The 57671-nt window shown below is 46.0% G+C and carries 53 protein-coding genes, 1 rRNA gene, 1 pseudogene and 1 riboswitch (1 of these 56 running past the window's edge); of the genes and pseudogenes, 14 read left to right on the forward strand and 41 right to left on the reverse strand.

What is annotated here, in order from left to right:
* Together BLW49_RS23960 and BLW49_RS23965 are read right to left on the reverse strand one after the other, a co-directional pair.
* Nucleotides 1–193 (reverse strand): 16S ribosomal RNA (locus BLW49_RS23960); the annotation flags it as partial.
* Nucleotides 194–732: 539 nt separating this feature from the next.
* Nucleotides 733–1611 carry a nucleotidyltransferase-like protein gene (locus tag BLW49_RS23965; RefSeq protein WP_076315408.1) on the reverse strand — a complete coding sequence of 293 codons (879 nt, stop codon included), beginning with the start codon at nucleotides 1609–1611 and terminating at the stop codon, nucleotides 733–735.
* 121 nt (nucleotides 1612–1732) lie between these two features.
* Here BLW49_RS23965 and BLW49_RS23970 point away from each other — a divergent pair, with 121 nt between their 5' ends.
* On the forward strand, nucleotides 1733–2110 hold the full coding sequence (locus BLW49_RS23970) for a DUF2614 family zinc ribbon-containing protein (RefSeq protein ID WP_076315407.1): 378 nt from the start codon (nucleotides 1733–1735) through the stop codon (nucleotides 2108–2110).
* Between the two features lie 82 nt (nucleotides 2111–2192).
* Here the strand turns inward: BLW49_RS23970 and BLW49_RS23975 are convergent, their stop codons facing one another.
* From BLW49_RS23975 to BLW49_RS24025, 11 genes are all read right to left on the reverse strand, one after another.
* Nucleotides 2193–3911 carry a glycosyl hydrolase family 18 protein gene (locus BLW49_RS23975; RefSeq protein WP_090727378.1) on the reverse strand — a complete coding sequence of 573 codons (1719 nt, stop codon included), beginning with the start codon at nucleotides 3909–3911 and terminating at the stop codon, nucleotides 2193–2195.
* A 127-nt stretch (nucleotides 3912–4038) separates the two neighbouring features.
* The gene (locus BLW49_RS23980) at nucleotides 4039–4464 is read right to left on the reverse strand and encodes a Fur family transcriptional regulator (protein ID WP_047913764.1); all 426 of its coding nucleotides are present in this window, start codon (nucleotides 4462–4464) and stop codon (nucleotides 4039–4041) included.
* Nucleotides 4465–4646: 182 nt separating this feature from the next.
* Entirely contained in the window at nucleotides 4647–6581 is a 1935-nt protein-coding gene (locus BLW49_RS23985; protein ID WP_090727379.1) for a DUF4097 family beta strand repeat-containing protein, read from the reverse strand.
* A gap of 190 nt (nucleotides 6582–6771) precedes the next feature.
* Entirely contained in the window at nucleotides 6772–7485 is a 714-nt protein-coding gene (locus BLW49_RS23990) for an MgtC/SapB family protein (protein ID WP_076315406.1), read from the reverse strand.
* 32 nt (nucleotides 7486–7517) lie between these two features.
* Nucleotides 7518–7991: a GNAT family N-acetyltransferase gene (locus tag BLW49_RS23995; protein ID WP_090727381.1), complete on the reverse strand. Its 474-nt coding sequence runs from the start codon at nucleotides 7989–7991 to the stop codon at nucleotides 7518–7520.
* A 91-nt stretch (nucleotides 7992–8082) separates the two neighbouring features.
* On the reverse strand, nucleotides 8083–9522 hold the full coding sequence (gene gatB / locus BLW49_RS24000; RefSeq protein ID WP_090727382.1) for an Asp-tRNA(Asn)/Glu-tRNA(Gln) amidotransferase subunit GatB: 1440 nt from the start codon (nucleotides 9520–9522) through the stop codon (nucleotides 8083–8085).
* Nucleotides 9523–9552: 30 nt separating this feature from the next.
* On the reverse strand, nucleotides 9553–11010 hold the full coding sequence (gene gatA, locus BLW49_RS24005) for an Asp-tRNA(Asn)/Glu-tRNA(Gln) amidotransferase subunit GatA (protein WP_076315403.1): 1458 nt from the start codon (nucleotides 11008–11010) through the stop codon (nucleotides 9553–9555).
* Between the two features lie 26 nt (nucleotides 11011–11036).
* Nucleotides 11037–11324 carry an Asp-tRNA(Asn)/Glu-tRNA(Gln) amidotransferase subunit GatC gene (gene gatC, locus BLW49_RS24010; RefSeq protein WP_076315402.1) on the reverse strand — a complete coding sequence of 96 codons (288 nt, stop codon included), beginning with the start codon at nucleotides 11322–11324 and terminating at the stop codon, nucleotides 11037–11039.
* Nucleotides 11325–11490: 166 nt separating this feature from the next.
* On the reverse strand, nucleotides 11491–11877 hold the full coding sequence (locus BLW49_RS24015; protein WP_076315401.1) for an ATPase: 387 nt from the start codon (nucleotides 11875–11877) through the stop codon (nucleotides 11491–11493).
* 240 nt (nucleotides 11878–12117) lie between these two features.
* Entirely contained in the window at nucleotides 12118–12753 is a 636-nt protein-coding gene (locus tag BLW49_RS24020; RefSeq protein WP_090727384.1) for an MBL fold metallo-hydrolase, read from the reverse strand.
* 1 nt (nucleotide 12754) lies between these two features.
* Nucleotides 12755–13321: a thioredoxin family protein gene (locus BLW49_RS24025; protein ID WP_076315399.1), complete on the reverse strand. Its 567-nt coding sequence runs from the start codon at nucleotides 13319–13321 to the stop codon at nucleotides 12755–12757.
* Nucleotides 13322–13626: 305 nt separating this feature from the next.
* Between BLW49_RS24025 and BLW49_RS24030 the strand changes: the two genes are divergently transcribed.
* On the forward strand, nucleotides 13627–13968 hold the full coding sequence (locus BLW49_RS24030; RefSeq protein ID WP_047913756.1) for a hypothetical protein: 342 nt from the start codon (nucleotides 13627–13629) through the stop codon (nucleotides 13966–13968).
* A gap of 170 nt (nucleotides 13969–14138) precedes the next feature.
* Here BLW49_RS24030 and BLW49_RS24035 read toward each other — a convergent pair whose 3' ends face one another.
* The 5 genes from BLW49_RS24035 to yyaC form a co-directional block, all read right to left on the reverse strand.
* Entirely contained in the window at nucleotides 14139–15569 is a 1431-nt protein-coding gene (locus BLW49_RS24035) for an O-antigen ligase family protein (protein ID WP_090727386.1), read from the reverse strand.
* A 148-nt stretch (nucleotides 15570–15717) separates the two neighbouring features.
* Nucleotides 15718–16902 (reverse strand): class I SAM-dependent methyltransferase, encoded by a 1185-nt coding sequence (locus BLW49_RS24040; protein WP_090727387.1) that lies wholly within the window; start codon nucleotides 16900–16902, stop codon nucleotides 15718–15720.
* A 106-nt stretch (nucleotides 16903–17008) separates the two neighbouring features.
* Entirely contained in the window at nucleotides 17009–17650 is a 642-nt protein-coding gene (locus BLW49_RS24045; protein ID WP_090727389.1) for a DUF6483 family protein, read from the reverse strand.
* A 250-nt stretch (nucleotides 17651–17900) separates the two neighbouring features.
* Nucleotides 17901–18692, reverse strand: coding sequence for an alpha/beta fold hydrolase (locus tag BLW49_RS24050; RefSeq protein ID WP_090727391.1), 792 nt, complete (start codon nucleotides 18690–18692; stop codon nucleotides 17901–17903).
* A gap of 19 nt (nucleotides 18693–18711) precedes the next feature.
* Nucleotides 18712–19311, reverse strand: coding sequence for a spore protease YyaC (gene yyaC, locus BLW49_RS24055; RefSeq protein ID WP_256209932.1), 600 nt, complete (start codon nucleotides 19309–19311; stop codon nucleotides 18712–18714).
* A gap of 94 nt (nucleotides 19312–19405) precedes the next feature.
* Between yyaC and BLW49_RS24060 the strand changes: the two genes are divergently transcribed.
* A complete protein-coding gene (locus BLW49_RS24060; RefSeq protein ID WP_076315394.1) occupies nucleotides 19406–19627 on the forward strand; it encodes a DUF1128 domain-containing protein in 222 nt (73 codons plus the stop codon).
* 70 nt (nucleotides 19628–19697) lie between these two features.
* On the opposite strand, the gene BLW49_RS24065 is transcribed toward BLW49_RS24060, so the two are convergent.
* The gene (locus tag BLW49_RS24065) at nucleotides 19698–20702 is read right to left on the reverse strand and encodes an asparaginase (protein WP_076315393.1); all 1005 of its coding nucleotides are present in this window, start codon (nucleotides 20700–20702) and stop codon (nucleotides 19698–19700) included.
* 203 nt (nucleotides 20703–20905) lie between these two features.
* On the opposite strand from BLW49_RS24065, the gene BLW49_RS24070 reads away from it, so the two are divergent.
* From BLW49_RS24070 to BLW49_RS24085, 4 genes and pseudogenes are all read left to right on the forward strand, one after another.
* Nucleotides 20906–21562, forward strand: a complete 657-nt coding sequence (locus BLW49_RS24070) for a phosphatase PAP2 family protein (RefSeq protein WP_177178835.1) — start codon at nucleotides 20906–20908, stop codon at nucleotides 21560–21562.
* A gap of 105 nt (nucleotides 21563–21667) precedes the next feature.
* Entirely contained in the window at nucleotides 21668–21925 is a 258-nt protein-coding gene (locus BLW49_RS24075; RefSeq protein ID WP_047913748.1) for a GlsB/YeaQ/YmgE family stress response membrane protein, read from the forward strand.
* An 85-nt stretch (nucleotides 21926–22010) separates the two neighbouring features.
* Nucleotides 22011–22409 (forward strand): annotated as a pseudogene (locus BLW49_RS24080) (YtxH domain-containing protein); the annotation flags it as partial.
* A 183-nt stretch (nucleotides 22410–22592) separates the two neighbouring features.
* Complete coding sequence (locus tag BLW49_RS24085) at nucleotides 22593–22961, forward strand: DUF5665 domain-containing protein (RefSeq protein WP_256209933.1); 369 nt, start codon at nucleotides 22593–22595, stop codon at nucleotides 22959–22961.
* A 93-nt stretch (nucleotides 22962–23054) separates the two neighbouring features.
* Here BLW49_RS24085 and BLW49_RS24090 read toward each other — a convergent pair whose 3' ends face one another.
* The 11 genes from BLW49_RS24090 to BLW49_RS24140 form a co-directional block, all read right to left on the reverse strand.
* The gene (locus tag BLW49_RS24090) at nucleotides 23055–24041 is read right to left on the reverse strand and encodes a magnesium transporter CorA family protein (protein ID WP_076315389.1); all 987 of its coding nucleotides are present in this window, start codon (nucleotides 24039–24041) and stop codon (nucleotides 23055–23057) included.
* Between the two features lie 106 nt (nucleotides 24042–24147).
* Nucleotides 24148–24921, reverse strand: coding sequence for a sigma-70 family RNA polymerase sigma factor (locus BLW49_RS24095; protein WP_090727394.1), 774 nt, complete (start codon nucleotides 24919–24921; stop codon nucleotides 24148–24150).
* The gene (gene rsbW / locus BLW49_RS24100; RefSeq protein ID WP_047913744.1) at nucleotides 24918–25370 is read right to left on the reverse strand and encodes an anti-sigma B factor RsbW; all 453 of its coding nucleotides are present in this window, start codon (nucleotides 25368–25370) and stop codon (nucleotides 24918–24920) included. Before rsbW ends, BLW49_RS24095 begins: the two co-directional genes overlap by 4 nt.
* Before the next feature lie 18 nt (nucleotides 25371–25388).
* Nucleotides 25389–25727: an STAS domain-containing protein gene (locus BLW49_RS24105; protein WP_090727395.1), complete on the reverse strand. Its 339-nt coding sequence runs from the start codon at nucleotides 25725–25727 to the stop codon at nucleotides 25389–25391.
* Between the two features lie 115 nt (nucleotides 25728–25842).
* On the reverse strand, nucleotides 25843–27480 hold the full coding sequence (locus BLW49_RS24110) for a response regulator (protein WP_090727501.1): 1638 nt from the start codon (nucleotides 27478–27480) through the stop codon (nucleotides 25843–25845).
* Nucleotides 27481–27506: 26 nt separating this feature from the next.
* Entirely contained in the window at nucleotides 27507–28379 is an 873-nt protein-coding gene (locus BLW49_RS24115; protein ID WP_090727397.1) for a CheR family methyltransferase, read from the reverse strand.
* 71 nt (nucleotides 28380–28450) lie between these two features.
* A complete protein-coding gene (locus BLW49_RS24120) occupies nucleotides 28451–32161 on the reverse strand; it encodes a response regulator (protein WP_090727398.1) in 3711 nt (1236 codons plus the stop codon).
* 4 nt (nucleotides 32162–32165) lie between these two features.
* Complete coding sequence (locus tag BLW49_RS24125) at nucleotides 32166–33335, reverse strand: PP2C family protein-serine/threonine phosphatase (protein WP_090727400.1); 1170 nt, start codon at nucleotides 33333–33335, stop codon at nucleotides 32166–32168.
* A gap of 293 nt (nucleotides 33336–33628) precedes the next feature.
* Nucleotides 33629–33973, reverse strand: a complete 345-nt coding sequence (locus BLW49_RS24130) for a YflT domain-containing protein (RefSeq protein ID WP_047913739.1) — start codon at nucleotides 33971–33973, stop codon at nucleotides 33629–33631.
* Nucleotides 33974–34102: 129 nt separating this feature from the next.
* The gene (locus BLW49_RS24135; RefSeq protein ID WP_090727401.1) at nucleotides 34103–34618 is read right to left on the reverse strand and encodes a hypothetical protein; all 516 of its coding nucleotides are present in this window, start codon (nucleotides 34616–34618) and stop codon (nucleotides 34103–34105) included.
* Nucleotides 34619–34660: 42 nt separating this feature from the next.
* Complete coding sequence (locus tag BLW49_RS24140; RefSeq protein ID WP_047913738.1) at nucleotides 34661–35161, reverse strand: DUF948 domain-containing protein; 501 nt, start codon at nucleotides 35159–35161, stop codon at nucleotides 34661–34663.
* A 259-nt stretch (nucleotides 35162–35420) separates the two neighbouring features.
* On the opposite strand from BLW49_RS24140, the gene BLW49_RS24145 reads away from it, so the two are divergent.
* Nucleotides 35421–35585, forward strand: a complete 165-nt coding sequence (locus tag BLW49_RS24145; protein ID WP_047913737.1) for a DUF1328 domain-containing protein — start codon at nucleotides 35421–35423, stop codon at nucleotides 35583–35585.
* Nucleotides 35586–35903: 318 nt separating this feature from the next.
* A complete protein-coding gene (locus BLW49_RS24150; RefSeq protein ID WP_047913736.1) occupies nucleotides 35904–36302 on the forward strand; it encodes a hypothetical protein in 399 nt (132 codons plus the stop codon).
* A 98-nt stretch (nucleotides 36303–36400) separates the two neighbouring features.
* On the opposite strand, the gene BLW49_RS24155 is transcribed toward BLW49_RS24150, so the two are convergent.
* The gene (locus tag BLW49_RS24155; protein ID WP_047913735.1) at nucleotides 36401–37276 is read right to left on the reverse strand and encodes a cation diffusion facilitator family transporter; all 876 of its coding nucleotides are present in this window, start codon (nucleotides 37274–37276) and stop codon (nucleotides 36401–36403) included.
* Between the two features lie 434 nt (nucleotides 37277–37710).
* Here BLW49_RS24155 and BLW49_RS24160 point away from each other — a divergent pair, with 434 nt between their 5' ends.
* Nucleotides 37711–37896 (forward strand): hypothetical protein, encoded by a 186-nt coding sequence (locus BLW49_RS24160; RefSeq protein ID WP_047913734.1) that lies wholly within the window; start codon nucleotides 37711–37713, stop codon nucleotides 37894–37896.
* A 110-nt stretch (nucleotides 37897–38006) separates the two neighbouring features.
* Here the strand turns inward: BLW49_RS24160 and BLW49_RS24165 are convergent, their stop codons facing one another.
* Nucleotides 38007–39632 carry an ABC-F family ATP-binding cassette domain-containing protein gene (locus tag BLW49_RS24165; RefSeq protein WP_090727402.1) on the reverse strand — a complete coding sequence of 542 codons (1626 nt, stop codon included), beginning with the start codon at nucleotides 39630–39632 and terminating at the stop codon, nucleotides 38007–38009.
* 315 nt (nucleotides 39633–39947) lie between these two features.
* Between BLW49_RS24165 and BLW49_RS24170 the strand changes: the two genes are divergently transcribed.
* Nucleotides 39948–41084 (forward strand): virulence factor, encoded by a 1137-nt coding sequence (locus BLW49_RS24170; RefSeq protein ID WP_090727404.1) that lies wholly within the window; start codon nucleotides 39948–39950, stop codon nucleotides 41082–41084.
* A 118-nt stretch (nucleotides 41085–41202) separates the two neighbouring features.
* A riboswitch (Lysine riboswitch) is annotated at nucleotides 41203–41397 on the forward strand.
* Nucleotides 41398–41555: 158 nt separating this feature from the next.
* A complete protein-coding gene (locus BLW49_RS24175; protein WP_047913731.1) occupies nucleotides 41556–43010 on the forward strand; it encodes an amino acid permease in 1455 nt (484 codons plus the stop codon).
* Nucleotides 43011–43145: 135 nt separating this feature from the next.
* Here the strand turns inward: BLW49_RS24175 and BLW49_RS24180 are convergent, their stop codons facing one another.
* The 6 genes from BLW49_RS24180 to xylA all read right to left on the reverse strand — a co-directional run bounded on the left by BLW49_RS24180 (nucleotide 43146) and on the right by xylA (nucleotide 53038).
* A complete protein-coding gene (locus BLW49_RS24180) occupies nucleotides 43146–44264 on the reverse strand; it encodes a transglutaminase domain-containing protein (RefSeq protein WP_090727405.1) in 1119 nt (372 codons plus the stop codon).
* A 184-nt stretch (nucleotides 44265–44448) separates the two neighbouring features.
* Nucleotides 44449–46767 (reverse strand): YcdB/YcdC domain-containing protein, encoded by a 2319-nt coding sequence (locus BLW49_RS24185; RefSeq protein WP_090727407.1) that lies wholly within the window; start codon nucleotides 46765–46767, stop codon nucleotides 44449–44451.
* Between the two features lie 249 nt (nucleotides 46768–47016).
* On the reverse strand, nucleotides 47017–49107 hold the full coding sequence (locus BLW49_RS29550; protein WP_371264622.1) for a glycosyltransferase: 2091 nt from the start codon (nucleotides 49105–49107) through the stop codon (nucleotides 47017–47019).
* An 18-nt stretch (nucleotides 49108–49125) separates the two neighbouring features.
* Nucleotides 49126–49836, reverse strand: coding sequence for a glycosyltransferase (locus BLW49_RS24195; protein ID WP_090727409.1), 711 nt, complete (start codon nucleotides 49834–49836; stop codon nucleotides 49126–49128).
* Nucleotides 49837–50078: 242 nt separating this feature from the next.
* A complete protein-coding gene (gene xylB / locus BLW49_RS24200) occupies nucleotides 50079–51575 on the reverse strand; it encodes a xylulokinase (protein WP_090727410.1) in 1497 nt (498 codons plus the stop codon).
* Between the two features lie 146 nt (nucleotides 51576–51721).
* Nucleotides 51722–53038 (reverse strand): xylose isomerase, encoded by a 1317-nt coding sequence (gene xylA / locus BLW49_RS24205; RefSeq protein ID WP_090727411.1) that lies wholly within the window; start codon nucleotides 53036–53038, stop codon nucleotides 51722–51724.
* Between the two features lie 167 nt (nucleotides 53039–53205).
* Here xylA and BLW49_RS24210 point away from each other — a divergent pair, with 167 nt between their 5' ends.
* Both BLW49_RS24210 and BLW49_RS24215 read left to right on the forward strand, forming a co-directional pair.
* Nucleotides 53206–54366 carry an ROK family transcriptional regulator gene (locus BLW49_RS24210; RefSeq protein ID WP_090727413.1) on the forward strand — a complete coding sequence of 387 codons (1161 nt, stop codon included), beginning with the start codon at nucleotides 53206–53208 and terminating at the stop codon, nucleotides 54364–54366.
* A gap of 195 nt (nucleotides 54367–54561) precedes the next feature.
* Nucleotides 54562–54759 carry a hypothetical protein gene (locus tag BLW49_RS24215; RefSeq protein ID WP_076315368.1) on the forward strand — a complete coding sequence of 66 codons (198 nt, stop codon included), beginning with the start codon at nucleotides 54562–54564 and terminating at the stop codon, nucleotides 54757–54759.
* Between the two features lie 114 nt (nucleotides 54760–54873).
* Here BLW49_RS24215 and nagZ read toward each other — a convergent pair whose 3' ends face one another.
* The 3 genes from nagZ to trxB all read right to left on the reverse strand — a co-directional run.
* Nucleotides 54874–56274 (reverse strand): beta-N-acetylhexosaminidase, encoded by a 1401-nt coding sequence (gene nagZ / locus BLW49_RS24220; RefSeq protein WP_090727415.1) that lies wholly within the window; start codon nucleotides 56272–56274, stop codon nucleotides 54874–54876.
* Between the two features lie 224 nt (nucleotides 56275–56498).
* A complete protein-coding gene (locus BLW49_RS24225) occupies nucleotides 56499–56735 on the reverse strand; it encodes a glutaredoxin family protein (RefSeq protein ID WP_047913722.1) in 237 nt (78 codons plus the stop codon).
* A 52-nt stretch (nucleotides 56736–56787) separates the two neighbouring features.
* A protein-coding gene (trxB, locus tag BLW49_RS24230; RefSeq protein ID WP_047913721.1) for a thioredoxin-disulfide reductase crosses the window boundary here: on the reverse strand, nucleotides 56788–57671 show its 3' portion. The gene runs 58 nt beyond the window's last position; only the last 884 of its 942 coding nucleotides appear in the window; its start codon lies beyond the right edge, outside the window — the gene reads right to left on this strand; it ends in the stop codon at nucleotides 56788–56790.

Genomic DNA, 57671 nt, shown 5'->3' on the forward strand with positions numbered 1-57671 from the left:
AGAGAAGAACCTATCCGGTATTAGCTACCGTTTCCGGTAGTTATCCCAGTCTTATGGGCAGGTTACCTACGTGTTACTCACCCGTCCGCCGCTAACCTTGAGCGATCCGAAGATCGCTCTTAGTCCGCTCGACTTGCATGTATTAGGCACGCCGCCAGCGTTCGTCCTGAGCCAGGATCAAACTCTCCAATAAGGATTTATCGAGCTGAACACCCTTTCGAATCGCTTCGAGAAAATATCCAACCTTCAAAATATTGAAAGAGCGATTAAGCTCATTTAGAAAAACTGACGAGAACGTAATGTTCTCTTTATTTTGCTCGGTTATCATACCGTCTGACGACTTGTACCATAACCTCGCGTTTAGAATTTTGCAGTTGCAAAATTCTGCTCACTCGTTGTTCAGTTTTCAAAGATCAACTTCGTTGTCATCGCTTCATTTAATTTCAGCGGCGACTTTTATAATGTATCATACTCTGCATTCTTTAGTCAAGCACTTTTTTTAAAAAGTTTTCAACCTCTTATCTGCAATGGATAACCACGCATTTAAGTTATTCGAGAATGCTTAGCGCCTTTTTAACGGGCGAGTTATAATTTATCACGATTTGAATATAGGAGTCAAGCTATTTAGCTAACTTTTTTCAATTAAATTCGATCTTTTCTGCGTCTATTCTACTTCAGTACAGATAACAATGGAAAACAACAGATCGGAGCGATAATATAAGTCGGTATTATTCACTTCGCACAATATTTAATCTCTTTGCCTCCTTCGGTTACAAATGGAACAAGGCTCTCTATTTCTCTAATAATAGAACGGTGAACCAATTTTCGAAGCAGTAACGGAATCTCATCTTGCATAAAGCAAAGGTCAGGATGCTTCATCAGATCATGCAGGCTCCACGGCTTATTTCCACTGCGAAGAATGTCCAGTAGAAGACTACAGCTGCTCTCCATCTTGGACAACACAGAGAATTCACAAGCTAATAGTATAAGCTCTACGCGCTGTTCAAGGGTCTCTTTGCTCATTGTAAGCTCCTCATACAACTTATATACAGAGCGATCCATATCTCGTATCTGAGTCCAGACTGCTCTTTCGGGTGAGATTCCTTTCTCCATCACTACAATTCTTGCCCAATGATTTAATGATTCCAGAACGCCTTGATAAGCATCGATCACTTCTCCGTCTTTGATCCATCTCTTGGCATCCAAATAAGTGCGCAAAAACTGAGAGAACTCATAAAATATTTTTTGCTTGCGGAGCTTTGGACCGAATTGTTGAATATAATTTCTGTGAACCTTAATCTTGTCACCCTTGTCCCATAATATATCGCCATGTAAAAAAGCTTCAACCACACCTCGATCTTCTCCCGTAATCAAACAACGGGTCAGACGCATCCAGTCCATATATAGAATCTGATATCGCAATTCACCAATGGCTGAATGCCTGTATCTATTCTCAGTTGGGCCTTCTTCATGCAGTATCAGTACAAGAACCTCGAAATCCTGCATAAGTGATCCATAAAATTGTTCCCCTGAATGGGGATAGACAATTGCTCCAACTGCTCCGTGTTTAGATGATTCCTCCGATAAAAAAGAATAATTCTTAAGTTCCACGGTCTCCCTCCAGACAAAAAATGGTGATTTTATTCCAGTTAAGTTATAATATAGTTCTACATAAGAACATAGGTTTCCTGCTTCACTGAGAAGACGACACTCATGCATAAGGAGCATAGCTATGATTTTTAAAACTGCAAAAATTGAAGCCTTTCGTACGTGGGGACTGTTGCTTACAATGCTGGGCATGGGGCTCATGGTTCTCGGCACAGCCGGAATTGTATTCTGGGGCAGCGCAGGCAAGGTATTTGCCGGCATTGGACTTGTCATTGGCTTGATCGCGATGATGGGCAGTCTTGCCATCTATTTCTGGGCTGGAATGATGTCTGTGAGCGCAGTTCAAATTGAATGTCCTGAATGCAGCAAGCTCACCAAAATGCTGGGCAAGACGGACCGCTGTATGTTCTGCAAGACGATATTAACGCACGACCCAGCACAGGCAAATACCACTATTGAAGAATTAAACATGAAGAAATCGGAACCCGTATCCAGATCATAAGCAGGTGCAAGAATAGCAATACAGGGACAGCTCTCATTTTTGAACTGTCCCTGTTTTTTTATAATTATAATGTATTAGTTCTTCAACGTTGATGAATTCGATTAAGCACTGCCCATGCACCTTCATTGGCAAAGCTTCTGTTCCAGGTGGCGATTCCAGCGAGCTTCAGCTCACTCGCAAGATCAACTCTTGCCCGAAGTGAGGTTTTATCCTCAAGCCAGATCTGATTCCGCACTTCCCCCTCTGTGAATTCTACATAGTTCTGTCCTGTATCCTCTGAGAATGTCGGAGTCAGCTTGTGCTGCTTAATCAGATCCTGCGCTGAGTCCATACCAATCGCTTTGGAAGTAATCCCGCTGTCCTCTCCGGATTCCTTGATAGACCATACTCTAGTATAGGATGGAATTCCAAGCAGCAGCTTGTCCGCAGGCACTTCATCTTCTACCATGATCTTGTTCATCCCCGCAGTCACCCATGGCAAGGATGCAACGGATCCTGCCGTTGGACTTGATGCCCAGTGTTCATCATAAGTCATGACCATCATGTAATCTGCAATTTCACCTAGTGCCCTGCGATCTAAAAATAAGGACCACATCTCACTGTTTGACTTCGGAGTAACTGCAATCGACAACACGAGGTCATTCTGCTTGGCGTAAGGACGAAGCTCTCTCATGAACTGAGTAACCATCGGCCCGTCCTCTGTGTACACATTCTCGAAATCTATATTGATACCGTCCAGCTCGTAAGCATCAGCATATTCGATCATCTTCTGGATAATAGCCGTTCGTCGATCATAAGTAGAGAGTGCTTCTGCAGTCATATCCGGATCAAAGCTATTGCTGAGCAGTCCCCAGACCTCCATACCCAGCGACTTGGCCCTGTGTACGTATTCCAGATCACCCTTGCTCTCTACCGAACCATTGCCATCTGTAATATCAAACCATGTCGGACTCACCACGTTGACGCCCTCCATTGTCTGCAGGTTGGCTGGATCAGCTGCTCTATTGTATACGGCTTCCCATGCCAGATTAATCGTCTTCCCCTTCCAGCGCTGTTCGGCTGCTGTGGGTAATGATTCTGGTACTGGAACCGTCACCTTTTCTGTGGGCTTTATTTTGCCAGCAGATGTATACCCCGCATAACCATCATCCATTTGAACATAATTCCAGTCTCCATTCGTGGACCAAATCCTCACCCGATCCCCTGGATTCATCTGCGCGATGATTGCAGAGCCTTTATCCGGCTCTTTATAGAGTGGAATTTCCTGTTCAGGATCTTTACCGGCTGCTGAGCCGTATTGAATGACTTCGCCTGCGTTCATTAGAAGCACAGCACCAGTATCCATGTCTTCATGAACGGTAACACCGTACACTTCTTTTACTGCCTGCAATGGTACATAAGGTACTCCCTGTTCTTCAAAAGGAGCCGTATGAAGCTCATACTCCTTCGTATTCAGCTCTGCTTCCTCTTTACCGACATGCAGTCTCATTACTTTATCCGATGAGGTTAATATAATCGCACGATCTCCGTCTTCAAATCGCATCGCCGGATCGACGGCCTCCTGTAAAACAGGAAGCGGGAGCTGCAAGCTCTCACCCGAGCCTACAGCTTCGTAATCCATCAGCTCTCCTTGTACAAAGATCGGTTTCGTAAAACCTCTCCAGTCTGCGTCTTCATATATATTTTGCAGATTAAATGTCGTGATCAGCAAATAGATACCTACTCCAATAAACCCAATCGCTGCAATCTTCTTAGTAAAACTGGACTTTCTCCTTCTCTTTTTGCGATAACCTTTTGCCAATTGATGCTCCCCCATCCTATAGCAATAGCTTCTTCCTCATCCATAGACGCTCGCTGCGAATACCCAAAATCTAAAAAGCGTGAGATACTCCTATGAAAGGAATTTCTCACGCTATTGTATACACCTTTTACGATGGCCTGCAACTCTCACATACACCGTACAATTCCAACCGTAATCCGTTCACCTGAAAGCCTGTATCCAGCCCGGCTCGTTCTTCCACATCAGCAAGTGAAGGATAATTAAAATCCCGAATGGTTCCGCACGCTTCACAAATAATATGATAATGATCTGTGACGTTGGCATCAAACCTGCTTGCATTATCGCCATACGCCAGCTCCCGCACCATACCGGCATTTGTAAACATCTTCAGATTATTATATACGGTCGCCACGCTCATGCTTGGAAACTGAGGCTCGAGAGCTCGATAAATCTCATCTGCTGTTGGATGTCCCATGGATTCCATAAGATAATTGAGTATCGCATGGCGCTGAGGCGTTATACGAACACCGGTCGTTTTCAATTGTTCTAATGCATGTTGGACACGTGTTGACATATGGCCCACCGCCTTACCTTTATTCATGCGCCTAAAAAGAAATAGATAGTCTCATAAAAAAATAACAATTACAGTAACCTTTATCACACAAATATATTGTAAAGTTTAATTCTAATTGTTGTCAACGCATGTGAGGCATGCAAATCAGGGAACTTTTAAGGTATTGTCAAAAAAACAAGTGATCACTGCAGCATTTGATTCGTCCGATTCGTCTGCGTATTTCCCCCGCTGGTCTCATCCTCCATTAAAGAGCGCTGAATGGTTATATCACTATTACCCTCTACTTGAACCTTATACTCTCCTGTTCCGGAGACACCTGTAATCATCCTATTCTCAATCGTGTAGGGAGGTTCGACGTTAAGATTACCGTAAGTGCTTGAGCCCGATACCTCATAATCTCCTGTCTCAGGAATGGCTAATAAAATATCGCCGACAGCACTGTATATGTCCCAGTCTCCGCCGATCTGTTTCGTTTGGACCTGGACAGCACCGTTCAATGTCTCTAATTTTAATTTGGCAACCGGTTCATTTACGGAAATATTCCCGTTTCGTGTACTGCCTGTAATATCCCCCACGATGTCTGAAGCCTGTATGCGTCCAACAAGCGTCGTAAGATCTACGCTGCCTGTCACTTCCTCTGCTCGAAGATCACCGCGATTGGTGCTCAGCACAGCACTTCCGATTACATCAGCTACCGATATATTCCCGTTAAGGGTCTTGGCATGGACATCTCCAATGGCATTATGGATATAGATCTTTCCATTCCCGCTTTCGACATGAATGCTGCTGATTGCCTCTGGCCGATCAAGATATACAGAGCCATTAGAGGTTCTCACTTGCAGATCAAAGCGCCGGTCATCCGGGATCGTGATGGTCAGATTCATTCTAGGCTGGCGTTTAGATTCACTCCCGTATCCTTGAGGCTTGGTAGCAATTTGGATCGTTTTCCCTTCCTGGACATTAACCTCGGATGCATCTGCAACGGCCTGAGCTTCAACAGGTTCTACTTGATCCACCCAAGCAACCGTCTTGACGACGACCGACTCTACGTCCCCTCGGTTAATCCGAATGTCACCATTCACATTTTCGACGACAACGGCACCTGTTTCCATTTCAACCGGAATAGAAATCGTTTCTTTTTCGATTTGGTTGTCGGCTGCCTCACTGTAATCCAGCGAAGCGGCACTTAAATTCAGGCTCACTCGGTTCCACAGATGCGCGTAATGATCCTGCTGTGTCACAATAAAAATACAGCAGATCAAAATAGTGGCAGATAATATGCCTTTAAAATCGGGTCTGAATCTGTAGCGTGATTTCCTTTTTGCCGCAGGTATTACTTGATTGAGCAGAAAGGCGATAATAAATTCAATCCCCCAAATGACCAGGATAAACGGCCAATAGTTAACTAGACTGAAAACATACTCGGTCTGATCGACCTTGTCTATAATGAGCAGAATGCCAACGATAATGAGAAGGGTCGATGCTGTATATCTCCCAATTCTAATTTTTAAGTAAGAGCCTGTACTCTTATTCAAACGACGTTTCTTAAAAGTGAAGGACAATATCAGTTCTCGATTTAATAATAATAACCCTGCGATAACAAGGGCAGCGCCTACAGCATATAACCCATACTGAGCCAAATACCATTCGAGCCAGCGGGGTTTCTGTACAAACAGCACCATCAGTCCACCGCCAAAGATCAGCAGCATGCCGAAGGATAACCCTCGCTCCCAACCCATAAAACCGATGCCTGGGCGCAATATAGACGAGTCCTTACTTGGCTCTCCCTCTGTTTGTATACGTCGTTTTTTCATAAGCACCCAATCCGCTAATTGCAGAACATCATAAATATTGATGAAGTAAATGACGGGGATGACAAGCGACAATAAAATAATTAACGGAACATTGATCTGAATCCCAATCGACGAGAAGTATAATAAGGCCGTTAAATCAAGCAATAACAAGAAAATAAAAGTGAGGCCTTTAATGTACAAACCCAAATAAATATGACCCAAGCCAGGGAACAACGCAGACAATAAACCTGCAATAAACTTGTGCCAGTTACGCTGGAGCCGTCTTTTTGGACGCTTCGGGTTCGGATCGGTATTCATCTGCATTTAAGGTGCTCACCTCCAATAAGAACAATTGCATAATCTGCTTTTCTTTTGATACTACCCTATTCTTCTTCTATAGTAACTGGAAAGCTTATGTTGTTTGCAGCACAAACTTCCAAATCCCGAATATATTTTGTCTACAAAAAAACACCTTACTTCTCAAATAACGAAAAGTAAAGTGTCTAAAATTTGTTTATTCCACTGATATAGACCTGAACTGATGACAGCTCTGTAGCTTGGTAACCAAATCCACGGTGCTGAAATTGTTAGGAACCAGTACGTGCAGGGATACTTCCACATGAAGATTCAATTCAGATCGATAGCCGGGAGGACCCACTTCCAGATCACTCACCGTCATTTTCCGTATAATAATCTTCTCAGCCTCCATAAAGGCGGAAATCTTCTCAATCAGATTGGGAGATGAGTCTCCGCTTAGTGTTATCAAGTGCTGTTTGTTGGCTTTAAGGTAACGGCGTTCAACTTTATTAAATACCCACAAGTTCAGAAGTACCAGCAGCGTTGATATTACAGCGGCAAAATAGAAGCCTGCCCCTACAGCAAGACCTATGGCTGCGACTACCCATATTGAAGCTGCCGTCGTAAGCCCAGTGATGGATTTACCCGTGAACAGGATCGTTCCCGCTCCCAGAAAGCCCACGCCGGTAATAACGGCTGCCGCCAAACGTGCAGGGTCCATACGAACATTAACCTCATTTACAAAATCACCAAAGCCATAGACCGATAAGATCATAATTAATGATGAACCCAAACATACCAAAATATGAGTTCTGAAGCCTGCCGCATGGTTGGAGCGCTCGCGTTCAAGTCCGATAAGCCCTCCCATAAGCATGGCAAGGAGCAATCTAAGAAGTATACTCCATTCACTGATATACCAAGGATCGTTCATTTGCATATCTCCTTCCGTCATTCGTGTCTGAATTAAGAACGATCGTACATCCTATTCAAATGGAACGTCGTTAATTCCACATTTGGTGCAATCTCACAGGTCTGTACAGGCTCGAAGCCGTACTTTTGATACAGCATTACAGCAGGTGTATTCTTCATGCCTGTCGACACAATAAACTTTCGCACTTCGAAATATTGATCCAGTACATGCTGAATAAGCTGACCGGCAACACCTCTTCGAAAATGATTCGGATGAACCATCATTCTTGAGATCGTCAGGCTGTCTTCCCATTCCTGCTCCACCGAAATCGCCCCGATAAGCTCCATATCTTCATTTATATACCCATAAAACGTCTCTCCGCATTCCTGAAGACTGTCAATGGTATCAAGCAGCGGTGGAATGTCGTGAAAGCCGATCAGCTCGGCCTCCAAGCGATATGCCATCTGCTGCAGTCTCCATACTTCCAGCATCAGGTCCCTGTCTTGCAAAGAAATATTTAGTATCATTTCCCTAACCAGCCCCCTAATTCAAAAAGAAGCCCGCCGCAATGGACGAGCTTCCGTGTTCAACGATTTTATGACTGTACTTACCAGCATACTACCGGTTCAAGACATCAGCAAGCAGCTTGTTTACCATGCCCGGATTCGCCTTGCCTTTACTTTCCTTCATTACCTGACCCACAAGGAAGCCGATTGCTTTTTGCTTACCTGCTTTGTAGTCCTCAACCGATTGCGGGTTCGCAGCAACGACTTGCTCAACTATGCCAAGAATGGCTCCCTCATCACTGATCTGGACGAGACCTTTCTCCTCAACAATCTGCTGCGGCTTCTTGCCGCTCACAAGCATTTCCTTGAATACGGTCTTCGCAATCTTCGAGCTGATCGTACCTTTCTCAATCAATCCAATCATTTCGCCAAGACCTTCACCCGTGATCGGAACCGCTGACAGCTCCAGATTCTCACTGTTCAGATAGCCAAGGAGATCTCCCATAATCCAGTTGGATACGGCTTTGGCGTCCGAAGTGTGCTTAAGACTCTCTTCAAACAGATCAGCTACCGCTTTGGAAGCTGTAATGACATCGGCATCATAGGAAGGCAGGCCGTACTCTGCCGTGTAACGCGCTTTACGCTCATCAGGAAGCTCTGGAATAGTAGCCTTTACCCGATCCTTCCATTCCTGATCAATATGAAGTGTGACAAGGTCAGGGTCTGGGAAGTAGCGATAATCATGAGCCTCTTCCTTGCTGCGCATGGACAGTGTCTTGCCCTGCGACTCATCCCAGCGGCGAGTTTCCTGAACGACCTCGTCTCCGTCATTCAGCAGCTCAGCCTGGCGGTATTCCTCATATTCAAGACCGCGCTGTACGCCACGGAAGGAGTTCATATTCTTCAGTTCGGCTTTGGTACCGAACTCTTTCTGTCCGTATGGGCGCAAGCTGATATTGGCATCGCAGCGCAGGGACCCTTCCTCCATCTTCACATCGGATACATCACAGTATTGCATGATGGAACGGATCTTCTCCAAATAAGCACGCGCTTCTTCCGGCGAAGAAATATCCGGTTCTGATACAATCTCAACCAGTGGAGTACCTACTCTATTATAGTCCGCAAGTGTACCATAACCGCCATCCATATGAGTCAGCTTACCCGCATCCTCCTCCAGATGGAGACGTGTGATTCCGATACGCTTGGTTTCTCCGTTCACTTCAATATCAATCCAGCCATTCTCTCCAACAGGCTGATCATATTGAGAGATCTGATAGGCCTTAGGCGAATCGGGATAAAAATAGTTCTTACGGTCAAATTTGCTAATATCTGCGATCGTACAGTTCAGAGCCATGGCTGCTTTCATCGCGTATTCGACCGCCTGACGGTTCAGCACCGGAAGAACTCCGGGATGCCCCAGGCAGATCGGACATGTATGTGTATTCGGCGGTGCACCAAACTCCGTGGAGCAGCCGCAGAAAATTTTAGATTTCGTATGCAGCTCAACATGGACTTCAAGCCCGATGACTGTCTCGTACTTGGATGTTGACATGATTCATTTTCCCTCTCTTTCCCTTAGGCCTTATAGCTGTGGCTGCTGTTTGTGATATTCCGTATGCTGCTCAAATGCATGGGCAACACGAAGAACGGTCGCTTCATCAAAAGCCTTGCCGATAATTTGCATTCCGACAGGCATTCCATCAGCAAAACCGCAAGGAATGCTGATCGCAGGCACACCTGCAAGGCTGACAGGAATCGTAAGGATATCATTCAGATACATCGTCAGCGGATTGTCTACTTGAGAACCGAGCTTGAATGCTGTCGTAGGCGCTGTTGGTCCAATAATAACATCATAGTTCTTAAATACTTCGTCAAAATCATTCTTGATCAGCGTGCGGACTTTTTGAGCCTTTAAGTAATAGGCATCATAGTAGCCTGAGCTGAGTGCGTATGTTCCGAGCATAATCCGGCGTTTCACTTCACTGCCGAAGCCCTCACTGCGGGATTTATGATACAGATCAAGCAGATTATCAGGGTTGTCCGCACGAACGCCATAACGAACGCCATCAAATCTGGCAAGATTAGAAGATGCTTCGGAGGAAGCTAGCAAATAATAGCTGGCTACCGCATACTCTGTATGCGGAAGAGATACCTCTTCCCAGGCTGCTCCGAGTCCTTCGAGGACTTTAAGCGCAGACATTACCGTCTCCTTCACGGATGGATCAACGCCTTCGCCGATATATTCCTTAGGAACTCCGATCCGCAGACCTTTTACTTCTCCGGTCAGGCTGCTCAGAAAATCAGGAACTTCAACATTGGCTGACGTCGAATCCATAGAATCATATCCGGAAATCGCTTGAAGTACATAAGCAGAATCCTCGACATTTTTCGTGACCGGGCCGATCTGATCAAGAGAAGAAGCAAATGCAACTAGTCCGAAACGGGAAACACGACCATAGGTCGGTTTCAAACCGACTACGCCGCAATAAGAGGCAGGCTGGCGAATCGAACCGCCCGTGTCGGAGCCGAGTGTGAAGTAAGCTTCTCCTGCGGCCACTGCCGCAGCTGACCCCCCGCTGGAGCCTCCGGGCACCCGATCCAGATCCCATGGATTACGCACCGGATAGAAGCTCGAATTCTCGTTCGAGCCCCCCATCGCAAACTCGTCCATGTTCAGCTTGCCAAGTGTTACGACATCCGCTGCCTTCAGCTTCTTAACGACAGTCGCATCATAAACTGGAGTAAAGTTCGATAGGAACTGACTTGCACAGGTTGTGCGGAGCCCCTCTGTTGAGATGTTATCCTTAATTCCTGCAGGCAGGCCAAATAGGAGTCCGCGGGCTTCGCCTGATACAAGCTTGTCATCCAGCCTTCTTGCGGCCTCCATTGCCCCTTCCTCATCAAGGGTGAGATACGCACGTACCTGCTCCTCAACTTGTCCTATTCTTGCATAAGATGCTGCGGTCAGCTCGGAAACCGAGATCTCTTTGGCATGCAGCTTATTATGTATCTCAGGTAGTGTATGTTTAAGCAAACTCAAGATTATTAACCTCCCTAAAAAATAGCTTATTCAAGTACAGCCGGCACTCTGATCTGGCCATCTTCCTCATCAGGCGCGTTCAGCATTACTTTTTCAATCGGCAGGCTCTCCCGAACCTCATCTTCACGCATTACATTCGATACATGAAGCACGTGCGTAGTTGGTTCCACACCTTCTGTATCAAGCTCGTTCAGCTTCTCTGCATATTGTAAAATGGCATTCAGCTGCTCCGTCATCTGCGCTTCTTCTGTCTCGCTGAGATTAAGACGGGCCAGCTTGGCCACATGCTGCACATCTTGCTTCGTAATACTCATGCCTTCAAATCCTCCTTCTAAAAATACCTATACTATTCATATTGTGTCCATTTTAACACGTCCATGCGGTGAATCAAATGAAAATCCAAGTGTTACCCGATTATACCCAATACGCGTATCAAATCCAAGAATACAAAAAAGAGCCGGCAAATGCCGACCCTATCATTTAAATCCACGCACGAAGATTGACTTGTTTAATAAAATCTGCTGTTGACATCGGTTCGCTTGCGGCCTCTTCCTCTTCTTCCACGAGTTCCACTTTGTCGCCATTCATAAGCTGACGAAACAGGCTTTCGTTATGTGTCGCCAGAGCGTAGTCAATCAGAGCTTCCCGCTCGACTCGCTCCGCCTCCTGCCTCAAGATCAAAACCTCCGGCTCGACATCGCCGGTAGGTACGAAATAATTGCGGTTAACCTGAGGTACACGAATCACATAGTCAAAAGCGTTATCCGGGTTCCGGTCATATGCAATCACATAACCATATTCCCCTACAGGAAGATTCTGCTCAAAGGCGTCCGCGACGATGATAATTTTCTCCCCTAATTGTAGCATCGTCTACCTCCTGATTGTTATTGTCTGTCTAGTCTACTAAAAATAAAGAATGCTGTCTATGGAAAGAATGGGCTCCTATAGCACTTGTTATTACACACAAAATAAAAAGAACGCAAACCGGGACTCGTCCGCAGTCTGCGTGCTTTGCAAAGTTAGTGGGTGTTTCAATAAAAATAATTGTAACCAATTATAAAAAATTTGTCTATATATTTCGAAGCATTTATCGACATAATATTTAAATTAACGCCCAGGTCGAACATAAGGATTATTTTGTTTCTCAAAACCAATCGTCGTCCTTGGACCGTGGCCTGGATATACCTTAACATCATCTTCCAATGTATAAAGTGTATTCTGGATGGAGTGGATCAGCTCTCGCTCACTTCCACCTGGCAGATCGGTTCTTCCTACGCCCGCTCTGAACAGAACATCACCAGCAAACAGATCCTTACCGCATAAGAGACTGACGCTTCCTGGTGAATGCCCAGGTGTATGATACACGTGAAAGGTCTGTCCTACAAGGTCCAGCTTCATACCCGCTGCAAGATCATATTCCGCCGGACTCGCCGTAATCTCTCCACCAAGCTCCGGCCAGCGCAGTGAACCGTTCCACTTTGCCGACGTAAGCCATTCGGCCTCAGCGGTATGCACATATACAGGGCAGCCTTTCAGCTTCCGAATCTCTTCGACACCGCCAATATGGTCAAAATGAGCATGGGTCAATAGAATAGCCTCAATCTCCAAATCTTCAATTGCGCGGATCAGAGAAGCCGGGTTCATCCCCGGGTCAATGATAAAAGCCTTGCCGCTGTCTTCTCCCTGCACCAAATAGGCATTGGTTTGCAGGGGACCTAGACTGAAAGTACGTATGTTCAGCATTTTAAAAACCGGATATCAACTCATGCAGCTCCTTGATGATGACTGCCTGATATTCCGTTCCCTCCCCATAACGTCGTTTAATCTCCTGACGCGTCTCTGCCAGATTATTCTGGTAATCCGCAGCCTCGCGGTCTGGATTATTCTCCTTGAAGGCAACCATTGCCTCCTGGACATGCTCAGGACGTGGTCCCCAGGTTCCCAGAACAGCACCGCCCGAGTCTGTAAAAATAACGACTGGAATCGAACGTCCGCCCATAGTCAGGAATTGATCCATGATCTCCAGATGGTGCTCCATGATCAGCATGTCCACTGGCATATCCGTCGCTTCCAAAGCCCGGAGGACGACAGGAATATTTCGAACGACATCACCGCACCAATCTGCAGCGATAATGACTGCCCGCAGGTCATCACGGTATTTTAAGCTGTCAAAGAAGGATTTATCTTCTTCATTCGTCCACTCAAAGCGGTTATACCAATCTAGAAAAGCTTCTTTATTCTGTGTCATACCCTCTATAAATTCTTGAGGAGACAATCCTTTACCAAACTTGTGTGATAAATTAGGAGCCATGAGAAGCACTTCCTTTCCCGTATTAGCATGATTTGAATTATTGATTACATATAAACTAATTCGGCTCGTAACAAACAGAAACTGCCAAACAAGTGAACGTGGGAATGATAGGAAAACAGATCAAGCTGTTATCCTGCATCACAACGTTGTCTCTTATTCCAGCCTCCATATTCAATAATAGCCGATTTTTCGGCTTGGAGAAAGTCTTACGGAATCCGTAGCTTACGCTCTGTGCTGAGAATAGTCTGAAGTGTATCCGCCCTTCCCCATTTCGCATATGGTACCTAAAGAGGAGGTCGATCAGCATGAAAGAGCATTCCCGCTACGGCAAGCAGACAGCCCCGTTCTCCAAGGGACCGGCACCCAAGCTTCCGTCCGCAAGAAAGATAAGACGTGCCTGCAGCAAGGAGCTGTACCGGACTGTAAAACGGATGAAGCTGTATATTGCCCCGGATTTGGTATCGCAGGGTGAAGACCTGTATTACCGCAAGGTCATCGCAAACCTGCTCTGGGTTACGGAGCATCAGGATAATCGCAAAGCCCAGTGCGACTGGTGGGACACCGAGGTGCTTCCTGAGCTGTCCGAGCTGTGGAACGTGCCTGCCGCGAAGCTGTCCAGCGCATTCCGAGACGCTTACGGGGGGTAGAACATAATATAGGGCTGAGCAGAGCTACGCCAATTCCCAGTCAATCCGCTAGTGATCAGCAGATTGACTGGAAATTCAGGCTAAACGGAAGTTGCTGAGTATGAATGAGGTTCAATAAACAAGATACCCGCCCGGCAGCAAAATAACGATTCAAGAAGTTCTACTGGTGGCTACAAGCGCTGTACCGGCAGCTTCCAGGCTGCAATCAACACAAGCAGCATCCAAAATAAAGGATAGCTGAAGTCGAAATCGACTGCGCCATGAAGCATGACAATCAAGCACACGGGAATGGTCTCCCGACTATGTCGTAACAGCAGGCGCAGGATGTAAGCGAATAGGAGCAGCATGAGCATAAGCCCCATCACACCGGTATCGAGGAATAGCTCCAGATATCCGCTGTGCACTTCTGTGCCGATATACGGTGTGGATTGGACCGTATATACCGCATGCTTCCATGCGTCCCCGCCATGCCCAAGCCAAGGGGAGCGCAGACCATATAGCACTGCATCACGCCACATCGCCTCCCTCGCAAACCAAGTTGCGCCGGAGGTGATTCTGCTGATGGCAGTATGGTACACCAGCCCTGCTGCACCTGTCAGTGCAGCAAGGGCCATGCACGCGGCAGCCACGCGGTGCCCGCGTGCCAGCAGTGCATGGAGCAGCAGCGCGAGTGCGAGCGCTGCAATCTCACCCCCGGCCAGCAGCATGAGGCCGGGGAGTGGAGCCGGCGCGAGTGCTGCGCCGGCAAGGGCTTGATGTGCGAGCGCGGCGCATAAGAGCGGCGGCGCACTCGCACAGAGCAGCGGCAGGCGCCTGCCTTGCCGCTGAAGCAGGAGCAGCGCGAGTGCGCTCAGCAGCAGCGCGAGCCATGCTCCGCGCGACTCGCTGATGAGGAGCGCGGTCGCAGCTGGGAACAGGCCGAGGGCCGTTCCTGCCACCTTCCTCAGCTCGCCTGCCGGGGAGCTGGAGCATGCCGAAGCGGCTGAAGCCAGCCGCTCCAAGAAGAACATCCCGACCAGCACGCCGTACGCGTTAGGGTATTCGACCAAGCCCGCAAGTCTGGCACCATAGGCACTCAGCAGAGGATCATCCGTCCTCATGACTGCATTAGGAAGGACAAGCAGACCGCATACGGCCAGTAATCCGCTTAGCGTCATCAGCCAGCCCGTCAGCTGAAAGCCTGCTGAAAGCCACTTTTTTCCTCCTATAGATTGTCCAAGAATACAGCAGCCCGCGGCGAACACACTAATAATAAAAAATGGCATGAGGCTGTCTCTTGTTCCGTTGACGCTTACCGGATTCCCAAACTGCAGGTGCCACACATAGATCAAAGCGATGAACAACGGAATGAAAACAATCGGTGTATGGTTGTACATTAATTCTGCTGAATTTGAAGCCCTATTGGTGGTGATCAGCCACAACACGAGCAGCACGGCCGGGAACCAGATACTGATCCATTGCCAGGTGGAAGGGAAGAACAACCCCTGATGCAGACAAGCATATACGAGCGCTGCCGTAACCAGTAGTCCGATTGACTCTAAGGCATAAAAGGCTAACCCATTATCCGATTTGCTCTTTCGTATTTGATCAGCATGCTGCATTTAAGGAGGCTCCCTTTTCCACTAGAATTCGTTGAAATGTTCTCCTATTACTATTGCCTAACCCAAAAAAGCCCAACCCTTCCGGGCTGGACTTCTGAAACATATGGCAGGTAGTTTGTGAGATAAAATTGGAGAAAACAAGATCCCCTTACTTTACTGCTCCTACCGGTAACAGATCTGTGCATGCTCTTTCCAAGTAAGGATTGACATGTAAGAAATCACGATAAGCCGTATACTCATTCCACAGCTGATCTGTATCTCCAGCATTTCCCTTTACAGCGCGAATCAGAATATTCTTGGGTGTATGCTCCATATCGATGAATTCCAGCAGCTGTGTGCGGTAGCCCATAATATCAAGCAGCTTGGCACGAATGGCATCCGTTGCAAGGGCAGCAAATCGTTCCTTGAGAATCCCGTGCGATAATAAAGGATTCATGACATTTGCCTCCATTTGAGCAAACAGCTCATGCTGACAGCATGGAACAGACAATATTACGGATGCACCCCAGCGTACCGCCTTCTCAAGAGCAGCATCTGTTGCTGTATCACAGGCATGAAGTGTAACGACCATATCCACCTGTTCAAGCTCATTGTATTCTGCAATGTCCCCTACAAGAAATTTCAGCCCAGTATAGCCCAGATTCTTGCCGATTTGGCTGCAATGTTCAATGACGTCTGCCTTTAAATCCAGACCTACGACCTGAAGCTTCCTGCGCTGCTGCACAGCCAAGTAATGGTATAATGCAAAGGTAAGATACGATTTGCCACAGCCAAAATCAACAATCGTAATCGGCCGTCCCTGCGGCAAATTAGGCAGCACATCCTCCACCATTTCAAGGAAGCGATTGATCTGCTTGAACTTGTCATATTTACGGGCATGCACCTTCCCTTCATCACTCATAATGCCGAGCTCAATCAGGAAGGGAATTGGCTTGCCGTCCTCTAGCACATAACGTTTCTTCCGATTATGAGACAGGTCCGCTTCCTGCTTGGAGGGCGTTTTGGTCAAGATCGACACTTTGTACTTCTTGCTGATCAAGATCTGATAGTCTGCTTCAGGAGTACAGATCATGCCTTGCCGAAAAGTCTCCTCAAATAGTTGCTTCATCCGCTCAGAAGCTTCATCCGGGAACAAATTATCATGAGTTACTTTGTTGTTCTGGTGGTATGCAAATTGGTAATGGAGTTTGTTTTTAAGCAGAACCGGCTTAACCTGCACTTTAGTGAAGGTCTGTCCTTCTTTCTTACGAAGCTGACTCAGTGTGGCCGTAATCAGTCCCTGCTCTTCAAAAATACCTTCAATTAATTTTCGTAATGAATCCAAAGGGTACATCTCACTTTCTATGGTTAACGTTGTTCTTTGAGTAACAATAACATATCAGAACACATTGTCCAGCGCATCTTGTCTTATAAAGCCAGCGGCCGGCCGTTCTATCCCACTATCTGCCCTGCAATTCCCGAAGCCCTTCCTCCACTTCCGTGCGAGGCAGACCGCCCTGTTCAAGCTGTGCATCCTCATGCAGCAGCAGACGCTTGTAGAACTCAGCCGCTTCCTGTGCATATTGATCCTGCCTGCTCAAGCGATACCAGCTGTTCTCCGCCTCATCATATCGTCCGGCTTTCTCGTGATATAACGCCATTAGTCTTTCCGTCTTCTCTGGCAGCTCATACCCTTTAATTTCCTCCTGCAATGCCGCAACGCGTTCAGGTGCACTTAAGATCTCTCTGTTTGCCCCATGAAGCAGGCTATATAAATATAAATGCAGAGCTTTCATCCAGCGGACAAGTGCTTGATCAGTCAAGCCTTGATCCATGTACACTCGGCCTTCCTCTTCCATGATTCGTGCCACTTGCTGGACTTTGTCTACTTCCACACCGTCACCAAGACGGAACAAATCGATGATATCTTCAACCGGAAGAGAGTTCAGCAGCTGAGAATTAAGCCTGAACTGGCGTTTAAGCCACTCATCCAGCTCCCATAAGGCATCAATGTGCATTTTCTTCTGCTTCAACTCAAACACTTTACCGATCATTTCCGTCATTTCCTCCACCATGCGGAGGAGATAGTCTCTTCTAAACATCAGCGTCTCTTCTCCTTTGGCCGTCTGTCCGAAGCACGGAGCGGCTTATCCGTGAATCCTGAGCGTTCCAGCACTCCACTTAAATTGTACCCGGAATATAAGGAAAAAGCCAAACACAACAGACTTTGTTGTAACCAGCTGATAGTAATATATACAGCTCTTTGAATCCACTAAACTGTGCAAACCTATAAAAAAACAGGCCTGGACATTACCCAAGCCTGCTGTCTAACCATTTATATAGATACAACACTTACTTTACCTTATTATTCATAAAGCGGGTAAGCGCACGAAGGAATTCATCCGGCTGCTCAATCATACTCATATGGCCGGCATCTGTGATAAGCGACTGTGTTACCCTCGGGCTGTCTGAAGTAAAGGTTCGATCCGGCGGCACAACGGTATCCTGTACTCCCGCTATTAACAGCACGGGAACGCTCGCCTCATCCAGCACATGCCGCAGGTCAGGACGTTCCTTCATGGCGATTGCTGTATTGGATGCTCCTTGAGGAGAAGTCCGATAACCAATCTCCCGGACTCGATCTATCTTGGATACCATCGTCGTCTGGTGCTCTGCTGCAAACAGATTAGGAACCAAAGAATCCACAAAGGGTTGGATACCTTCCGTTTGAATGGTAGACACCGCTCTGAGACGCTTTTCTTTGGCCTCGTCACTGTCTGGATAAGCCGTTGAATGGATTAAGCCAAAGGCTTCAAGCCGATCAGGATATCTGTCTGCAATAGATAGTGTGAGGTATCCTCCTAAGGAATGGCCGAAGATGCTCGCCTGCTGAATACCCAAATGATTGAGCAGCTCCACGATATCATCTGCCATATCACTAATGCTGCAGCTGTTGTTAGGCGTTCCCGATTCCCCATGACCTCTGAGATCCGGTACGATACAGCGATATTGCTTCACTAATTGAGGCAATACCTCTTCAAAGTAGTCAGAGCTTCCGCAATAACCGTGCAGCAGTACGACAGGTTGTCCTTCTCCATGATCTCTATAAGCGATAACATGATTTCCTAATTGTACTTTTTCCATTACATTCGCCCTCTTTCTGTTAGCATGGATCATGAAATCCAGTATTACATACATTAAGCATTTCAGACTCTGCTGAACCAGTTAGTAATTGAAATCCCTCATGTGCAGCCTCCGCAAGCTCACGTGCCATATTCATCACCCGATGTAGAGAGGTCATCTGAAGCAGTGAATATGGCTTAGGGCCATTGACGTTAACAATTCCGGCAATGCTGTAATGGCCGACAGCAGGCAGGTCTCCTTTTACGGATTCAGCAGGTACCAGCGGACGCTCCAGGCATAGGTACTGGCCAATATCTGTTGAAGAACCCAGACAAGCATCAATCGCAATAACTGCATGGTCAGCCGGAATGGCACGAATCATCTGCTTCAATGTCGAAGCATCACAGGGTTCTGGCAGCGTACCAATCACGTGCTGAAATCCGTACTCTACTAAGTAGCTTCCGGTAAGCGGACCCAATGCATCACCTGTCGAACGATCTGTTCCGATACATATAAAGGTTATTTTATCTATAGAATGCTGCGCTCCAATCTGTTTGAAGAATGAAACAAGTGCTTCTTTTCCACTTCTTTTGTGACCAGAGGCTGTTGTCCGGGATGTCATCGGTGTAAATTTGGACAAGGGTTAGCGAAACCTCCTCTTTATCTTTCTATCTAGATGCTTACATGATACAATACGAACAAACTTTAATGAAGTCGAAAGGAATGGACGGAACATGGATTTATCCCAAAAAAATCAGCAAAACATCGAGTTTATGATTGATGCCATCAAGTCTAAACTAAGAATGGCGAGTGCCTCTGCGCTCCAGTCATCTGCGTTCACAGTAGCTCAGTACGACGATATCCTGGATATTTACGAAATCGTTAATTCCAAAAGCAATCTCAGTATTTCCGAAGTAGAAGCGCTCGTATCCGAATTGGGCCGGCTTCGCGCATAACAAACAGCCCCTACCTGCCCAATGGCAGAATAGGGGCTATTTGTTATTGGCCTACAGATGATGATTCTAATCAGTGTTGAAGAACAAATACAGGCTGTGCGGTACCCACAACGGTCCCGGCATCATTACGAATGTCCTGTGAGAATTGTTTCCTTAACGCGTTCAATGTTACCTGATTACGATAACCGATTTGCTCAAGGATCGATGCGGTAATCAGTCCCCACTCCTCTTCGGAGCCATCGAGAACCTTAAAGCTGATTCCCAGCCGCTCCTCCCGGAGCGCAAAACAAAATACGCCTTGAAATCCGCCCTTGGCAACAATATTGGAATCTTGAAGCAGAACCGTATCTACTCTGCCTGTTCCTCCCACCATTTCTGGTGCTGTATTCATAGCTGCAGTGATGAGCTGCGCAGCCTGCCGGGTAGATTCATCAGCAATCAAATCCGGACAAGCCAGCTTAAGAAAGGCTCTCGCCATTCCTGAAATAGGCAGCGCATAGACCGGAAATCCACAGCCATCGGTTCCAGGAGACAGCTCCTCCTGTGAAACATCTGTAAGTTGTGAAATCACTTCTTTGATTTCCTGCTGCACAGGATGATCCGGATCCGCATAAGTACTGGGGTCAGCCCCCTTCAGCTTCGTATAGGCAAGTACACCCATATGTTTACCTGAGCAGTTATGAAGAATTTTTCGTTTGTGTCCCTCTTTCTTAATATATTCTGTTCTGCTCTCTTCATGGAGCGGATAACTCGGAGCACATACTAAACCGGTCTCATCTACTCCGATCTTATTTTTCATTTGCATCAATACACGCTGGTGAAAATCCTCTGACCGATGGGAGGAGACCATCAAGGCAATTTCCTCAGAGGTGAGTCCATATTTCTCTTGTATGCCCGCCCTAATGCCCGGTATGGCCTGGAGTGGTTTGGCCGCAGAACGGGTAAAGGTCTTAAAATGGGGGTCGCCTGCGAAATATACAACTTCTCCTTTTTCATTAACAATCGATATATGACCGCGGTGTGCGCTTTCCATTACACCACCCCGAAGTTCGGTTAATAATAATGCATCTAACATGTTTTTCTCTCCTTCTCAAGGACTGCTAGCCGCTTGGTTTGTACCAAGACGAACACCATAGTACAGTATAGTACAAAGAAACCATTTTGACAGAGATAATGGATAGACTAGAAGAAAATCAGCTGAATTCATACGATCGGGTATCCATTATCAATCTGCCTATTTTACAACCAATCCAATCAAAAGTCAGGAGCTACACATTTATGACGAATAACAGCAAAAAAAAATTTTACTGGACTACTATTGGACTAGCCGGCAGTTTGGGGTTTGTTCTCATCATCGTACTCTTATTTATGCTGATTGGAGTCGATAAGGTTCAAACGGTTGATGAAAATATCCAGTTTTATCTTTTTCCTCACGCAGACAGCTGGTACTATTCCTTGCTGCCGGTTATTAAAGGAATTACCGAGTTTGGTTCTTTTAATATCACTGCCATTGTTGCACTTGCATTTGTGAGCTATTATGGGATCTTTCGTAAACTTTATGTAAACACATATATCGTAGCGGTCAGCTTCATTAGCATGTGGAGCATTAATTATGTGCTCAAAATTCTTCTCAGACGAGAACGGCCTGAGCTTGAACAGCTGATGGCCGCCCATGGATACAGCTTTCCAAGCGGTCATTCTATGATTGCTGCCGGGTTCTACGGCGTTATCTTCGTCCTGCTCGTGCAGACAATAAAAAATAGAGGTGGATCTGGATCTCTTGTAGCCGTCCTTGGCGCTTTATTCGTTCTATTGATCGGGTACAGCCGCATTTATCTCGGCGTTCATTATCCGACAGATGTTGTGACAGGCCTCTTATGCGGAGGTATATGGGCCTTCTGCATGCATCGCCTGCTGAAGGAAGCTTCTCAATAGAAGACAGTACAATCGTCTGCTCCTGCATCCTTTGTTTCAACCTTACTGTCGATAGTTTATATACGAAGTAAGCAAGGCACTAAAGCAGCATAGGAGGCGATTGTTATGTGGGGGATCATCATTAGTATCGTGATGGCGATAATCATTGGACTCATTGGTGATGCTCTCGTTGGCCATAACATGCCCGGCGGAATTCTAGGTTCAATGATTGCGGGATTTGTCGGCGCATGGATTGGTTCGCTGCTGTTTGGTGACTTCGGCCCGATCATCGCTGATTTTGCCGTGGTCCCCGCCATAATCGGTACAGCCATATTCGTCTTTATATTAGGACTTATTGGTAAACTGTTTAGAAGAGCAGCTTAACGGGTTATTAGTAAAAAAGAGTTAATTATTACAATTGAAGGAGTGATCAATCATGACTCACAACGCGACAGATTATACTAAAAACATGACGGACTACAGAAATGAAGATACGGGCAATGGTAATAACTTCGCTAAAGGCCTATTCATCGGTGGACTTCTTGGCGCAGCAGCAGCCTTGTTGTTTGCCCCTAAGCCGGGCCGTGATTTAAGAGGTGATCTATCCGATAAAATGCTTGTTGTCTCTGACAAGACCAAAGAAGTAGCAGGCGTCGTGGGAAGCAAAGCATCTGAAATTGCCAAAACGGTATCTGGTAAAACAAGTGAGCTGGCGAAGACCGTAGGCGATAACACCACTTCTGTCGTAGCAAGCATTAAGCAGGCGAAGGATGAAGTAGCAAATGAAGCTATGAAAGCTTCCGAGGAAGTTGCGGCAACGACAGCTAAGGCTGCGAACGAAGCAGAACATGAACTGAATTCGACTACATCGTCAAATAACGGTAGCAGTACATCCCAAGGTAGTTACTCAACACCTTCAACTTCATCAACAACGACAACCAAACTGCCTTAAGCATTGAAGTTGCTTTCGTTATAGCCAGCTGCTTGCAGCTGGCTATTTTTATAGACATTCGAGCATTAAAAATTTCTTACAGAAGTGGAGGCGTTTCTGATGAGTTCTGTTGAGTTGAAAACCAATCGGAATATCAACTCTGAGCGCAATGCAAACAATGAAGAGGTTAACGAGCATCCTTTTGAACTCCGGCATGAGGTGAAGAATTTGAACCAACGGCTGGAAGGAATTATTCAAGCAATGGAGAGCGCGGAGTTCAAAGATATTCTTGAGAATTATACCAGCCCCAAAAAGCGGATTTTGGCCAATCTGACTGCAGGTATTGCCAGAGGTCTGGGAATGTCCGTTGGTACGGTTCTTGTCCTAGCGATCCTCGGTTGGGTTCTCAGTCTGATTGTCGATATGAATCTTCCTGTCATCGGTCAATATATTGCTGAGCTGCAAGGATATATCGATGCTTCAAAATAAGTTCCCCGTTAAATGGAGAGAGTAGAAAAGCCTGACTTTAGCTTACGGAGCTAAAATTCAGGCTTTTTTGTCATGATATTTTGCATAAGCCCGTCAGTCCGGGTTCTTTGTGTTTGAAGGCTTCTCACCACGAGGCTTGATCTTTAGAATATCTCCTGTCCAGCCCTTCATAAACATCCAAATGTACATACCTGCCATGCTTATCAATATTGCTGCAGTGACAACCGTAAATCCCCACTCTGTCTTAATCCAAGGCAAATTCTCAAAATTCATACCCCATATTGCCCCAACGGCCGTCGCCGGAGTAAAGACCGCTGTAACAATCGTCAGCGTCTTCATTATATCGTTGCCGCGAATGGAAGAAGCCGCGTTATCAATTGAAATTAAAGTATCTATCTCATCCTCATAATGACGGAACAAGCTGTCCATACGTTTCATCCGGTAAGTCAGCTGTTTATAGGTTGTTCGTTCCTCGATCTTCAGGAAATGAAAAGCTTCATTGGAGGCATGCAGCAGCTCCTGGAACGCGATAAATTGATTGCTCCAAAATAAAAGTTCAAAGCGGGCAGATAGTATTTTATCCATCAGCGTCCGGGCATTTCTCTTCTCCATACTTTCCTCCAGGCTGCGCAAATTGATTTCGAATTTGTCCAGACCTATATGAAAATAATGCAGGAGCGCCCTGGCAACGATAAACATACCCGATACCGCATCCTCTGCTTCCTCAAACATTCGCTTTCGCTCGTCTGCAAGCAAGGCGTCTCGGGTATGCTTATCGATATTCAGCGTAATTAGATGAGTCGCATCCACATAAAAATAAAACTGATGGCTATGCTGCTCGTCGTCCAGGTTCTTCTTAATAGAATAGAGCAGTGAGCCGAACAATACATTCTTGCCGCCAAAGGTACGGACAGATATGTAATTCGTCTGGATTTCAGGCAGCTTGTTGAGCCATTCTGCTGTAGAAGGTACTTCTTCTTTCAGCCTATCCAACTCTTCGCAATCAAATTCAGATACCTCATAATCCTGCCAGACCCACTTCTCATACAGCCTTACCTCCTGTAAGTTCAGCTGATCCATCCATATCCCCCCGTATTCCATCTCTTAACAATATACATGGTTGTATCGACAAAGAGGCATGCCAGCATTCCGTAGGAAATGCTGGCATGCCTCTTAAAAATTTATCCTATGATGATGAGGATTGCGTCATAATTTGTTTGAGTTTTTCCGTTGCCCGCTTCTGAATACGGGAGACACTCATTTGAGAGACGCCCAGTTTCTGAGCTATGGCTCGCTGGGATTGACCATCTTGGAATGCAAGCAGCAGTACCTTTTGCTCCTGCTCCTTCAATTGACCCAGTGCCTGCTGAAGATCCATTCGTTTCTCAACGGCATCATAATCATTAGCCTCTGAACTGATAAGTTCACCAAGCGTTGCCGTGCTCTCATCTTGAGACAGCGGTGAATCCAGCGATACGTAATGGTAGGACTCACGTCCTGCCAATACCTCAACGGTCTCTTCCACCGTTAGATCCAGATATTCCGCAATTTCTTTAACATCCGGTGATCTTTCGAGTTTAATCGTCAGATCATCAATGGCATGCTGCACAAGCGCGCCTTTTTCCTTGATCCTGCGAGGCACCTGTATGTACCAAGACTTATCCCTTAAATAATTCTTCATGTGGCCAATCATGCTCTTCATCGCATACGGCTCGAAAGGAATGCCCAGATTAATATCATACTGACTGAGCAGCCTAACGAGAGCCATTTGGCCTGTCTGATACAGGTCTTCATATAAGTCAGGTCTATTTCGAGAAATCTTGCCTGCAGCCATCTTGACCATAGGCTCGTATTTCTTAATCAGAACGGTAGCAATTTCATTATCTTTGGTCTGTTGATACTCCCAAATCAAACCCACTGCTTCGTCCATCGACTCTTGGGGAGTCAAGCGATCGGTCATACCCTTTCCTCACTCTTAGTGAGGCGTTTGATCAAGACGACTTCTGTTCCTTTGCCCTCTTCTGTGACGACATTGACATCATCCATCAGAGCCTGCATCAGATAGAATCCCAGTCCACCGATTTGAACCTCATCTAGATCTTTGTCATGCAGTGCAGCGATGCCGTCTCTTTGTTCTACACGCTCAAAGCTCTCCCCTTCATCTTTGACCGTAATAGACAATTCCTCGTCATCAAATTCAAAAAACACATCCACAACGCCATTCTCTTCTCCATAGGCATAGAGCACTGAATTATTGCATGCTTCCGAAACAGCAACCTTCATATCCTCTATGTCCTCATAGGAGAAACCCATCTTTGACGCAATTCCATACAGATTCAATCTGACAATATCAACAAAGTCTGCCGTAGCTGGCAGCTTAAGTGTTACTCTCTGTGCTTCTGCTTTCATTCTTTCTTCGATCCTTTCCTATTGGGAATTCTCCTGAGGGACAAAGAATTTGGTGATGCCTGTCATGTCAAATAGCTTTTGTATATTTCCAGGAACCTCTTCCACCATGAATGAGGCATCTTTCGCATGTCTTGCTTTTAGAATAGACAACAAAATTCCAATCCCCGTACTATCAATGTATTTCAGATCTTTCAGATTCACTATCAGGTTTTGATCCATGTTTGCCACTAGGGGCTCCATCGTATTTCTAAAGTCCGGAGCAACGGAGAGGTCCAGCTCTCCGCTCAAATAAACTGTACAAGTGTTATTATTGACTTCTGTCTCTGCTTTAAACTTGTCGTTTTTATTTGTATTCATTAGACATCTCTCTCCCAAAAATTATTTCTATATTGATTAACCACCTATTTATATAGTGAAACAAATCTGCACTTGGAAAATATTTCTGTAGAAATTGATTCAGGTAAAAAGAAGCTTATACTCCATTTCCGACCCTTTGGATTTGAGCAAGTTTCTGTTTTACACTACCCATTTTGACAGGCTTACTAATATAATCATCCATCCCTGCTGCCAGACAGCGCTGCTGAACTCCATCCATCACATTAGCCGTCATGGCAACAATCGTCGGATAATGGACACCATTTAACTCTTTACGAATACGGCGAGTACTTTCCAATCCATCCATTACAGGCATCTGTAGATCCATAAATATCAGATCATACTTATACTTCAGCATCATATCTAATGCCTGCTGACCGTCTTCAGCAATATCTGAGGACAAGCCCAGCTTGCCCAGCATACTTACCATCAACTTTTGATTAATCGGATGATCATCAACGACCAGCACGTTTGCAGAAGATTCCTTCTCTGTATGACTACGTGCTTGCAGCTCCTTGCATTCTTCCTCTTTGCCGTGATGATCATAAGGAGCCATTTCCACGGTGAATACGAAGGATGCTCCCCGTTCCTCGGTTGTATCAATGTAAATATGACCATTCATCATCTCAACCAGGTTTTTGCATATAGCTAGACCTAATCCGGTTCCTCCGTATTTTCGAGTCATAGAGGAATCCAACTGAGAGAATGGCTGGAACAAATGGTGAACCTTCTCCTCCGGAATTCCAATACCCGTGTCCTTCACCGTGAACTCCAGCGTATAGACCCCATTCTCAACCTGTTTAAGCGAAGAGATGATATACACTCCACCCTGTTCTGTGAACTTCACTGCATTACTGATCAAATTAATCAGCACTTGGCGAAGTCTGGTCATATCTCCGTAGAGGACAGAAGGTATCTTCTCATCGACAAAGTAAACGAGCTCCAAATTTTTCTTAGCAGCATCAACCTGGAACAAGTTCAACACTTCCTGAATACAGCTGGACAAATCAAATGGCTGCCGTTCCAGCTCCATTTTGCCAGACTCCATTTTGGTAAAGTCCAAAATATCGTTGATGATGCTTACCAAGGCATCCGCACTGCTTCTAATTATTTGGGTATACTCCTGCTGTTCTTCTGCAAGATCGGTCTCCATCAGGAGATCAATCATACCGATAACCCCATTCATCGGCGTTCGAATCTCATGACTCATAATAGCCAAAAACTCTGTCTTCGCATGTGCAGCAATCTCAGCAGCCTCTTTCGCTTCAACCAATTCCTTATTGATCCGCTCCAGCTCCATCGTCTTTTGCTGCAGCAGCATGGATTGGGTCTTGAGCTGCTTGTTCGACAAATACATCTCTACAAATCCTTCAATCTTGGACTTTAGAATCTGTGGAATGAACGGTTTGACCATATAATCGATCGCACCCGCTGAATATCCGGCGAATAGATGCTCTGCCTCTTTGCTGTTAGCAGATATAAAAATAATTGGAATATCTTTGGTTTTATCTCTGGCTTTAATCAATTTTGCGGTCTCTATTCCGTCAAGCCCAGGCATCTGGACGTCGAGAACAATAACGGCAAATTCATGCTTAAGAAGACTCCTCAATGCTTCTTCCCCCGAAGTCGCCTTTACGAGAACATAATGCTCACTCTCAAGCACTGCTTCAAGCGCAAGCAAATTCTCAGGGCGGTCATCTACAAGCAGAATATGAATCGGTTCTTGAGCCCCCATGACCATAACAACCTAACCCCCCGCGTTTATTTCACCTTGCGATATATTTTTTCAGCCCGGTCCATCGACTCGTAATCATCACTATAGCCTGAGAAATGAATGGATTCCTTCGCCCCTAATACCAAAATTCCAAAGTGGCTCAGGCTCTCATGAAACAGGCCATGAACATGATTGCGCAGCTCATCGTTAAAGTAGATCATGACATTTCTACAGAATATAACGTTGAATTCGTTAAAAGAACGATCCGTAGCCAAGTTATGCTCTGCAAAAATGATATTTCGTCTCAGAAAAGGATGGAACATGACCGAGTTGTAGCGTGCCGTGTAATATTCTGAAAAGACACCCGTACCGCCGGCCTCCAAATAATTTTTGGTGTACAGCTTCATTTTCTCAATGCCGTACACCCCTTCCTTCGCCTGCTGGAGAGAACGTTCATTCATATCTGTTGCATAAATACGGGATTTCTCATATAACCCCTCTTCATGCAGCAAAATAGCCATCGAATAGACTTCCTCTCCCGTCGAACAGCCGGCGTGCCATATCCGGATATAAGGATATGTCCTTAATACGGGAATTATTTTCTCGCGGAACGTCTTGAACAAACTGGGATCACGAAACATTTCAGTTACGGGGATAGACAAGCTTTGCACTAGACGTTTGAATGCTTCCCGGTTATGAAGTACCTGATTCTGCAGCTCCGATATCGATTTCAAACGCTCCGCATTCACATGATGAAGAATTCTCCGTGTCAGTGAAGGGAGTGCATAATTACGGAAGTCATACCCATAAAAACGGTGTATTCCTTCCATTAACAATTCAATTTCAATTTGCTCGCGTTCCTTAATCATCGGCTTGTCGTCCGCCGAATCCTCTGTGTGTGTTTGATCCCAGGATGTCATTACCTTCCCACTTCCTTACTAAAATTCGATCAAATTGGGTGTATTCTAACATACTTACCCACGAATACAGATTATGAATACAGCCAAACTCTCATTAGAGATAATAATTGATCGGTTTGAATCGGTTTTTTCACATAATCTGAAGCTCCTGCTTCTATACATTTGCTGCGATCATCCTTCATCGCTTTGGCGGTAAGGGCAATAATCGGCAGCTTATCAAATTCAGGCATTTCTCTGATTCTTCTCATTGCCTCGTAACCATCCATCTCCGGCATCATCATGTCCATCAACACCAGATCATATCCGTGATCACGTTCGAGAATTTCTATTGCTTCTCTGCCATTCTCGGCAAATGTGACTTCCATACGATACCCTTCAAGAACGCTAGATAGAGCAAATACATTCCGGATATCATCATCGACGAGCAATATTCGTTTACCTTCAAATAAAGTTTCCTTGTTGTACAGATTTTGTAGAATCTGTCTCTTATCTTCAGGAAGATTAGCTTCTACCCGGTGCAAGAACAAGGTTGTCTCATCCAGTAAACGTTCCGGTGATTTGACGTCCTTGATAATGATGGACTCCGCATACTTGCGCAGCTCCATTTCCTCCTTACTGTCGAGCTCCTTGCCTGTATATATGATAATTGGAAGATCATTCAGACTCGCATTATCCCTTACTTGATCAAGCAGCTCAAATCCCGTCATATCGGTGAGCATCAAGTCAAGAACCATACAGTCATACTTCACATTTCTTAATTCATCCAGCGCTTCCCTGCCTGTAGACACCGCAGTTATTGCAACATCATCATGATCTATAAGCTCTATAATGGCATTTCTCTGAACAGCATCATCTTCTACAATGAGAAGCCGCTTCAATGATTTATCAATATAGGATTCAATATGTGAAAAAGCATTATCCAGCGATTCTCGAGTAGACGGCTTCTTCAGATAAGCGATAGCCCCCATCATCAAGCCTTGCTTAATGTCATCAATAACCGAAATCACATGTACCGGGATATGACGAGTCGACAAGTTCGCCTTGAGTTCGTTAAGCACAGCCCATCCATCCATCACCGGAAGCTGAATATCAAGAATAATCGCATCAGGGACATATTGCTTCGCTGTATCCAGTCCTACATCTCCCTGCAGAGCAACTAACGCTTTAAATCCGCGGGCACGCGTCATGTCCATCAGTATATTCGCAAATTTGGGATCATCCTCAATGATCAGCATCACCCGATCGCCTTCTTTAATCGTATCCCGATCATCCTTGATGTTATTGATCACTGTCGCGGAGGATGCGATCTGCGCTTTGGCCTCACTCTGTACAGCACTCAGTACCGATCTTCCTTGCGGCAGGTAACGGCCTCTGGACTCTTGTGCAGCTGCGGCTTCGCCCTGTTCAACCGAAAGCTCCCGCTGCTCTCCCAGCTTAGCATCTGTAAGCAGAGGGAGATACAGAGTAAATGTGCTGCCCTTGCCCTCCGTAGACTCCAGCATAATCTCCCCGCCAAGCAGACGAGCCAGCTCACGGCTGATGGAGAGTCCAAGCCCGGTTCCTCCGTATTTGCGGCTGGTCGTTCCATCCACCTGCTGGAAGGCTTCAAAGATCAGATCTTTTTTGTCAGGAGCAATGCCAATGCCTGTATCATTCACTGAAATAGCCAGGAAAGGTACATCCATATCAATATAATGAGGCAGCTCTGAATCGTCCGCTTGTCTCATGCTGACCGTAATTGAGCCCTCTGAAGTAAATTTGAATGCATTGGATAAGAGGTTCCGCAGCACCTGCTTCACCCGATGCCCATCCGATATGAAGCTCTCTGGCAGCTCATCCTTGACTTCAAATGCCAGCTTCAAATCCTTGCTAAGTGCAACCGGCGCAAAATTCTGCTGAACGAAGTTGCGCAGATCCTGCAGGCTGACTTTTTCATGATTAATATCCATCTTTCCAGACTCGACTTTGGACAGGTCCAGAATTTCATCGATCATTTTCAAGAGGTCAGCACCGGACATATAGATGGTTTGTGCATACTCCTTCTGTTTATCCGATAGATTACCTTCTTTATTCTCCGTAAGCAGCTGTGACAAGATAAGCAAGCTGTTCAGCGGAGTGCGAAGCTCGTGGGACATATTCGCCAAGAACTCGGATTTATATTTGGAAGTGATCGAGAGCTGCATGGCTTGCTGCTCCAGCTGCCGCTTCGTCTCTTCAATCTGTTCGTTCTTCTCTTCCACCTGCTGTACCTGCTCTTCGAGAGCTCTCGTCTTCGCAAGCAATTCGGTGTTGAAATGCTCCAGCTCTTCCTGCTGGCGTTGAAGCAGTTCTTCAGAACGCTTAAGCTCCTCTGCCTGCTCACCGAGGTTCTCATTCGAACGACGAAGCTCCTCCTGCTGAGTCTGCAGCTCTTCAGATTGCACTTGAAGCTCCTCTGTAAGTGTCTGAGACTCACGAAGCAGCTCTTCCACACGCATACGTCTATTAATATTGTTAATAATGATACCGATATTGTTAACGAGCTGATCAAACAAAGCTTTTTGCAGACTCGAGAACGATTCGAAGGATGCAATCTCGACTACACCCATTACTTCATCTTCAAAGAGTACAGGCTGGATCAGGATGTGGGCCGGTTTCGCAGAGCCAAGACTCGACCCAATGGACAAATACCCATCTGGTGCTTCAGTCAGCTCGATCACTTTTTTATCCAGCGCGCTCTGACCAATTAAGCCTTCCCCAATCTTAAAGGAGCGGCTGCATTCTGTATTGCTGTCGTCAAAAGCATACGCTCCGTAGCGTCTGAGTTCTTCAGGATGCTTGTTCTCGTCATGGAGATACACAGCCCCATATTGGGCCGTCAAAATAGGTGCAAATTCACTAATGAACAGCTGTGCTACCTCATGAGTTGAATTAATACCCCGCAGCATCTCCGTAATTCGGGCCATATTGGCATTCAACCAGCTCTGATCCTCTTGTGCTCTTAGGTAATCCTGTTCAATCTGCTGCTTCTCTTCTAAATCTTTGGCTATGTCTTTAAACACATGCGCAATCTGTCCAATTTCGTCCTTGGACTTGACCTGAATACGTTTGATCGTCCGGAATCTTCCCTTGCCGAAGCTTTGGATCATCATCGAAACTGTATTCAGACCCTTCGTTATGCTTGGAATCACCCATAAGATAACCCCCAGGGCGACAAGCAATCCGGTTACCAGCAGCACAGTGAGCCACTGGATAGAGCGGTTCATCTCGTTATTCGCTTCCTGGATCTGATCATCAATTAGTAGATCCTGATAATTATTGAGTTCTGTCAGTACATCTAATACCCCTTGCTGGGCAACCGTTCCCGTGTTTGTCCGAAGGTTGGTAGCCGCTGCATATTCGCCTGATTCCAGCAGGGCCAGAAGACGATCCGTGTAGCTCGTATATTCTCTTAAATTGACGACAACCTGGTCAACCAAGCGGCGTTCTTCAGCTTCAGTCGCTCGCTCGGTAACCTCTTCAAGCTGTGTCGCAGCATTTGACTTAAGATCCTCGATCCGTTGACTGAGCGTTTCTGCTGAATTTGTATTCGGATTCGTTATAGCTGTCGCAATCTGGGTGGCTATATTATTTACATCTGCACGCACTCCAGAAGTATATCGGGTCTTCATATAACGGTCATTGTACAGTTCATCAATTTCCGTTCGCATCGAGCTGGTTGTGTTATAACTGACAATGGTTAGAACAAGCAATATTGCCATTAATGCACTGAAGCCTATAAGCAGTCGAGTGCGTATCTTCATACTGTCATTCTCCTTTTAGTGTAATCCATACTAAGCAAATATCATCTTCATGTTCCTTCGGAATGCTGTCATCCAGAAAGATCCGGCGCATTTCCGTCTCATCCCAAGTATGATCTCTAGATAAATTCTGCGTTAGATAAGCGAATTGCTCCTCTGTCTCACCTTCGAATACTTCCAGCAGCCCGTCTGTAAACATCGCAATATGGCTGTCACCCTTGTAATATATCGTTTCTGTCTTCGCATCCATTTGCTCGAATAGTCCTACCGGATGTGTAACCACATCAAGTGTGTGTACGGTTCCGTCATCCTCGAACAGCAGGGCAGGCGGATGGCCTGCATTTACGTAATCAATACGCTTTTCATTCGTGTCCACCACAAGATAAATGGCTGTAAAATAATATTGCACCAGTTGTTCCTCGAGGTACAGCTGATTAAATCTACGATTCAGCTCTTGGACAACCCGGTCAGGCTGAACGTAGGTAGTAACCGCATCCTTTAATACCGATGCGATAAACATGCAAAATAAAGAAGAAGAAATGCCATGCCCCATCATATCAAGCAGAATCACACCGTATCTTCCTTTGCCAAGCGGATACCAGGCGTATAAATCCCCAGCCAGTTCTGCAGAAGGCTGATACAAGGCATGAACATGAAAATGATCATCCTCTATAGCCGGACTTAACACCGCATTTTGTACCAGACCCGCGAGTTTGAGCTCGTCTTGAATGCGCTTATCTCTTTCTTTTCTCCAATCCTTCTCCTGCTTCAATCGAAGGGCGAGACGAATACGAGCCATCAGCTCAACCTTATTAATAGGTTTGGTCACATAGTCCATTGCACCGACATCAAGCGCTTCTGCCAGCTTCTTGGAATCTCCAACAGCGGTGACCATAATAATAGGAATATCTTTGAGGTGCGGGTACTTCTGCACAACACCGCAAGCCTCAATCCCGTCCATCTCCGGCATCATCATATCCAGCAGAATAAGGTCTATATCAGACGCCTCAGGCTCATTCACATTCCCATCTACATCTGCACCCAGCTTAATGCCAAGCACATCAAACATATCAAAAGCGGAGCTTGCCGTAATAATATCTCGATAATTTTCTTTCTTTAAGATTTCACGAATAATAATGACATTGGTAGGATTATCATCAACAATTAATATTCTCATAGCTCTCTCCTTCTGTCAGAAGCCAAATGCGCTATTCGTACTGCAAATTCCACTAACAATGATTATACACTGATTCGTAACCTAGAGCAGTCCCAATAAAAGTCAAATGCCTTACAACCTTGGTTTGCATCCCTTTTATTATAAAATAACGCACACATCTAAGGTTGTCATTTAAAGCTTCTTCACCCATTTTTCATAGATTTCTCTATTGAACGCACAGAAGGAATGGGACTTTTAGTCCCATTCCTTGGCTCTATAAATATGTTATTTCCATATGTTTAAACTTAAAAATATCATTCACCCCGTCTAGCAATAACGAGTACTTTTCCTTTATCCAGTTCTTTCTCATAATAATCAGCTTCCGCTTCGGTATAGCCCATCGTTACAATCTTCGCACGAAGCTCGTCCCCTCGTGAGCGGAACAGGTTGGCTAGAGAATCAAACATCCCTTCCTCCTTAATTCCGATCTCTTTGGCATTAGCTTTATCTGCAATACGATCCGTTCGATCTTGGTCATGCGCCAAGACGAATATTTGATCTGTAGTATATCCAGCTTCACGAAGCTCTTTTACCGCCTCAACCGCTTGAATTCCATTCTCAACCACTTTAGCATAGCTCTTTGCATTGGTAGTACTCATGGTATCCACGCTCCTTTGAGATTTTCACATATTGAACATTAACCCTTATACTCTGAAATGAAACAAGTATTTAAATAAACTTTCAATTTCATAAAATGATTTATGAAATTGATTCCCTTATTAATTCATTCAAAATGAATATTCGTCAAAAAATTCCACATGCTGCAATTTGCCGTTATCCGGATTCATATACACTTTCACAGCATGATGATCTCTAACATATACCTCTCCATCTTGCGCTACAAAATCAGGCTCTCCTAGAGTGGCTCTGATACTGCTTGGAGTCATCTCCATATATTCATTATTCACCTTTAAATAACTGGCTTTGTTATCTACTTGAACATAGTTTACAACGCCATTATTTATACCAACCAGCACATCCTCGTAAATATATTCCTTACTGCCAAGCAGTCGATTATGCTCAATATTTACGGGCTGCCCGTATTGATCAACGAGATCTTCAGCTGTGTCATATAAAGAGATGTCATTCACTGTATCAAAAGTAACCTTCTGGTCTGATTTCAAGGTAGTCCGATCTGCTGCAGGCTGTACTGCAGCAGATGCTACGGACTCCCCTTGCATTGCCACGGGTTGAACGGAAAGAGGAGCTGTTAAAGCAAGCATCAATACGAGCATACGTAACATTAGCCTCACCCTTTCTTCTTCTCCATGTTTCTAGTTGGCTTCTTATTTGCGGAATCTGCTCCATGTGTCTGCTGCAATATCTACATAATTCATCCACTTGCGTGAAGAATGGTTGTCATGATGTGCTAAAGTCGGTGTTGTCATGCCAGGCGCAGGCAGTGATTTCGTGTAGCTGGAATCAGCTGCTCTGCTTACTGATGTATCCACCGATCCTTCTTTTTTCTTCTGGAATTTGTTCATGAGCGTTGAGGATACTTGCTTCGCAGCAGCAGTAACCTCTGTTAAAATCTCTCCCAGGTTTTTGACCGATGTCACAACTGGATCAATCTGCTTCATCTTATGCTCAACGTCAGCTGTAATATCGTTGGCATGTCTAACGGTCTGCTTCACTTCATATCCCAGTTCGTCGATTGTACCTCGAACCTCCTGAAGCGTCTTGGATACATTATCAAGGGAGACCTGAACTGTCTTTAATGTTTTGATGAGGAAAACGACAAGCACGGCAAATGCTATCGCTATAATGAGAACACTTACTTCTATCATATTGGATGACCTCGCTTTCGCAATTTGTTTTGTTGTTTTGTTATTTCATAGTTACCCTGCCTCCCCTTTGTCGAAACAAACAGAAGAGAGGTAAAATTCTATTTATCCGCGTATTATTTGTAGGGAATTTTGAGACAATATCTTCTAGTCCCCCTTTTTGTTTCGTCTTAATTCTTCGGGGTTAATGACAACTACGAACGAGGTGACGACAAGCACTAAGCGAAACGCACCTCTGACAAAAACGGAAAGGATGATTACCATGTTGAAATGGTCACTAATTTTTCTCATTGTAGCGGTTGTAGCCGGTATCTTCGGATTCTTCGGTATTGTTGAAGCAGCTGCATCCATTGCCAAAGTATTGTTCTTCGTATTCCTGGTATTGTTCGTTATTTCTCTCTTCACAGGAAGAAGCCGATCGCGATAAAGCATCCATGGAAGCTTAGATGTAAAATGACACAATGCTGCTAGAATAGCATCAGACGATCGACATAAAAAAACCTTACGGTGACAGAAGTGTAGGATGGTTGGTTAGCTCCAACCTTATTACAACACTTTGTCAGGTAAGGTTTTTTTGTGCTACTTTCCCAAGAAAATTAGTCCAAAACCATCAGTTTAGAAACCGGGCACATGTGCCTTGGATAAATAAAGAAATAATTGTTATAATTTGTGTTTCATATCCTTATTTGCTTGGTTATTGATAAAGCATGTAAGAACTACATAACAACACTAGGAGGATATCCAAATGAAAAAAATGATCAGTATTACCGCAGCACTTTTTGTAACAGCTTCCATGGCGGCAGCAGCCAGCGCACAGGAAGTTACCCCAACTACAGAAACAGAGTCCCCGACTCCTATTTCTGTAAGCGTTGATGGAACTTCCACAACAGACGGATCCGTGTCCGACGTTGTTTATGGAGAACCGATTGTAGAGCCTGGAGATGGAATCGATATCCCGCTTAAGCCACTGGAGATTACAAAAATCACTTACTTCTATGATGCTCCTAACGGCAAAGCAACAGGTGCTCTCAGCCCTCAATTCGTATCTGTTACCGGAAACGAAGTTATGAACCAAACTACAGGCGAAACTTGGGTAGAAATTTATACTTGGAAAGGTATTGCATGGGTCAATACAGGAATGTAACACAGTAAAATATAGATGAAATGATAAAAGGTGTCCCTCTTGTACAATCGATAACGAGAGGAACACCTTTTTTGTGTTTTTTATTCGTCGCTATTCAGCTAGATCCGCGTTTCTTCCGGCTCCACATGCACATGCACATGCATTATATTGTGATGTCTCCGCATGTTCTCTTCAATCGTATCACTGATGTGATGCCCTTCGACAATACTTAGATCCCTTGCCACCTCAACAACGACATCGACCATGACATGACTGCCGTACAGCCTTGCTTTGACATCCTTGATGCCCTGTACCCCAGGCGTTTTGGCGACCGTAGTTCGCAAATCATGCAGCTGATCCTCGTCAAACCCGTCGGTAAGACTATGCGTCGATTCTCTAAAGATATCCCAGGCTGTCTTACAAATGAGAAGACCTACAATAAATGCAGCAACGGTATCCATCCAAGGCAAACCGAACTGGGCTCCAATTATACCAATAGCAGCCCCCACACTGACGAATGCATCAGAGAGATTATCTTTGGCTGCAGCCATTAACGCCTGACTTCTGATCTGGCGGGCTAATTTGCGATTATACAAATATACTCCAATCATAACTACGGCGGCCACTCCTGCAACGAGAGCTGACCAAATATCAGGGATCTCCTTCGTTCCTTCAAAAAGTGAAGTTCCCGCATCAATGAGCACCTGAATCCCGACCATCGCCATAATAAATGAAGCCACCAGTGCTGCCACCGTTTCCGCCCGGAAATGGCCGTACGCATGATCCGAATCCGGCGGCTTCCGTGAAATCCTCAGCCCGATAAGGACGGCTATCGAAGCAACAATGTCTGTCAGATTATTAAAGCCGTCTGCTTTTAGAGCACTTGAATTAAAAGCAAAACCGCAAATAAGCTTAAAGGCTGACAGAACGAGATAGGCAGCGATGCTGATCCATGCCCCGCGCTCCCCTTTTTTTATATCATCATAAGCATTCAACCGAAACGACACTCCTTTTTTGAAGCACACAAATATAATTCATAGGCACGTGCAAGCTTGAACAATCGTTTTACCATGTTACCAAATGGGTACCGTGTGGGTCTATAGAAACAATGTTGCCGGGTCACATTGCTGTAGACAAGACGAAACAGTGTTGCTTGGCGGCATCGCTATGAGTCTTAACAAACTTTTTTGCCTATGGGCAAATCCGGTTGATATTTTAGATTATACTCTAATCTATTCTTGCCCTTGTTTGGAGATTTAAAAACGGATAAAATTAGGTTGAAATGTTAAGTATGTATACTCAACAATTCAACCGGGTAGTGAAATGTTAAGTATGTATACTCAACAATTCAACCGGGTAGTGAAATGTTAAGTATGTATACCCTACATTTCAACCGGGTAGTGATTACGAAAGAGGAGGTATGTATCTCATGAGCGAAAATAACGAGCCTCGTAAAATTAGTCTGGCTGATGCAGTAAAGCAAAAGCTCGCCCAGAAAAAAGAGCAAAACAACGGGAATCGCGGCGGCGGCTTCCAAAATAATGGAACGAAGAAATTAGTCAGCCAAAACAACAAAAAGCCGAATAATCAGCGTCGTCGTACTGGCGGGTCTTAATATTGGTTATCCTCCAATTCTTAAACTGCCGGCAGCAAAACATAAAAAGTCCGTATTCCGGATGAATTGGTAACAATTCAATCCATGGAATACGGACTTTTTTTATGATGTTAAGCTTCTACTGGATACATTTTAGTACGCAGCTGCTTCACTTCATCATTCTCAAGGTATTCATCATAGCTCATTTGACGATCAATCACACCTGTTGGCGTAATTTCAATAATACGGTTCGCGATGGTTTGAATGAACTGATGGTCATGGGATGTGAACAGAATCGTTGCATCCGTATCAATCAGACCATTGTTCAGTGCCGTGATGGATTCGAGATCCAAGTGGTTCGTAGGCTCATCCAGAATAAGCACATTTGCACCGTTCAGCATCATCTTGGCAAGCATACAGCGGACTTTTTCTCCACCTGACAGCACGCTTGCTTTCTTGAGTGCTTCTTCTCCAGAGAACAGCATACGTCCAAGGAATCCACGCAGGAAAGTTTCTTCTTGATCCTTGGAATACTGGCGCAGCCATTCAACCAGGTTCATATCGACACCTTCAAAATATTTGGAGTTGTCTTTCGGGAAGTACGCCTGCGAGGTCGTAACACCCCAAGTATATTCCCCGGAATCAGCTTCTGTTTCACCCATCAGCACTTCAAACAGGGTTGATTTCGGCAATCCGTTAGGTCCAACAAAGGCAATCTTATCACCCTTGTTCACCACGATGCTGAGATCGTTAAGGACTTGCTCGCCCTCAACAGATTTGCTCAGACGATCAATCGTCAGAAGCTGTTTACCTGCTTCACGCTCAGGCTTAAAGTTGATGAACGGATATTTCCGATTCGATGGACGAATATCGTCCAACTGAATTTTTTCAAGCTGCTTCTTACGGGAAGTTGCCTGTTTGGACTTGGATGCATTGGCAGAGAAGCGCTGAATGAACGCTTGAAGTTCTTTCATCTTCTCTTCTTTTTTCTTATTCGCATCACGCTGCAGGGCAAGCGCCAGCTGACTGGATTCATACCAGAAATCATAGTTACCTACATACAGCTGAATTTTGCCAAAATCAATATCTGCAATATGCGTACATACTTTGTTCAGGAAGTGACGGTCATGGGATACCACGATAACTGTACCTTCATAATCCATCAAGAAGTTCTCCAGCCATTGGATGGATTCCAGATCCAGATAGTTGGTAGGCTCATCGAGTAGCAAATTGTTCGGGTTTCCGAACAAAGCCTGCGCCAAGAGAACACGTACCTTCTCATTGCCGCTCAGGTCGGCCATTTTTTGCTCGTGCATGTCACGAGGAATGCCAAGACCAATCAGAAGCGCTGCTGCATCCGGTTCCGCGTCCCAGCCGTTCAGCTCCGCGAACTCACCTTCGAGCTCACCTGCACGCAGACCATCCTCTTCGGTAAAATCGGCTTTGGCATAAAGCGCGTCTTTTTCCTTCATAATTTCATACAAACGAGTGTGGCCCATAATCACTGTCTCAAGTACCGGATACTCATCGTATTCATAATGGTTCTGTTTCAGAACGGCCATCCGCTCACCTGGTGTCATGTGCACTTCACCTTGGTTTGCTTCAATTTCACCGGACAAAATTTTCAAAAACGTTGATTTCCCTGCTCCATTAGCCCCGATAAGGCCGTAGCAGTTCCCTGGGGTAAACTTGATGTTCACATCTTCAAATAATGGGCGTTTACCGTAGCGGAGCGTTATGCCGCTTGTACTGATCATTCAACATACCATCCTTTATATATAAATTAAATTGTTCATCATTGGCCTGCATCAGCATTTTGCATCCGTTCATTCCAAGCCTTGATACAAAATCCTCGCACAACTGGGTGGAAGCCTTTTTCTACCCGTATGGCAACATATTATAGCATAAATAACGCGGAAATTCCCAATAAACAAAGAAAGAGCCGCCAAAATGATGAACCTAGCGGTTTAATCCGTTACAATAATATTGTACACTTAAAATTTCATACAAAATAGGAATGAAATATTTGGCTACAATAAACAAAGAACATGAACGGAGGTCGACGATCTATTATGAAAATTACATCCATTGAACCTACACCGAGTCCAAATACGATGATGCTGCATCTCGACGAACAGCTTGAAGCAGGCATTCGCCGAACCTATACATTAGATAACGAGCGTTCTGCTCCTGCCTTTATCCGCCAGATGCTTCATATTCCAGGGGTCAAAAGTGTGTTCCATACTGCCGGCTTTGTTGCACTGGATCGCAAAGGCAATGCTGACTGGTCTGCCATCCTCGGTGAAGTCCAGGAGAAGCTGGGCCAGGAAGGTGCGCAGCTGCAATGGGCTGAGGCAGATGCAGCCGACGGGGAACACTTCGGCGAAGCTCAGGTATTCGTTCAATTCTTCCGTGGAGTCCCCATGCAAATTCGAGTCAAAGCAGGCGCACAAGAGGAACGTATCTCTCTGTCTGACCGGTTTGTAAAGGCGGTGACTGAGGTTGCCTCCGCGACGCTGATCAAGGAACGCAAGCTGACGGACTATGGTGTTCGTTACGGCGAATTAGCTGATATTGCCCGCGAGGTTGAGCAGGAGCTCGAAGCAGCCTTTCCTCCGGAACGACTTCAAAAAGTGATCGAGCAAGCCATCGCTCACGGCACCAAGCAAGAGGAGTTTGTTGAGCAGCGCAGAGATTTAACGGACGAGGAGATTCGGACAGCACTGCAAAATGACGACTGGCGCGTTCGTTATGCCGCGCTTGATCAGATGGAGCCTACGCCAGAGCGTATAGACCTGATTCATACGGCCCTGAAGGATGAGAAGATGCAAACACGCCGCCTGGCAGTTGTCTACTTGGGTGATCTGAAGACACCGGAGGCTCAGGAGCTATTATATGAAGCAATGCAGGATAAATCACCTGCTGTACGACGGACTGCGGGGGATACATTGTCCGACATCGGGGATCCAGCAGCCACGCCGGTCATGATGACTGCGCTTAAGGACACCAGCAAGCTTGTTCGCTGGCGTGCAGCCCGTTTCTTATATGAAGTAGGTACAGAGGATGCCAGAGAAGTGCTTGAAATTGCAGCAGATGATCCCGAATTTGAAGTCAGCCTCCAGGCAAAAATGGCACTGGAACGGATTGAATCCGGAGAGCAGGCAGCTGGTACGGTATGGCAGCAGATGGCGGGACGCAAGCGGGATTAATCTTCATCAAATCCTCACACAATAAGGAAGATTGTACCATTGCCTTCTGGGCAGCTCTTGCTTTATACTGAAGTCTGTTTTACAGCAAATTGAATATAAGATACACCTCATCATACACAGGTGAGGTAGAGGTCGCGGTTACGATCAGTAAACCGGAAGAGGCATAAGAGCTGCCGTTTGGATTCCGTGTTGAAAGGCGTACCCGCCGAAATCTGTCTGAGTACTGCTCTATGAAACGTACTCCAGGTTGGGGCTGCTAGATCCGAAAGGAGCAGAACTGTCATAGCGTAAGCTATGTTGAGCTATCTTAACGTTTAAAGTATGGTGCGGAAGTTAAAAATAGGGACCGCGGGTATACAAACCAGCGGTCTTTTTTTATTCTTTCCCGGCATACGAATCCATTTCATAATACCCTGAGATTTATGGAATAGATGCATACGTAAGACCAAATAGAAGGAGTGTATTAAAAGAATGCAGCATCAAGAAACGACAGGCCCTGGCTTGAACAAAGGGCTTAAAACAAGACATATGACAATGATCGCTCTCGGCGGCTCGATCGGTACTGGATTGTTCCTCGCCAGCGGCGGCGCGATTGCGAACTCTGGCCCAGGCGGTGCACTCATCGCTTATGCTGCGGTAGGCATCATGGTTTACTTCCTAATGACCAGCCTTGGGGAGCTTGCTACCTTCATGCCAGACTCCGGTTCATTCAGCACTTATGCTACAAGATTCGTAGATCCGTCCCTTGGGTTTGCCCTCGGATGGAATTTCTGGTACAACTGGGCGATTACGATTGCAGCTGAACTGTCAGCAGCTACGATTATTTTGAAATATTGGTTCCCGGACAGCAACTCAGCACTGTGGAGCCTGGTATTCCTCCTCTTGCTCATCGGACTTAATGTCTTGTCCGTTAAAGGTTATGGGGAATCCGAGTACTGGTTTGCACTTATCAAAATTGTACTTGTCATCGTATTCCTCATTGTCGGTGTCATGATGATCTTCGGGATCCTGGGCGGAGAAGCGACCGGCTTTGAGAACTTTACCGTAGGGGATGCCCCACTGCACGGCGGATTCTTTGCACTTCTCGGTGTATTCATGGCAGCCGGATTCTCTTTCCAGGGAACAGAGCTTGTCGGGGTCGCTGCCGGTGAGAGTGAAAATCCGCGTAAGAGCGTACCGCGTGCCATTCGGCAAATTTTCTGGCGGATTCTGATCTTCTATATCCTGACGATTCTGGTTATTGGTCTCATCATTCCTTATTCCGATCCAAACCTGCTGAACTCAGATCTGGAAACGATCAGCGTCAGCCCGTTTACGCTCGTATTTGAGAAAGCAGGATTCGCCTTCGCCGCTTCCGTGATGAACGCGGTCATCCTGACTTCTGTACTATCTGCCGGTAACTCAGGGATGTTCGCTTCAAGCCGTGTGCTGTACGCACTTGCGAAGGACGGCAAAGCACCGCGTATTTTTGGAAAGCTGAACAAACGAGGAATTCCTGTGTACTCCCTGCTGCTCACTGCAGTCATCGGCATGCTCGCCTTCCTGGCTTCCATGTTTGGCGATGGTGTGGTATATACCTGGCTGCTTAACGCATCTGGCATGTGCGGATTTATTACTTGGCTCGGTATTTCCATCAGCCATTACCGTTTCAGAAAAGCCTATGTCGCTCAAGGGAGAGATTTAAAGGACTTGCCTTTCAGAGCAAAATGGTTCCCGTTTGGCCCACTCTTTGCCTTTGTACTCTGTATGATCGTTATTCTTGGTCAGGCGCTTACCCTTGATCTTAGCGATGTAACCTGGCTCGACTTCGTGGCCACATACTTTACGATTCCATTGTTCCTTGCGATCTGGCTCGGGTACAAGTGGAAGCATAAAACAAAGGTGATCCCGCTGAAGGATTGCGATTTTAGTACAGATCCATCCTAGTTACCTCTTGAATCTATCGAAGAAAGCCTAATCTTGCTGCAGCAGCAAGATTAGGCTTTTTTTATTTGCTGTTCTAATGTCAGATCAGACTTTCCCGTTTGAAAAAGGGGTGATCGTCTTGCTCATCATCGCTTCCTACTGCTTCCAGTTCACCTTCACCTTTAGATCACCGGTCTCCTCAAAATCAGATACATAATAGGAGATGGACTTAATTCCGAGGCTGTACAGCTCCTTAAGTTCTCGAAACAATTCATTCTCTTCTCCATCATAACGAAATATAACAGAATGGGCGCCCTCGTCTATTTTGGATTGAACCCGTTCTCTCAGCTCTGCTGATGTTTGAATGATCTCGTCCTCATTGTACAGACCGTAATTCAGCGTTTCGTAGAGACGCTTATAAGCAGCATATTTATCGTCATTCTGAAGCATCAGTACATGAATGGCTTCGCGATAAGGCGTTACAGCGGTAGGATACTGCGCCTCCCACGTATGATCCTGCCCCATTTCTTCATCCGTCAGCAAATAGTAGTTATAACTGACTTTGCCCGGTTGATCCGGCGTTGGATCGTCCCAGGTCGTGTCCATGTGATACCAGACTCCGTCCAAGAGCAGCAGGTTCCAAGCGTGCAGCTGACCACCAGCCTGCCCTTCAATGATTCGATTCGTAATGCCTGCTTCGGTAAGCATCCGATAAGTAAGAAGCGAGTAGCCTTGACACACCGTGCTTCCTGTCGCAAGTCCATCGTAAGCTGTATATTTTTGCATGGTTTCATCATAGGCCAGATTCAAAACGACATAGTTGTGAATTGCCTCCACCTTCTCATGATCATTCATGCCTGGCTTAATGATGTCGGCCAGTATTTGGTCCACTCGAGAATTGACATAAGCCGTCTGCTCTAGAGATTCTCTATATTTAAACTCGATGTTTACTTCTGCTGAAGCGTTCGTGCCCTTGTAATGATAGGCGTAGCTCTTGAGTGTGTACTGAATGTAAGAATCACTTCGCATCGCCTTTTCTATGGCTTCCTGCAATGTAGCTTTTAACACTTTTACTTTACCTTTATAGGTAAATTGAAATTGATCTGTCCTGCTTACCATGGCACTCGTGAGTACCTCATGTAATTCTTCGGATGTGATTGCGTTTTCATTAGATGCGGCGTACAACGTATGCAAATGAACTGACCGGGGAATGGCTCCTATAAGCACGATACCTAGCAACATGACAATAAATAATCCAAATCTGCGTTTTCTCATTGATCATCCTGCCTCCCTTCCGGTAATCAACTCATGTCCGGCAGAAATATTGTAGCATAAACAAGCTTCTGCTCCATGTTCTAGTTTTGTCGATGAGACTCGAAAAAAGCTTCCCTTATCAGGGAAGCCTATTCTTATACATATTCACTTTGTCTCCATTTAGTTCCTTGCCGTATTAAAAAATTTAATAATAACGATACGCCCATTTATCACTCGTAAAATAATCCAGTTTATCCTGGAGCTCAGCAAGCCGGTTGATCACCTCAGCCGCCTCGGACACGGTCACGGGACGATCCGGAAGGAATCTGCCTTCAATAAGAGGAAGGATCCCCAGTCTGATTGCCAAGGAAGCAGCGCCTTTATTATCAATCTGTGCAGCATCTGCCACACTCGGCAAATCATTACCCTGCTGATAGAACTTAGCCAGCTTGTCGTATTGAAGCATGCTGATAATCAATTCAGACAACTGACCTCTTGTGATCGAATGGTTAGGGGCAAAGGCGATCTCTGGGTCTGCTTCAACCCATCCCTGCTCGATCAGTCGGTTGAGAATGAAATAGTACGGACTGTCCATATCAATATCAGCAAACAGCTTCGCTGAATTGCTTGAATAATAACTGTTCATCTGCACATGCGGATCTAGAGCCCGTGCCAAATACGTATACCAGTCGCCCTTCGTGATGTTTCGCTCCGGCTCAATCTTACCTTCAATATCAGGAACGAGCACCCCGTGGGTAATCATCCGCTGCATAACGTCTTCCGACTCATGTCCGGCAATATCAACCACCAGGGCGTTGGTATGATTCGCACCAGACGAATGCATTTCTCGAAGCTTGCCTGTTATACCGTCAATCACCTTGGAGGAGTACAGCTGAGCTGCTCCCTGGGATGGCATGTATACCAGCTTTACCGGAGGGATCTCTTCGCCTGTAATATAGTATGGATTAGATTCTTGGTAGCTAAGCACCATTTCAGTCGAGTCCAAATAGGCTGCTTGCGCCTCTTCTTGACTAATGCTGGCCTCCTTCACCTCTGGCAGCTGGGCAATTTCCGCGCTTAAGCTTGTATAAAATGTATTCACCTGACCGGACTTGGTCATCGATATATTCACGTTATCCCCTATGACACGAAGACCATTCAAATATCGGCTATAAACAAAGTTATACCCATCTTCCATCGAGATCATCTGGCTTAATCGAAGCTCGGTCACTGCATTAGGAACGAGGGATAATACCATTTCGGCAGCTTGGTCTTTGGCCGCTTGCTTTGAAATTTCTTTGATCGACGCGTCCCCGTTATCAGTGCTGCTATGATACCATTCAGAATAGTCGATCACTTGGCCTGTTTCTGCGTCAACTTGAGTGCTAATGTCGCTTACTTCATTACCCTTTTGATGCGAAAATCTTACATGCCACACTTTCTTCACAGCACCGCGCTGCGAACTTCGGTTAAGACTTACATCTATCGCCGTATACTCTTTCAATGAAGGAAATTTATTCTTAAGAAGGGCAACCACCTCATCGCGGGCTGGCGGCTTCGCTGCAGGCTCAAAGCTCACATCTTTCTTAGGCAGCGATTCATCTAATATAGATATATCCGATTCTCCAGAGGCATACACATCGACAGCCTTACCCGTTATCGCATCGACAACAACTTCCCCCGTGTTAGAAGGTATATATGCCAAATAGTACTCTTTGCTGCCATTGTTATAAGCATAATTTACGGGAACATAAGCCAGCTGAAGGTCAAGACTTTCTTCAAAGCGTTTCTTAGCTTCCTCCTTCGTCACCTTAGGAACCGGAGAAGGATAATTGCTATGTCCAGTCATTCGAGTGTAACTGGTAACCTCTCCGCTGTCGTTTACACTGATATAAACGATGTTGCCGACAGCAGGCAGGCCATTTACTTTCAATTGATAGGAGAATGGATATTCTGTTCGTCCAAATAGAGGATTCATTCCCTGATCCATATTTTCAAGAGATGAGTACTCTCCTTCCTTGAGATCAGGTATAGCTTCATGCAGGAATGCAGCACTGATCTCGGCTGCCTCCTCTTCTGATATGTGCTCTTCGGAATCTCCTCTCTGAATGAGATACTCAGGTAGATGTGCTGACAATACCTCACCCGTCTGGCTGGATACGGAAGCGCTGAAGCTCGAAGTAGAATTCCCTCTAGTTATGCTATAAGAGAGATCCCATACCTTCTCTTCTGCAGGAGGGTACGACCCATTCGATCCCAATTGAACCGAAGTAAGCGTTGCCTTGGATAGCTCGGGAAATAGTTTAAGGATGTTTTTATGCGCTGTTTCAGAAGAGATTTTTGCTCCCTTGGGAATGGTGCTGTCTGTTATACTCAATGCCGTCTCTTCGCCAGCGGATACTTGGGCAGCCGATACTTCCTGAATGACTCCTTGTGTATGTACACCCAGCATCACAGCAGCAAGCGCTGCGGCCACTCTCTTCATTGAGGGTGATTTTTTATTTTTATTCTCATTTTGCTTCAATCCTCTAACGCTCCTTTCTTTTTTCCAATCTGTGCCATTATATCATAATACAAACTATGAAATTCCTGATTTACCCAAAATTAAAATTCAAACTTTTCGAGCTATAGAACGTTCCTTGCAAAAAATAAAAGCCAGCTAAAAAGAAAAAAGGCTGAACAGCAGCCCTTCTTCCTTATACATGGCTTTATAGGTACGATCTCATCATCTTCACTGTAACATACAACTTATCTCACTCTATCACATCTTTTTCTAACGCAAAACCCCATTCTGCAATTTTTCTTTCAAATACTGCTGATTATAGAGCATGCTTGGATGCGTGGGATGATACCTGAGAGCCAGCTCATTATGGTAATTGGCCTGCCCATGGTTACCAAGACGGTCATAGCAGACACAGAGCTGCAGATGCGGAATCCATGTCCATGATGGCTCATCAATGTTCGCTAACGGATCTTGCGGCCGCTTCAGCGCTACAGCTGTCTCAAACCAATGAATGGCTGTATCCCACTCCGTACGCTCCGCAAACCAGGTGCCTATCCTGCAGCATACTTCTGCGCGCGGGATCGCATAGGTAAATGATCTGAACAAGGCTGCAAGCTCCTGTTCCTTCATCCCAAGCCTTCCCATACATTCGGCCAGCTTCAAACACGCGGACAAATTATCTTCAATCCAGCCGTGACCCGAATCGAGGAATCTCGTATACCATTGAACGGCTTCCTCATTTAAACCATGATCTCGAAGCTCATTCGCATAATAATACTGATCCCTTGCAGTAAATATCTCTCCCCGTTCTTCTAGTCTTTTGTATATCCGTAAATTACGGTCTGTATATTCTTTGTCTTTCTTGTGTGTTACTGCAATGTTCGTATGAATAATGTTGCCCGAGACAGCCAAATATTCGTGCACAGCACCATGCCACTCAAAGCCCTTATCCCTTCGAACCAGCCGATTTCTTCTCAGCTTATGGCTTACATTGCCCGATCCATCAAAGGCCAGATGATATTCCATCGACAGCCCGTCAATGGACGAATCAAGCCGTTCCCTCCAATCCAGCAGCTGCTGCCGGTCCTTCTCCTCAAACACATCATCCGCATCAAGCCATAAAATATATTCTCCTTCAGCCTGGCTGAAGGCAAAGTTTCGGGCATCGGCAAAATGATCCTTCCACTCATAATCTACAATTCGGCAATCATATTCCTTCGCAATTTCACGAGTACGATCTGTTGAACCCGTATCCACAATGACGATTTCATCCGCAATCTCCCGCACTGAATCGAGACACCGTGCCAGCGATTTTTCCTCGTTCTTCACAATCATGCACAGACTAATGAGGATGTGCTTGCTTGCCTCTGTTCCCTCTATCGTATGCTTAAAAGCTGATTGAAGAAAGGCTGTGACTCCGTCCAAATCCGAATCCCGATAAATATGATAAGCAGGGTAATGTGTATCCACGTACAGCCGGATCCCCAGCACCTGGGCTCTCACACAGAAGTGACGATCCTCGCCCCAAAGGGTAAGGTTATCGATCCGGGCAAAACGAACCCCCTTCTCAAGCGCAGATCTGCGAATCAAAGTACAGGCCCCAAGCCCTCCTACCTCGTATCTTCCTTTCTTGCGCAGCTTCCTCATAAATTCCGCACTTCGTCTCTGCTTCTCTTCTTCCGTAAGCTGCTCATTCCGTCTCTCTTCATATAATGTATATTCGTCTCTCAGCCATACCTGCGGCATCTCGATCGTTCCCGGCTGCCAGCGGGTCCAGAAGAGGTTTGCCACGATTTCCTCCTCCCCGTTCAAGAGCTGTGTCAACGTGGACGGATGAAGCACCAGATCGGAATCCAGCAAAAACAGAGCATCATAGCCTTCTTCTATTGCATAGGATAGGATCCAATCCTTCAAGGCTGCTACCCGCCATATATATTCTTCAGGCCAATAATGGCCGTATTCATTTCGGGTGTAAACCGGATTAGAGTTCGGGTCTTCTGTCGGTGATGGATCTGCTATAGACATCTTCAGAGCTTCTTCTGTATCTGCTGCATTTTCTGTATCTGCTGCATTTTCTGCGTTTGCTGCTCCAGATCTGGTTCCCGCTCGGCTCCGTTTGATCCATGTTTTTTTTGGCTTTTCGATTACCGCAGCCTTTACTACTCTTCCTCCATGCTTTCGTACAAAAGCTCTCAGCTGCTTAGACGAGGCCTGAGCCTCATTATCATCAACAAATACATAGCTTACCTCGATCTCTTCCTCCCGGATGGAGAGTGAAGACAACGATTGTAGAAAGGCCTTTAACACATCTGGTGATTGACGCACTGGACTTGCGATCAGGATACGCTGCAGAGCTGTCATAGTGCCCTCGTCCTCCTTTTAATGGGATCTCCATGGTACTAAGGAAGGGGCCGTATCCAGAATAGATTCATACTGCTCCTTCCATCCATATTTCGCCTCTGGGTCCAGCTGTCTGTACCGGACATATTTATGCAATCGGTCTTCCCGTCTGGCCCAGCCAAAATGCTGAATACGAGCTTGGTGGCATATGTAGGGGAACTCGAAGATGTTCAGCGGGAATCTTCCACAGTGCTGGGGAGTTTCTTTCCATTTATACGTCTGATGTGGGTTAAATTTGACCAGGAAAGGCCGATAGATCTGGTGGGCACGCCAATACAGGTCTTCTCGGTAATGCGTTTCGCTCCACATATCAAATAATCGAAAATAAACTGCTTCATGAGCTCCTGTCGTCAATGCGTGCAAATCCTCGTCCCATCCATCCTCAAATATTTCATCAGCGTCCAGATTAAGAATCCAATCGGCTCCTGCCTGGGCTGCTGCTTCCCACTGCTGCTTGCGAAGGGACACTTCATCGGAGAAATGAGACTGCTTATTACGGATGAGAACATGCTCTACCCCCTGAAGCAGCTCTTCACATAATTCGGGTGTTCCATCCGTGCTTCCATCATCAATGATGATCGCTTGATCGATCCAGGGACGGTGCTTGATCAAAGCGCGTTCCAGGTACCTGCCTACCTCATTTTTCACGATCATGGACAACGTAATTTTGCCACTCACTGATTCTGCCATGTTTTCCTCCTACCCAGCCGAACTGCCTATATTTGTCCTAAGACAGTCAGCAGCCTCCATCTCCAATTTATTCGTAAATTTCGGCCGATATAACTAGGATCCGAAGGATACGCGAAGGAGGTCCTTCGAGCTTCAAGATGAGCCTGAGCTTTCGTCGAACAATACAATTCCGTTTTACCATACAAAAAAAACCACCCGTCTTATAAAAAGACAGATGGCTTGTTCTCAGCATATTCAAAAATTTACGATCTATACTCCGCAAGCTTCTCATTCAACTCACGAGTTTGGCCATATACTTCCTGGTACAGTGCAAACAGTTTGTCGTAGGATGCCGCTGTTTCCGGGTTCGGCTCATAGGTTTTGGCCGGACGAATAAATGCGGCGGCAACCTCCTGCAGTGAATCAAACCAACCGCAGCCATATGCTGCGAGAATTGCAGCACCCATGGCAGGCCCCTGTTCACTTTCGAGCTTGATAATCTTCGCATTGAAGATGTCCGCCTGCATTTGCAGCCAGGTCTCATTCTTGGCGCCGCCTCCAATGGAGATGACCTCACTGATCGTCTTGCCGGCACCGCGGATAATATCAATCGACTCACGAAGAGAGAAGGTAATTCCCTCAAGGACCGCACGTCCAAAATGCTGAAGCGTATGGCTTGCATCCATACCGATAAAGCTGCCGCGGATATTTGCATCAGGATGCGGAGTACGCTCACCCACAATGTATGGCGTAAACAACAATCCGCCGCTTCCCGCAGGAACTTGGTCAATGCCTTGCAGCAGCAGATCAAATGACAGGTCTTTGGCAAAGGTATCCTTAAACCAAGTCAGGCTATAACCCGCTGCCAAGGTAACGCCCATAATATAGTAGGCATCCTTCTCGGAGTGATTAAAGAAGTGGACCTTCCCTTCAAAATCGAGGTTCTTGCGTTCTTCATAGGATAGAACGACTCCGGATGTTCCAATACTGCTCATCGTTTTCCCTTCACTCAGGATCCCTGCACCAATGGCACCGCAAGCATTGTCAGCTCCGCCGGCAAATACTTTGGTTTGAGGGGTAAGTCCAGCGTCCTCTGCAACTTCTGGCAGCAAGGTGCCCACCAGATCAAAGGACTCCACTAATTTCGGGCATAGGGAGAGCGGTAAGGAGAATGCATTCGCGATCTGTTCACTCCAGGACTTCGCAGCAGGATCCAAGAGCAGCGTTCCGGCTGCATCCGAATAATCCATCGCATAATCGCCGGTCAACCGGTAGCGTACATAATCCTTAGGCAGCAGGAACAGCGCTGCTTGATCCAGTATTTCAGGCTCATTCTCCTGCACCCACAAAATTTTCGGCAGTGTAAAGCCTTCGAGCGCACGATTGCGTGCGATGGACAGCAAATCCTGACCCAGTGTATTTTCAATCTTACGGCACTGAGCAGTCGTACGTGTATCATTCCACAGAATAGCCGGGCGAAGGACGCTTCCTTCTGCATCCACAAGCACGAGCCCGTGCATTTGCCCCGAGAAACTGAGACCTTCCACTTCAGCCGGATTAATACCGGATATCTCCATCAATTTACGTAAGGATACTATCGTTTGCTGTACCCAATCCTCGGGATTCTGCTCACTATAACCAGCCTTGGGCTGATACAGCGGATAAGCCTCCGATGCTTCATATAATACATGCCCGCTGCGATCGACCAGAACCGTCTTTACCGCGCTGGTTCCCAAATCTACACCAATGACATAACTCATCTTATTCTCCTCCTCTTCTTGTAAAAAAAAGAATCGTCCCCATGCCTTTCGCTTACGCCAAAGGCCGGGGACGATCCGAAAGGCTTCTCATAAAACGTCCTATTGGCTCTTAAATCATACTTGTATTGCTTAAACCGGCGGGACGATTAGTCAGCCAAGATGTATTGGTTAAGAGTTGCTTTGAGCAGCTCTTGACGGCCGGATTCATTCTTGCGAGGTGTTTCATTGTTCAGTGCATACTCAGCCAGAGAAGCAAGTGTTGCTTTGCCATCAACAACCTCAGCACCGACGCCTTCTTTGAAGCTGGAGTAGCGTTTCTCGATGAAATCATCGAATACGCGATCTTCGATCAGTTTAGCTGCAACCTTAAGACCTTTCGCATAAGTATCCATACCTGCGATGTGAGCGAGGAACAGATCTTCTGCTTCGAAGGAAGCACGACGAACTTTGGCATCAAAGTTTACGCCGCCTTTGCCAAGGCCGCCGTTCTTCAGAACTTCGTACATTGTCAGTGTTGCATCATAGATATCTACAGGGAACTCATCTGTATCCCAACCGATCAGCAGATCGCCTTGGTTTGCATCCAGGGATCCGAGCATGCCGTTGATGCGGGCAACGCGGATTTCGTGGTCAAATGTATGGCCAGCAAGTGTTGCATGGTTCGCTTCAAGATTCAGCTTGAAGTGCTTGTCCAAGCCGTACTTCTGCAAGAATGCGATGGATGTAGCTGCATCAAAGTCATATTGATGTTTTGTCGGCTCTTTTGGTTTAGGCTCGATCAGGAATTGAGCGTCAAAGCCGATTTCTTTGGCATAATCAACAGCCATATGGAACATGCGGGCGATGTTGTCCTGCTCCAGCTGCATGTCCGTGTTCAAGAGAGTGTCATAACCTTCACGACCGCCCCAGAATACATAGTTATCAGCGCCAAGACGTTTACCTACTTCAAGACCCTTCTTGATTTGAGCTGCTGCATGAGCATATACGTCTGCGTTGCAAGTCGAAGCAGCACCGTGCATGAAGCGAGGGTTGGTAAACATGTTTGCTGTGTTCCAGAGCAGCTTCTTGCCTGTCGCTTTCATTTGCTCTTCAATCAGGTCAACAATCGTATCGATGTTGCTGTAGAACTCACGAAGTGAGCTTCCTTCTGGAGCAATATCCACGTCATGGAAGCAGAAGTATGGAAGGTTCATTTTCTCCATGAATTCAAAAGCAGCCTCTACGCGAACTTTAGCCAGATCCATACCGGAATATTTATCATAAGAGCGAACTGCCGTATCTGTACCGAACGGGTCAGAACCGCCAGCTGTAAGTGTGTGCCAGTAAGCCATACCGAAACGGAAATGCTCTTCCATTGATTTGCCGGCTACGACTTCTTCAGGATTATAGAATTTAAATGCAAAAGGATTCTTGGAATCTTTACCTTCATAAGCAATTTTATTAACGGATTCAAAATAGGCCATGTTACAAAGCCCTCCTCAAAATTAGTTTAAAACTGTTTCGCGAAATCGTTTACACCGTTATACTATCACACTCGAAATACTTTGTCTATTGGTTAAACAAAGTTTGTTTTTTGAAATGATTTTCGTTACAATAGTCTTTATATCATCACAAGGGATGTGCTTTATCCATGGCGATTACCGGAGATCAGGCTCTGGTCAAGAAAATAAATAAGTCCATTATTCTGAGCACGATCCGGGAGCACGCCCCGCTCTCAAGAGCAAGAGTATCGGAGCTCACCGGACTGAATAAGGCAACCGTTTCCAATCTGGTTACGGAGTTAATTGAGAATCATCTCGTCACGGAGCTCGGTCCAGGCCAATCCAGCGGCGGACGCAAACCGCTCATGCTGCTGTTTAATAATACGGCAGGTTATGCGGTCGGCATTGAGCTGACTGTTGCGAAGCTTCGCGGTGTACTAACCGATCTTGCGGGAAATATCGTGCATGAAACCTCTCTTCCTCTTACCGATCACGATATTCCATCCGTCACTGCCAGGATCATCACAATGACCAAACAACTGCAGACCGAGGCTCCCTTATCGCCGCATGGGGTCATAGGCATAGGTGTTGGCGTGCCAGGAATGGTAGACGAGGAGGGTACGATCCTCTTCGCACCGAACCTTGGCTGGAACACGGTTCCGCTGGCGAGCATGCTGGAGGAAGAGCTCGGGCTTCCTGTAACGATAGACAATGAAGCGAATGCCGGTGCTTCCGGCGAGCTTCACTTTGGAGCAGGTAAGGGAATGCGTCATCTCATCTATATTAGTGCAGGCTCAGGGATTGGCTCGGGGATCATGATTGACGGCGGGCTGTATAAAGGAGCTTGGGGATATGCAGGTGAGACAGGACATATGTCCATTGATGCAGAAGGAAAACAATGCACCTGCGGTAATCGAGGCTGCTGGGAGCTCTATGCCTCAGAGAAGGCGTATAGCGACCCAAATCTTCAGATTCCAGCAGGGACAACAGCCGAGCTGGTAGCTTATGCTGAACAGGGGGATCCCGCTGTGCTTGAGCTGTATCGAAGCATCGGACATCGGCTGGGCATCGGCATTACAAATATCGTCAACAGCTTTAACCCAGAGCGAATTATTGTGGGGGGACCGCTGTCCGAGGCTAGAGATTATATGGAAGACTCGCTCCAGCAGGTCGTCGCAAAGAGGACGCTGCCGTATCACATGCGCAGTCTGCAGATCAGCTTCGCCCAGCTCGGAAGCAAATCGACCCTCATCGGTTCGGCATACGGAGCAATCTCTCAATTTCTAGGTCACATTCGAGTAAGTGCGTAAGCTGTACACCAGGTGATTTAATGATGTGTGATCCATTGGACTGTTAAATATTTACTAATTCAGACAAAAAATCGTCCCATTTTATCGTCGCACGCCCTCTATTTCAAGGTATAATGAAACTAATTGTGTGTCATTTATCACAGCAGAGTCTTACCTTTGTGTGTATACCTTACGTACGAAATGGAGAGAATTCGTGTGACTTATGTGGATACATCAGATATTTCAGCCGCGATGTTTATTGCTGTTTTACTGTTCCTAATTGTAATCGCACCTTTGGCTAGTCTAGGTATCCTCAGACTGTTTCAAGGCAGAAAGAAACAAGCCCTATGGTATATCGTATCCGGAGTAGCGGTCTACGGTATATTCCAGTGGTTTATGTGGTATTTCTTTTAAAACAGCAATAATAAAGGCATCAGCACGTTATATGTACCCTGTTGGCTATGACTCTTAAGTAAAGTCTAGCCCGCAGGGTATTTTCACGTATGATGCCTTTACTTTATACGGGTATTATTTTTTCAGCTGGTCCGCAATCTGCTGATGTTCGCTTGATCCAACGACCTGCAAGGCCGATTCCTCCACCGGCTCATTCGTTAGTTCGTATTTGTATTTAAGAGTTAGAATCCGGAGCACCTTCCGATCAATATCTGCAGCCGAGAGCTCTCCCTTCCGCACAGCCTGTAAAAGCGTGTTATACGCCTTCTCCGCTTTGGCTGGTGTATGGCCGAACAGTACGATGTCAGCTCCCGCCTGAATTGCCATCAGTGCCGCCTCACCGGATCCATAATTTTGCTGAATTGCACCCATTTCTAGATCATCGGTAATGACAACCCCATCATATCCCATTTCCTCACGGAGCAGAGTACTGAGCATGACCTTAGACAAGGAAGCAGGCCGGAGTGAAGCATCGATCTTCGGATATTGAATGTGCGCAGCCATCATCATGTCTGCTCCAGCTTCTATTGCTGCCTGAAAAGGGACCAGCTCCAGCTCAGCAAGCTCTTCCTTCGTCTTCTGAACAACGGGCAAGCCAACGTGAGAATCCACCTTCGTATCTCCATGGCCCGGGAAATGCTTCACAGCCGGAATGACGCCGGCTTCCTGCATCCCTTTCATAGTGGCTATGCCGAGCTCGGAGACCGTTTCTGCCGAATCTCCAAACGAACGATCTCCTATCACCGTATTTTCCGGATTGCTGAAAATATCGAGTACAGGTGCAAAGTTGAGATTAAAACCGAACGCACCGAGCTCTTCTCCAATGACATTTCCGATTTGAGCAGATATTTCAGCATTTTTATACTTCCCTATCTGTTGATTCGATGGGAATTCTGTCTTCCCTTCAGGAAGCCTGGAGACACGTCCCCCTTCCTCATCCACAGAAATGAACATGGGCTGCTGTCCTTCTCCATTGCTCTTCTTGACTTCATTGATCAAGGCTTGAAGCTGCTTCTGATCGCGGATATTCGGCCCAAACAAGATGACACCGCCCAGTTGTCCATTACGAATTAATTCCTCGGCTTCCATGTCCAGCTCTGTTCCAGGGAAACCGGATATAATCATTTGTCCGATCTTGTCCTCAATTGACAGGTTCGCGAGCTGCTCCATGGCCGCCTCCTGCGCAGGCAATAGATCATCATGCTCCGGCGTTATGGATGTTTGTCCATCCTCGGCATCCGATTCCGATTCGCTGCCCGCATCTGGTGGTGACTCGGAGTCGGAGTCTGCTCCTTCTTCATCAGGTCCGTGATCCGAGCCCGATTCTCCTCCAGGCTGTTCCTGTTCTTGCTCCTTTGGCGGATCTGGTAAAGAGGTACCTGTATCCGCTGCATTGCAAGAGGTGAGCAGGACGATTGCCAGCATTATTAAAATATAGTAAGCCAATTTTCTATATCCAAAGGATTCTTTTCTCAATCCGACTTCGCCCCATTCTCGCTTGAATACACTTCAGATTATTCATTTTAGTCACACCACTATACTACCCATCTATCAGCAAAAAGAAAAACCGCACCCATTAGCGGCTGTGTCCCTTACACTCATGTAACCGAGAACAAATTCATCTTATCGATGTCTCTGTTTCTCTATTAGGTAAGGGAACAACTACCACACAGGGTGCGGTTATGCTATGACTTGATATCTTATCCTTGCGGATTAAGCGCTTTGTGGAACTGCAATTTGTTCATGCCAACGATACGGTGCTCGCCAAGCACGGTTACAGGTACTGCACGAAGACCCATATCCCATACTTGCTGTGCAAATTCGTCGCTCTGTTCAATGTTGCGCTCTTCATACTCAATGCCGTTCTCTGTGAGATAGCTCTTCACCTGACGGCAATGTGGACAATTGGTAGAAGTATATACTATTGCTTTATCCATAATATTCACCTCGTAAGAAGAAATTTAAATTATAAGTTAAGCTAGAACTCTATTAGTTAGCAACCGCGCTATGCTCCAGGCTTTCGATGAACTTCTCAGCATCAATCGCTGCTTTGCATCCGCTGCCTGCTGCTGTAATGGCTTGTCTATAACGTGTATCCTGTACGTCACCGCAAGCGAATACGCCAGGAACGTTCGTTTCGCTCGTTCCAGGATTCACTACGATATAACCATTGGAGTCGATCGTTACTTGACCGTTCAGGAAGCCTGTGTTCGGATTGTGACCAATCGCTACGAATACGCCGCTAACTTCAATCATCTCTTCTTCTCCAGTAGCATTGTTAAGAACTTTAACACCCTTAACTCCGCCTTCACCAGCAACAATCTCAACAGGTGTACGGTTAAGCGCCCACTCGATCTTCTCGTTGCTGCGTGCACGGTCCTGCATGATCTTCGATGCACGAAGCTCTTCACGACGATGTACCAGCGTTACTTTGGAAGCGAAACGAGTCAGGAAGTTTGCTTCTTCCAGAGCAGAGTCACCGCCGCCGATCACTACGATTTCTTTGCCACGGAAGAAGAAGCCGTCGCAAGTCGCGCAAGTGCTGACACCATAACCCACGTTCTCCTGCTCCCCAGGAATACCGAGATATTTAGCAGAAGCTCCTGTAGACAAGATAACGGTTTCGGACACGATCTCGCCCTGTCCCTCAACTTGAATCTTGAAAGGACGCTGAGCCATATCAATGCTGTTCACCCAACCTGTGCGGAATTCAGCACCGAAACGCTCGGCTTGTTTGCGCATATTATCCATAAGCTCTGGTCCCATAATACCTTCCGGGAAGCCAGGGAAATTCTCTACTTCAGTCGTCGTTGTCAATTGACCACCCGGTTCCGGGCCTTCAATAACAAGTGGACTCAGATTGGCACGAGCGA

This window comes from Paenibacillus sp. PDC88 (assembly GCF_900106725.1).
Taxonomy (GTDB): domain Bacteria; phylum Bacillota; class Bacilli; order Paenibacillales; family Paenibacillaceae; genus Paenibacillus; species Paenibacillus shunpengii.

What these genes read in the sequence shown, in the direction of transcription:
- BLW49_RS23970 (WP_076315407.1), top strand. Translation starts at nt 1,733, where the DNA reads ATGATTTTTAAAACTGCAAAAATTGAAGCCTTTCGTACGTGGGGACTG.
- BLW49_RS23980 (WP_047913764.1), bottom strand. Translation starts at nt 4,464, where the DNA reads ATGTCAACACGTGTCCAACATGCATTAGAACAATTGAAAACGACCGGT.
- BLW49_RS23985 (WP_090727379.1), bottom strand. Translation starts at nt 6,581, where the DNA reads ATGCAGATGAATACCGATCCGAACCCGAAGCGTCCAAAAAGACGGCTC.
- BLW49_RS23990 (WP_076315406.1), bottom strand. Translation starts at nt 7,485, where the DNA reads ATGAACGATCCTTGGTATATCAGTGAATGGAGTATACTTCTTAGATTG.
- BLW49_RS23995 (WP_090727381.1), bottom strand. Translation starts at nt 7,991, where the DNA reads ATGATACTAAATATTTCTTTGCAAGACAGGGACCTGATGCTGGAAGTA.
- gatB (WP_090727382.1), bottom strand. Translation starts at nt 9,522, where the DNA reads ATGTCAACATCCAAGTACGAGACAGTCATCGGGCTTGAAGTCCATGTT.
- gatC (WP_076315402.1), bottom strand. Translation starts at nt 11,324, where the DNA reads ATGAGTATTACGAAGCAAGATGTGCAGCATGTGGCCAAGCTGGCCCGT.
- BLW49_RS24015 (WP_076315401.1), bottom strand. Translation starts at nt 11,877, where the DNA reads ATGCTACAATTAGGGGAGAAAATTATCATCGTCGCGGACGCCTTTGAG.
- BLW49_RS24020 (WP_090727384.1), bottom strand. Translation starts at nt 12,753, where the DNA reads ATGCTGAACATACGTACTTTCAGTCTAGGTCCCCTGCAAACCAATGCC.
- BLW49_RS24025 (WP_076315399.1), bottom strand. Translation starts at nt 13,321, where the DNA reads ATGGCTCCTAATTTATCACACAAGTTTGGTAAAGGATTGTCTCCTCAA.
- BLW49_RS24030 (WP_047913756.1), top strand. Translation starts at nt 13,627, where the DNA reads ATGAAAGAGCATTCCCGCTACGGCAAGCAGACAGCCCCGTTCTCCAAG.
- BLW49_RS24035 (WP_090727386.1), bottom strand. Translation starts at nt 15,569, where the DNA reads ATGCAGCATGCTGATCAAATACGAAAGAGCAAATCGGATAATGGGTTA.
- BLW49_RS24040 (WP_090727387.1), bottom strand. Translation starts at nt 16,902, where the DNA reads ATGTACCCTTTGGATTCATTACGAAAATTAATTGAAGGTATTTTTGAA.
- BLW49_RS24045 (WP_090727389.1), bottom strand. Translation starts at nt 17,650, where the DNA reads ATGTTTAGAAGAGACTATCTCCTCCGCATGGTGGAGGAAATGACGGAA.
- BLW49_RS24050 (WP_090727391.1), bottom strand. Translation starts at nt 18,692, where the DNA reads ATGGAAAAAGTACAATTAGGAAATCATGTTATCGCTTATAGAGATCAT.
- BLW49_RS24060 (WP_076315394.1), top strand. Translation starts at nt 19,406, where the DNA reads ATGGATTTATCCCAAAAAAATCAGCAAAACATCGAGTTTATGATTGAT.
- BLW49_RS24065 (WP_076315393.1), bottom strand. Translation starts at nt 20,702, where the DNA reads ATGTTAGATGCATTATTATTAACCGAACTTCGGGGTGGTGTAATGGAA.
- BLW49_RS24070 (WP_177178835.1), top strand. Translation starts at nt 20,906, where the DNA reads ATGACGAATAACAGCAAAAAAAAATTTTACTGGACTACTATTGGACTA.
- BLW49_RS24075 (WP_047913748.1), top strand. Translation starts at nt 21,668, where the DNA reads ATGTGGGGGATCATCATTAGTATCGTGATGGCGATAATCATTGGACTC.
- BLW49_RS24085 (WP_256209933.1), top strand. Translation starts at nt 22,593, where the DNA reads ATGAGTTCTGTTGAGTTGAAAACCAATCGGAATATCAACTCTGAGCGC.
- BLW49_RS24090 (WP_076315389.1), bottom strand. Translation starts at nt 24,041, where the DNA reads ATGGATCAGCTGAACTTACAGGAGGTAAGGCTGTATGAGAAGTGGGTC.
- BLW49_RS24095 (WP_090727394.1), bottom strand. Translation starts at nt 24,921, where the DNA reads ATGACCGATCGCTTGACTCCCCAAGAGTCGATGGACGAAGCAGTGGGT.
- rsbW (WP_047913744.1), bottom strand. Translation starts at nt 25,370, where the DNA reads ATGAAAGCAGAAGCACAGAGAGTAACACTTAAGCTGCCAGCTACGGCA.
- BLW49_RS24105 (WP_090727395.1), bottom strand. Translation starts at nt 25,727, where the DNA reads ATGAATACAAATAAAAACGACAAGTTTAAAGCAGAGACAGAAGTCAAT.
- BLW49_RS24110 (WP_090727501.1), bottom strand. Translation starts at nt 27,480, where the DNA reads ATGGGGGCTCAAGAACCGATTCATATTCTGCTTGTAGATGACCGCCCT.
- BLW49_RS24115 (WP_090727397.1), bottom strand. Translation starts at nt 28,379, where the DNA reads ATGACATCCTGGGATCAAACACACACAGAGGATTCGGCGGACGACAAG.
- BLW49_RS24120 (WP_090727398.1), bottom strand. Translation starts at nt 32,161, where the DNA reads ATGAAGATACGCACTCGACTGCTTATAGGCTTCAGTGCATTAATGGCA.
- BLW49_RS24125 (WP_090727400.1), bottom strand. Translation starts at nt 33,335, where the DNA reads ATGAGAATATTAATTGTTGATGATAATCCTACCAATGTCATTATTATT.
- BLW49_RS24130 (WP_047913739.1), bottom strand. Translation starts at nt 33,973, where the DNA reads ATGAGTACTACCAATGCAAAGAGCTATGCTAAAGTGGTTGAGAATGGA.
- BLW49_RS24135 (WP_090727401.1), bottom strand. Translation starts at nt 34,618, where the DNA reads ATGTTACGTATGCTCGTATTGATGCTTGCTTTAACAGCTCCTCTTTCC.
- BLW49_RS24140 (WP_047913738.1), bottom strand. Translation starts at nt 35,161, where the DNA reads ATGATAGAAGTAAGTGTTCTCATTATAGCGATAGCATTTGCCGTGCTT.
- BLW49_RS24145 (WP_047913737.1), top strand. Translation starts at nt 35,421, where the DNA reads ATGTTGAAATGGTCACTAATTTTTCTCATTGTAGCGGTTGTAGCCGGT.
- BLW49_RS24150 (WP_047913736.1), top strand. Translation starts at nt 35,904, where the DNA reads ATGAAAAAAATGATCAGTATTACCGCAGCACTTTTTGTAACAGCTTCC.
- BLW49_RS24160 (WP_047913734.1), top strand. Translation starts at nt 37,711, where the DNA reads ATGAGCGAAAATAACGAGCCTCGTAAAATTAGTCTGGCTGATGCAGTA.
- BLW49_RS24165 (WP_090727402.1), bottom strand. Translation starts at nt 39,632, where the DNA reads ATGATCAGTACAAGCGGCATAACGCTCCGCTACGGTAAACGCCCATTA.
- BLW49_RS24170 (WP_090727404.1), top strand. Translation starts at nt 39,948, where the DNA reads ATGAAAATTACATCCATTGAACCTACACCGAGTCCAAATACGATGATG.
- BLW49_RS24175 (WP_047913731.1), top strand. Translation starts at nt 41,556, where the DNA reads ATGCAGCATCAAGAAACGACAGGCCCTGGCTTGAACAAAGGGCTTAAA.
- BLW49_RS24180 (WP_090727405.1), bottom strand. Translation starts at nt 44,264, where the DNA reads ATGAGAAAACGCAGATTTGGATTATTTATTGTCATGTTGCTAGGTATC.
- BLW49_RS29550 (WP_371264622.1), bottom strand. Translation starts at nt 49,107, where the DNA reads ATGACAGCTCTGCAGCGTATCCTGATCGCAAGTCCAGTGCGTCAATCA.
- BLW49_RS24195 (WP_090727409.1), bottom strand. Translation starts at nt 49,836, where the DNA reads ATGGCAGAATCAGTGAGTGGCAAAATTACGTTGTCCATGATCGTGAAA.
- xylB (WP_090727410.1), bottom strand. Translation starts at nt 51,575, where the DNA reads ATGAGTTATGTCATTGGTGTAGATTTGGGAACCAGCGCGGTAAAGACG.
- xylA (WP_090727411.1), bottom strand. Translation starts at nt 53,038, where the DNA reads ATGGCCTATTTTGAATCCGTTAATAAAATTGCTTATGAAGGTAAAGAT.
- BLW49_RS24210 (WP_090727413.1), top strand. Translation starts at nt 53,206, where the DNA reads ATGGCGATTACCGGAGATCAGGCTCTGGTCAAGAAAATAAATAAGTCC.
- BLW49_RS24225 (WP_047913722.1), bottom strand. Translation starts at nt 56,735, where the DNA reads ATGGATAAAGCAATAGTATATACTTCTACCAATTGTCCACATTGCCGT.